The organism is Rhodococcus sp. LB1, from assembly GCF_001583455.1.
Taxonomy (GTDB): Bacteria; Actinomycetota; Actinomycetes; order Mycobacteriales; family Mycobacteriaceae; genus Rhodococcus_F; species Rhodococcus_F opacus.
In genome coordinates, this window is the sequence record NZ_LTCZ01000087.1 from 1 (window position 1) to 46,233 (window position 46,233).

At 68.5% G+C, this 46,233-nt stretch carries 45 protein-coding genes, 1 pseudogene and 1 riboswitch; of the genes and pseudogenes, 21 read left to right on the top strand and 25 right to left on the bottom strand.

Annotated elements, in window-relative coordinates; all coding sequences use genetic code 11:
• The coding region (locus AZG88_RS15170) for a squalene/phytoene synthase family protein (RefSeq protein WP_197487825.1) at nt 1-324 on the top strand (324 nt) is incomplete at its 5' end.
• A 7-nt stretch (nt 325-331) separates the two neighbouring features.
• On the opposite strand, the gene AZG88_RS15175 is transcribed toward AZG88_RS15170, so the two are convergent.
• Entirely contained in the window at nt 332-700 is a 369-nt protein-coding gene (locus AZG88_RS15175) for an Rv2175c family DNA-binding protein (protein ID WP_005247663.1), read from the bottom strand.
• Nucleotides 701-810: 110 nt separating this feature from the next.
• Here AZG88_RS15175 and pknB point away from each other — a divergent pair, with 110 nt between their 5' ends.
• Entirely contained in the window at nt 811-2,829 is a 2,019-nt protein-coding gene (pknB, locus tag AZG88_RS15180) for a Stk1 family PASTA domain-containing Ser/Thr kinase (RefSeq protein WP_231914017.1), read from the top strand.
• 43 nt (nt 2,830-2,872) lie between these two features.
• Here pknB and AZG88_RS15185 read toward each other — a convergent pair whose 3' ends face one another.
• Both AZG88_RS15185 and AZG88_RS15190 read right to left on the bottom strand, forming a co-directional pair.
• Nucleotides 2,873-4,258, bottom strand: coding sequence for a class II 3-deoxy-7-phosphoheptulonate synthase (locus AZG88_RS15185; protein ID WP_005247669.1), 1,386 nt, complete (start codon nt 4,256-4,258; stop codon nt 2,873-2,875).
• Nucleotides 4,259-4,300: 42 nt separating this feature from the next.
• Nucleotides 4,301-4,792, bottom strand: coding sequence for a polyadenylate-specific 3'-exoribonuclease AS (locus AZG88_RS15190; protein WP_005247670.1), 492 nt, complete (start codon nt 4,790-4,792; stop codon nt 4,301-4,303).
• 67 nt (nt 4,793-4,859) lie between these two features.
• Between AZG88_RS15190 and AZG88_RS15195 the strand changes: the two genes are divergently transcribed.
• Nucleotides 4,860-6,182: a glycosyltransferase 87 family protein gene (locus tag AZG88_RS15195; protein ID WP_061698179.1), complete on the top strand. Its 1,323-nt coding sequence runs from the start codon at nt 4,860-4,862 to the stop codon at nt 6,180-6,182.
• Between the two features lie 13 nt (nt 6,183-6,195).
• On the opposite strand, the gene AZG88_RS15200 is transcribed toward AZG88_RS15195, so the two are convergent.
• From AZG88_RS15200 to AZG88_RS15225, 6 genes are all read right to left on the bottom strand, one after another.
• A complete protein-coding gene (locus AZG88_RS15200; RefSeq protein WP_025432883.1) occupies nt 6,196-6,954 on the bottom strand; it encodes a lysophospholipid acyltransferase family protein in 759 nt (252 codons plus the stop codon).
• 130 nt (nt 6,955-7,084) lie between these two features.
• Entirely contained in the window at nt 7,085-8,098 is a 1,014-nt protein-coding gene (locus AZG88_RS15205; protein ID WP_025432884.1) for an ROK family protein, read from the bottom strand.
• A 52-nt stretch (nt 8,099-8,150) separates the two neighbouring features.
• Nucleotides 8,151-8,552, bottom strand: a complete 402-nt coding sequence (locus tag AZG88_RS15210) for a hypothetical protein (RefSeq protein ID WP_005247679.1) — start codon at nt 8,550-8,552, stop codon at nt 8,151-8,153.
• A complete protein-coding gene (locus tag AZG88_RS15215; protein WP_082833323.1) occupies nt 8,549-9,790 on the bottom strand; it encodes an ArsA family ATPase in 1,242 nt (413 codons plus the stop codon). The genes AZG88_RS15210 and AZG88_RS15215 overlap by 4 nt, the downstream gene beginning before the upstream one ends.
• Entirely contained in the window at nt 9,787-10,224 is a 438-nt protein-coding gene (locus AZG88_RS15220) for an SRPBCC family protein (protein WP_005247694.1), read from the bottom strand. The genes AZG88_RS15215 and AZG88_RS15220 overlap by 4 nt, the downstream gene beginning before the upstream one ends.
• A 151-nt stretch (nt 10,225-10,375) precedes the next feature.
• Complete coding sequence (locus tag AZG88_RS15225) at nt 10,376-10,750, bottom strand: hypothetical protein (protein WP_025432886.1); 375 nt, start codon at nt 10,748-10,750, stop codon at nt 10,376-10,378.
• Between the two features lie 168 nt (nt 10,751-10,918).
• Between AZG88_RS15225 and AZG88_RS15230 the strand changes: the two genes are divergently transcribed.
• Nucleotides 10,919-12,730, top strand: coding sequence for an AMP-dependent synthetase/ligase (locus AZG88_RS15230; RefSeq protein WP_061698180.1), 1,812 nt, complete (start codon nt 10,919-10,921; stop codon nt 12,728-12,730).
• Between the two features lie 58 nt (nt 12,731-12,788).
• Here the strand turns inward: AZG88_RS15230 and AZG88_RS15235 are convergent, their stop codons facing one another.
• The 4 genes from AZG88_RS15235 to AZG88_RS15250 all read right to left on the bottom strand — a co-directional run bounded on the left by AZG88_RS15235 (nt 12,789) and on the right by AZG88_RS15250 (nt 17,348).
• The gene (locus AZG88_RS15235; RefSeq protein WP_005247697.1) at nt 12,789-13,916 is read right to left on the bottom strand and encodes a glycosyltransferase family 4 protein; all 1,128 of its coding nucleotides are present in this window, start codon (nt 13,914-13,916) and stop codon (nt 12,789-12,791) included.
• A 43-nt stretch (nt 13,917-13,959) separates the two neighbouring features.
• Nucleotides 13,960-15,321 (bottom strand): peptidase MA family metallohydrolase, encoded by a 1,362-nt coding sequence (locus AZG88_RS15240; protein ID WP_061698171.1) that lies wholly within the window; start codon nt 15,319-15,321, stop codon nt 13,960-13,962.
• A 49-nt stretch (nt 15,322-15,370) separates the two neighbouring features.
• On the bottom strand, nt 15,371-16,423 hold the full coding sequence (locus tag AZG88_RS15245; protein ID WP_005260128.1) for a C40 family peptidase: 1,053 nt from the start codon (nt 16,421-16,423) through the stop codon (nt 15,371-15,373).
• A gap of 379 nt (nt 16,424-16,802) precedes the next feature.
• Nucleotides 16,803-17,348 (bottom strand): NlpC/P60 family protein, encoded by a 546-nt coding sequence (locus tag AZG88_RS15250; RefSeq protein WP_005247706.1) that lies wholly within the window; start codon nt 17,346-17,348, stop codon nt 16,803-16,805.
• A 14-nt stretch (nt 17,349-17,362) separates the two neighbouring features.
• A riboswitch (cyclic di-AMP (ydaO/yuaA leader) is annotated at nt 17,363-17,527 on the bottom strand.
• Between the two features lie 456 nt (nt 17,528-17,983).
• Between AZG88_RS15250 and AZG88_RS15255 the strand changes: the two genes are divergently transcribed.
• The gene (locus tag AZG88_RS15255; RefSeq protein WP_061698172.1) at nt 17,984-19,750 is read left to right on the top strand and encodes a DEDD exonuclease domain-containing protein; all 1,767 of its coding nucleotides are present in this window, start codon (nt 17,984-17,986) and stop codon (nt 19,748-19,750) included.
• Complete coding sequence (locus tag AZG88_RS15260; protein WP_005247708.1) at nt 19,747-20,022, top strand: Lrp/AsnC family transcriptional regulator; 276 nt, start codon at nt 19,747-19,749, stop codon at nt 20,020-20,022. Before AZG88_RS15255 ends, AZG88_RS15260 begins: the two co-directional genes overlap by 4 nt.
• Before the next feature lie 8 nt (nt 20,023-20,030).
• On the opposite strand, the gene trpD is transcribed toward AZG88_RS15260, so the two are convergent.
• Nucleotides 20,031-21,119 carry an anthranilate phosphoribosyltransferase gene (gene trpD / locus AZG88_RS15265; protein ID WP_005247709.1) on the bottom strand — a complete coding sequence of 363 codons (1,089 nt, stop codon included), beginning with the start codon at nt 21,117-21,119 and terminating at the stop codon, nt 20,031-20,033.
• Between the two features lie 43 nt (nt 21,120-21,162).
• Entirely contained in the window at nt 21,163-21,633 is a 471-nt protein-coding gene (locus AZG88_RS15270; RefSeq protein WP_005247710.1) for a ribonuclease E inhibitor RraB, read from the bottom strand.
• A 126-nt stretch (nt 21,634-21,759) separates the two neighbouring features.
• On the opposite strand from AZG88_RS15270, the gene ctaE reads away from it, so the two are divergent.
• The 4 genes from ctaE (at nt 21,760) to qcrB (ending at nt 26,105) form a co-directional block, all read left to right on the top strand.
• The gene (gene ctaE, locus AZG88_RS15275) at nt 21,760-22,371 is read left to right on the top strand and encodes an aa3-type cytochrome oxidase subunit III (protein ID WP_025432889.1); all 612 of its coding nucleotides are present in this window, start codon (nt 21,760-21,762) and stop codon (nt 22,369-22,371) included.
• 64 nt (nt 22,372-22,435) lie between these two features.
• Nucleotides 22,436-23,287, top strand: coding sequence for a cytochrome bc1 complex diheme cytochrome c subunit (gene qcrC / locus AZG88_RS15280; protein ID WP_005247712.1), 852 nt, complete (start codon nt 22,436-22,438; stop codon nt 23,285-23,287).
• Nucleotides 23,284-24,426, top strand: a complete 1,143-nt coding sequence (gene qcrA / locus AZG88_RS15285; protein WP_005247713.1) for a cytochrome bc1 complex Rieske iron-sulfur subunit — start codon at nt 23,284-23,286, stop codon at nt 24,424-24,426. Before qcrC ends, qcrA begins: the two co-directional genes overlap by 4 nt.
• 29 nt (nt 24,427-24,455) lie before the next feature.
• Nucleotides 24,456-26,105 carry a cytochrome bc1 complex cytochrome b subunit gene (qcrB, locus tag AZG88_RS15290; protein WP_043943950.1) on the top strand — a complete coding sequence of 550 codons (1,650 nt, stop codon included), beginning with the start codon at nt 24,456-24,458 and terminating at the stop codon, nt 26,103-26,105.
• A gap of 2 nt (nt 26,106-26,107) precedes the next feature.
• Here the strand turns inward: qcrB and AZG88_RS15295 are convergent, their stop codons facing one another.
• The gene (locus AZG88_RS15295) at nt 26,108-27,058 is read right to left on the bottom strand and encodes a DMT family transporter (protein WP_061698173.1); all 951 of its coding nucleotides are present in this window, start codon (nt 27,056-27,058) and stop codon (nt 26,108-26,110) included.
• A gap of 69 nt (nt 27,059-27,127) precedes the next feature.
• Here AZG88_RS15295 and AZG88_RS15300 point away from each other — a divergent pair, with 69 nt between their 5' ends.
• Complete coding sequence (locus tag AZG88_RS15300) at nt 27,128-27,730, top strand: TetR/AcrR family transcriptional regulator (protein WP_061698174.1); 603 nt, start codon at nt 27,128-27,130, stop codon at nt 27,728-27,730.
• Between the two features lie 71 nt (nt 27,731-27,801).
• Here AZG88_RS15300 and AZG88_RS15305 read toward each other — a convergent pair whose 3' ends face one another.
• Together AZG88_RS15305 and ctaC are read right to left on the bottom strand one after the other, a co-directional pair.
• Nucleotides 27,802-28,218 carry a cytochrome c oxidase subunit 4 gene (locus AZG88_RS15305; RefSeq protein ID WP_005573189.1) on the bottom strand — a complete coding sequence of 139 codons (417 nt, stop codon included), beginning with the start codon at nt 28,216-28,218 and terminating at the stop codon, nt 27,802-27,804.
• 41 nt (nt 28,219-28,259) lie between these two features.
• The gene (ctaC, locus tag AZG88_RS15310; protein ID WP_016880030.1) at nt 28,260-29,327 is read right to left on the bottom strand and encodes an aa3-type cytochrome oxidase subunit II; all 1,068 of its coding nucleotides are present in this window, start codon (nt 29,325-29,327) and stop codon (nt 28,260-28,262) included.
• A 274-nt stretch (nt 29,328-29,601) separates the two neighbouring features.
• On the opposite strand from ctaC, the gene asnB reads away from it, so the two are divergent.
• A complete protein-coding gene (gene asnB / locus AZG88_RS15315; protein WP_061044188.1) occupies nt 29,602-31,527 on the top strand; it encodes an asparagine synthase (glutamine-hydrolyzing) in 1,926 nt (641 codons plus the stop codon).
• 71 nt (nt 31,528-31,598) lie between these two features.
• On the opposite strand, the gene AZG88_RS15320 is transcribed toward asnB, so the two are convergent.
• From AZG88_RS15320 to AZG88_RS15330, 3 genes are all read right to left on the bottom strand, one after another.
• Nucleotides 31,599-32,573 (bottom strand): carbohydrate kinase family protein, encoded by a 975-nt coding sequence (locus tag AZG88_RS15320; protein ID WP_005247724.1) that lies wholly within the window; start codon nt 32,571-32,573, stop codon nt 31,599-31,601.
• 178 nt (nt 32,574-32,751) lie between these two features.
• Complete coding sequence (locus tag AZG88_RS15325; RefSeq protein ID WP_005247725.1) at nt 32,752-33,102, bottom strand: iron-sulfur cluster assembly accessory protein; 351 nt, start codon at nt 33,100-33,102, stop codon at nt 32,752-32,754.
• 138 nt (nt 33,103-33,240) lie between these two features.
• Nucleotides 33,241-34,317, bottom strand: a complete 1,077-nt coding sequence (locus tag AZG88_RS15330) for a glycerate kinase family protein (RefSeq protein WP_061698175.1) — start codon at nt 34,315-34,317, stop codon at nt 33,241-33,243.
• 88 nt (nt 34,318-34,405) lie between these two features.
• Here AZG88_RS15330 and AZG88_RS15335 point away from each other — a divergent pair, with 88 nt between their 5' ends.
• Nucleotides 34,406-35,062 carry a DUF3043 domain-containing protein gene (locus AZG88_RS15335; RefSeq protein WP_025432893.1) on the top strand — a complete coding sequence of 219 codons (657 nt, stop codon included), beginning with the start codon at nt 34,406-34,408 and terminating at the stop codon, nt 35,060-35,062.
• A gap of 3 nt (nt 35,063-35,065) precedes the next feature.
• Here the strand turns inward: AZG88_RS15335 and AZG88_RS15340 are convergent, their stop codons facing one another.
• On the bottom strand, nt 35,066-35,281 hold the full coding sequence (locus AZG88_RS15340; protein ID WP_025432894.1) for a hypothetical protein: 216 nt from the start codon (nt 35,279-35,281) through the stop codon (nt 35,066-35,068).
• Nucleotides 35,282-35,381: 100 nt separating this feature from the next.
• Here AZG88_RS15340 and cobU point away from each other — a divergent pair, with 100 nt between their 5' ends.
• Genes cobU through AZG88_RS15355 form a run of 3 tightly spaced genes read left to right on the top strand, consistent with a single transcriptional unit; the run spans nt 35,382 to nt 37,905 of the window.
• Complete coding sequence (gene cobU / locus AZG88_RS15345) at nt 35,382-36,029, top strand: bifunctional adenosylcobinamide kinase/adenosylcobinamide-phosphate guanylyltransferase (RefSeq protein ID WP_061698176.1); 648 nt, start codon at nt 35,382-35,384, stop codon at nt 36,027-36,029.
• The gene (gene cobT / locus AZG88_RS15350; protein WP_061698177.1) at nt 36,026-37,162 is read left to right on the top strand and encodes a nicotinate-nucleotide--dimethylbenzimidazole phosphoribosyltransferase; all 1,137 of its coding nucleotides are present in this window, start codon (nt 36,026-36,028) and stop codon (nt 37,160-37,162) included. The genes cobU and cobT overlap by 4 nt, the downstream gene beginning before the upstream one ends.
• 2 nt (nt 37,163-37,164) lie before the next feature.
• Nucleotides 37,165-37,905: an adenosylcobinamide-GDP ribazoletransferase gene (locus AZG88_RS15355; protein ID WP_025432897.1), complete on the top strand. Its 741-nt coding sequence runs from the start codon at nt 37,165-37,167 to the stop codon at nt 37,903-37,905.
• Between the two features lie 19 nt (nt 37,906-37,924).
• On the opposite strand, the gene AZG88_RS15360 is transcribed toward AZG88_RS15355, so the two are convergent.
• A complete protein-coding gene (locus AZG88_RS15360; RefSeq protein ID WP_005247732.1) occupies nt 37,925-39,028 on the bottom strand; it encodes a branched-chain amino acid aminotransferase in 1,104 nt (367 codons plus the stop codon).
• A 63-nt stretch (nt 39,029-39,091) separates the two neighbouring features.
• Nucleotides 39,092-40,192, bottom strand: a complete 1,101-nt coding sequence (gene gcvT, locus AZG88_RS15365) for a glycine cleavage system aminomethyltransferase GcvT (RefSeq protein WP_061044183.1) — start codon at nt 40,190-40,192, stop codon at nt 39,092-39,094.
• Between the two features lie 121 nt (nt 40,193-40,313).
• Here gcvT and AZG88_RS15370 point away from each other — a divergent pair, with 121 nt between their 5' ends.
• Entirely contained in the window at nt 40,314-41,831 is a 1,518-nt protein-coding gene (locus AZG88_RS15370) for a leucyl aminopeptidase (RefSeq protein WP_061698178.1), read from the top strand.
• 67 nt (nt 41,832-41,898) lie between these two features.
• Here AZG88_RS15370 and AZG88_RS15375 read toward each other — a convergent pair whose 3' ends face one another.
• Nucleotides 41,899-42,237, bottom strand: a complete 339-nt coding sequence (locus tag AZG88_RS15375) for a hypothetical protein (protein ID WP_005247738.1) — start codon at nt 42,235-42,237, stop codon at nt 41,899-41,901.
• A 329-nt stretch (nt 42,238-42,566) separates the two neighbouring features.
• Here AZG88_RS15375 and sucB point away from each other — a divergent pair, with 329 nt between their 5' ends.
• From sucB to AZG88_RS53635, 4 genes and pseudogenes are all read left to right on the top strand, one after another.
• Nucleotides 42,567-44,306 carry a 2-oxoglutarate dehydrogenase, E2 component, dihydrolipoamide succinyltransferase gene (sucB, locus tag AZG88_RS15380; RefSeq protein ID WP_025432898.1) on the top strand — a complete coding sequence of 580 codons (1,740 nt, stop codon included), beginning with the start codon at nt 42,567-42,569 and terminating at the stop codon, nt 44,304-44,306.
• Between the two features lie 91 nt (nt 44,307-44,397).
• A complete protein-coding gene (locus AZG88_RS15385) occupies nt 44,398-45,288 on the top strand; it encodes a TIGR01777 family oxidoreductase (protein ID WP_025432899.1) in 891 nt (296 codons plus the stop codon).
• A gap of 48 nt (nt 45,289-45,336) precedes the next feature.
• Nucleotides 45,337-46,113: a lipoyl(octanoyl) transferase LipB gene (gene lipB / locus AZG88_RS15390; RefSeq protein WP_005247748.1), complete on the top strand. Its 777-nt coding sequence runs from the start codon at nt 45,337-45,339 to the stop codon at nt 46,111-46,113.
• Nucleotides 46,097-46,233, top strand: a pseudogene (locus AZG88_RS53635) (lipoyl synthase); the annotation flags it as partial. The gene lipB and the pseudogene AZG88_RS53635, both read left to right, overlap by 17 nt.

Below are 46,233 nucleotides of genomic sequence, written 5' to 3' on the forward strand. Positions count from 1 at the left end.
TTCGGTGTCGACACCGAAGTCCTCGCGCACAGTCGTCGCCGCGGCACAACGGACCAGCGGATCGTGCGGGCTCTCGCCCACCTGATCTCGATCACCCGTTCCGTGTACCGGGACGCGGAACCGGGCATCGCGATGCTGGACCGACGGGTGCAACCCGGCATCCGGACCGCGTTCGTGCTGTATTCCCGCATTCTCGACGAGATCGAGCGAGGCGGTTACCGGGTTCTCGACCGGCGCGCCACCGTGTCCCGGAGACACCGGTGGGCGACGGCACTGCCTCAGTTCGCCCGGCTCGCGGTGCCGGCCCGTGGCCGAGCGTGGTGACCGGCGGTCAGAATCCCATCGCCTGAGCGCGGCGGATCACTTCGCGGGCAAGGTCTCCGTGCAGGGCCTGGACGGGTGCGCCGGGGAGGCTGTCGTCCTCACGGAACAGCCACAGCAGGATTTCCTCGTCCTTGAATCCGCCGTCGTGCAGCACGGCGATGAGACCGGGCAGCCATTTGACGGTCTCGCCGGTCTCGTCGAAGAAGAGTTCGGGAACACCGAGGACGCCGTCGCGTCGGACGGCGATCAACTGCTGATCGCGCAGAAGCTGCTGCACACGGGTGACGGCCACACCGAGGTTCTTCGCGACGTCCACCAACTGGAGGAGCGAGACGGAAGGGTCCAGGACATCGTCACAGTAAGGGATGGCACTCACTCCCCTAACGTTATCTGGTCGCTTCCTGCGTGGCGCTACCGGTCGGTGTCGCTGGCTACGATTGAGGGGCGCGTGGCCGGGCTGCGCGCACTGACGGGGGAACGGACACTGTGCACGATGGAGGTCAACGTTTGATCGGCGAGCTGCTCGACCGGCGCTATCGGGTGGATGCCACGATCGCGCGTGGCGGCATGTCCACCGTCTACCGGGGGCTCGACACGCGTCTCGACCGTCCGGTGGCCATCAAGGTGATGGATCCGCAGTTCGCGGCCGACCCGGCGTTCGTCACCCGGTTCGAGTTCGAGGCCCGCTCGGTGGCACGGCTCAAGCACCCGTCGCTGGTCGCGGTCTACGACCAGGGGCACGACCGCGAGCACGCGTTCCTGGTGATGGAACTCGTCGACGGCGGAACGCTCCGCGAGCTGCTCCGGGAACGCGGGCCGATGCCGCCGCACGCGGTGGCCGCGGTCGCGGGCCCGGTTCTCGACGCGCTCGCCGTCGCCCACCGGGCCGGTCTCGTGCACCGCGACGTCAAACCCGAGAACATCCTGATCTCCGACGGCGGTGAGGTGAAGATCGCCGACTTCGGTCTGGTGCGGGCCGCCGCCGCGTCGACCACCACGTCGAACAGTGTGATTCTGGGCACGGCGGCGTACCTGTCGCCGGAGCAGGTGACGTCCGGGATCGCGGATACCCGCAGCGACGTCTACTCCACCGGTGTCCTGCTGTTCGAACTCCTCACCGGACGGACCCCGTTCACCGGGGACACGTCGTTGTCCGTCGCCTATCAGCGGATCAACCAGGACGTTCCCCGGCCGGGTTCGTTCATCGCGGGCGTCCCGCCCGAGTTCGACGAACTCGTCGCGGAGGCCACCCACCGGGAGCCGTCGCACCGCTTCGCCAATGCCGAGCAGATGGGCTCGGCCCTGCGCGGCATCGCGGCGGCGCTCGACCTGCCCGCCTATCGGGTGCCCGCCCCGCGACGCTCGGCGCAGCACCTGAGCGCCGCGGCCGCCGCGAGCGCGCCTCCCCTGGGCGCGCCGCCGGGCCCCGCCGCACCGCCCACCGTGCACCTTCCCCCCGCCGCGCCGCTGTCGCCGCCCAGCCCGCTGCCGGCGCAGCCCGGTGTCCAGCACACGCGGGTCGTCACCACCCAGACTCCGCGCCCGCCGATCGACGAACCGTCGTTCGCGGTGGAGGACGAACCCGACGACGGCTATCACTACCCCGACTTCGCCGCCGAACGGCAACGGTCGCGCCGGACCACGATCGTGTGGCTGCTCGTGATCCTGATGCTCGCCCTGGCGGTGGGTTTCGGTGGCTGGTGGATGGGTTCGGGCCGCTTCACCGCGGTCCCGACCACCGACGGTCTCGATCGCGGTGCTGCGGTGACGGCGATCGAAGCGGCAGGTCTGTCGACGGAGATCCGGGGGCAGTACTCCGACACGGCTGCGCTCGACACGGTGCTGGGTACCGATCCCACGGGCGGCTCGCGGATCTCCCGCGACGGCACGGTCGCTCTCCTCGTGTCCCTGGGGAGGCCGACCGTCCCGCCCCTGCCCGCGGGCGGGGAGCGTGCCGGAATCGAGCAGGAACTGCGGAATCGCACGTTCACACCGGTCGACGGCGGTCAGGCGTTCAGCGCGAAAGTCCCGATCGGCGCAGTGGCCGCGCTCGACCCGGCACCGGGTACCGAGCTCGCGACCGGTTCCACGGTCAAACTGATCGTCAGCAAAGGTGCACCGCCGGTAGACGTTCCCGACGTGAAGGGCATGTCGGAAGCCGAGGCCCGCGCGTCACTCGAGGCGGTGGGCATCGTCGTGCAGGACGTCACCACGGACTTCGACCGCAACGTCGCCGCCGGGGACGCGATCGCGACCAGCCCCAAGGCAGGCACCAGCGTCAATGCCGGTACCAGCGTGACGTTGAGTGTGTCGAATGCGGTGCGGTTGCCGTCCATGCTGGGACGGACCGTCGGGTCCGCACGCGACGAATTGAGCCGCCTCGGACTCGACGTGAAGGTGCGTTCGGTGACCGACACGGACAGGTCTCTCGTCATCAGCCAGAACCCGGGCAGCGGCGATCTGGTGAAGCCCGGGAGCACGGTCACCCTGGTCTCACTGCCCTGACCCCGCAGGTGCAGGGCAGTGAGGGTTCGAATGATGCGGGCGATCAGCCGCGCAGCATCTCCGCGACGAGGAACGCCAGTTCCAGCGACTGCTGGGTGTTCAGGCGGGGGTCGCACGCCGTCTCGTAGCGACCGGACAGGTCGAGGTCCGAGATGTCCTGCGCGCCGCCGAGGCATTCGGTGACGTTCTCACCGGTGAGTTCGACGTGGATGCCGCCCGGGTAGGTGCCGAGACCGTTGTGGACCTCGAAGAATCCCTGGACCTCGTCGACGATGCGGTCGAAGTGGCGGGTCTTGTATCCGGTGGACGCCTCGTGCGTGTTGCCGTGCATCGGGTCGCACTGCCAGATCACCTGGTGACCAGTGGCCTGGACCTTCTCGATGATGGGCGGCAGCAGGTCGCGGACCTTGTTGTTCCCCATGCGCGAGATCAGGGTGAGACGACCCGGCTTGTTGGTGGGGTCGAGGCGCTCGACGTATTCGACCGCCATCTCCGGTGTGGTGCTGGGTCCGATCTTCAGGCCGATCGGGTTCGACACGAGTTCGGCGAAGGCGATGTGCGCCCCGTCGAGCTGACGAGTGCGGTCGCCGATCCACAGGAAGTGAGCCGACAGGTCGTACAGCTTGGCGTGGTCGTCGTCGTTGTCGAGGCGCAGCATCGCGCGTTCGTAGTCGAGGACGAGCGCCTCGTGGCTGGCGAAGATCTGCGCGTGGTGCAGGCTGGGATCGGTGACGCCACAGGCGTTCATGAACTGCAGTCCGCGGTCGATCTCCGCGGCGAGTGCCTCGTACCGGGCCCCGGCCGGCGACGACGCCACGAACTCGCGGTTCCAGTCGTGGACCTTGTGCAGGTCGGCCATGCCCGCGCCGGTGAGCGCGCGGACCAGGTTCATCGCGGCGCTGGCGTTCGCGTACGCCCGCACGAGCCGCGACGGGTCGTGGGCGCGCACGGCCTCGTCCGCGACGAGGGAGTTGATCATGTCGCCGCGGTACGACTGCAGGCCCAGGGCGTCCACGTTCGACGACCGCGGCTTGGCGTACTGGCCGGCGATGCGGGCGACCTTGACGACGGGCAGGCTCGCTCCGTAAGTCAGGACCACGGCCATCTGCAGCAGGGTGCGGATGTTGCCCTTGATGTGCGGCTCGGTGTTGTCGGCGAACGTCTCGGCGCAGTCCCCGCCCTGGAGAAGGAACGCCTCGCCGCGCGCGACCTGGGCCAGCTTCTCCTGCAGGGCCACGACCTCGCTGGCCACCGTGATCGGTGGCACGCTCTCGAGGACGGTCCGCATCGCGGCGGCCTGACCCTCGGGCCATTGCGGCTGCTGTGCAGCGGGCTTGGCCAGCGCTGCATCGAGGCGCTCACGCATCTCGGTGGGCAGCGGCGGGAGTTCGGGCAAGCGGTCGATCGGCACGTCGACAGTCCAGTTCACCCATACAGGATATTCGCTCGACCGGAGCGATGGCGAGTCAGGTCACCGGAGTGAGCGCGCAGCCTGAACTGCCTCGAACTTCGCCAGGTTGTGCCGGGCGTCGGAGAGGGCGTCGTGCGCGTCACCCGGTGCAGGTGGGAGCGCCGGGCTGCCGTGCTCCTCCCAGTACTGGCGGAGTTCCCGGGTGTACCGGGGCAGCGACTGCGGCAGCTCCGTCATGTCTCCCCACAACTGACAGAGAGCGACGTGGTCGTAGGCGGCCACCCACGCCCACAGTTCGGGGACGATGCCGGGCCGCGGAATCAGGAACGCGTAGAGGTCGTCGCGAATGCGGGCGCGGCTCTTCCAGAGGGGCGACGACGGCTGCGGCAGCTTCGGCAGCACGTTCCTGCGCACCCACTTGCCTGCGCGGTCGGGATCGAACTCGGTGGACACCGCGTAGAATTCACGTCCGTCCTCTGCGACCACCCCGATCGACACCAGGTCGATCGTGCGACCATCCTCGATGAACTCGCAGTCGTAGAAGTAACGCACGCCCGCAAACTATGCCTCACCCGTTGGCGTCATCCGGATCCACCCCTACCTCGTGAAGGAGGCCTCGGTGCGCGCAACCTCCGACGGTCGACAGTCCGCCGCCCCTGTCGCGGACCCGATCGACCCCCCGCGGGTGCCTCTGCATCTCCGTGTCGGAGGTCTCGTCGTCCGAGTCCTCGTCCTCGCCGGGCTCGCAATCGGATTCGCCTACAACCTGCTCGGACTGCCCGGCCTGCGGGACTTCGGCAGCTACTACCGGCTGGATCTCGACGTCTACCGCCTGGGCGGTTCGGTGTTCCTGCACGGCCCGACCCTGTACGGGTCGATGCCGGCCACCCAGATGGGGAACTTCCTCCCGTTCACGTACCCGCCGCTCGCCGCCGTCGCCTTCAGTCCGCTGTCGACGGTGTCGCTGGCGACTGCCGGGACCGTCGTGACGGTGTTGTCGCTGATCGCGCTGTTCGGTGTTCTCGTCGTCACGCTCGACTCGCTGGGCATCGCACCCCGCACCACGCTGGTGTGGACTGCCCTCGGTGCGCTCGCGGTGTCGATGGCCCTCGAACCCGTCTCGTCGACGTTGGACTACGGGCAGATCAACATCCTGCTGATGCTGCTGGTCGCCGCGGACTGCCTGCCGAAGAAGACGCCGTGGCCGCGCGGCGTGCTGATCGGCCTCGCGGCTGCGGTGAAGCTGACGCCTGCCGTGTTCATCCTGTACTTCCTGGTGCGCAAGGACTTCCGCTCCGCCGTCGTGACCGGGGTCAGTTTCCTCGCGTTCAGCGCAGTGGGCGCGATCGCGACGTGGAACGACTCCGTCACCTACTGGACGCACACGCTCTTCGATTCCGATCGGATCGGCACCCCGGCGTATCCGGCGAACCAGAGCATCACCGGTGTGCTGGCCCGGCTCGGCCTGAGCGACTCGGTGCGCACCCCGATCTGGCTGCTGCTGAGCGTCGTGGTTCTCGCACTCGTGATTCTCGCGATGGCGCGGGCGCTCCGGTCCGGCGAGACCGCGCTCGCGCTGGGACTCAACGCCGTTCTCGGACTGCTCGTCTCCCCTGTGTCCTGGTCGCACCACTGGGTGTGGTCGGTGCCGGTGATCCTCGTGCTCGGGGTCCTCGCCTACCGTCGCCGGAGTGTCGCCCTGGCGGTCACGGCCGTGGCCGGCGTCGTCGTCGTGAGGCTCGCCGCGCACTGGAAACTCGGGGTGGGCCGCTGGAGCGGAACCCACTGGAATCTGTGGGATCAGTTCCTGGCGTCGTCGTACGTGTGGTGGGGACTCGCCGTGGTGCTGGTCGCGGTCGTCGCGTTCCGCACCCGCCCCTCACAGTCCGACGAGGACGATCGGTCGGAGACCTCCGACGATCTCACCGTCCCCGTCGGCTGAGAGGTCGCGGCGGTCAGCTCGCCCGCGTGTCCGGCAGTCGCGTGACGGTGGTGGCGTCGCTGGCCGGCGCCACATCGGGCACCGAGGCGTCAGCGGCGGGCGCCCTCTTCTTCAGCGTCGCCGCGTAGATGTCGACGTACTCCTGACCCGACAGCTTCATCAGCTTGTACATGACCTCGTCGGTGACGGCCCGCTCCACGAAACGGTTGCCGCCCATGCCCTCGAACCGCGAGAAGTCGATGGGCTCACCGACGCGGATGGTGACCTTCGAAGGACGCCAGACCCGGGAGCCGATCGGGTTGACCTTCTCCGTTCCGATCATGGCGACCGGGATGACCTTCACACCGGATTCGAGCGCCATGCGGGCCAGGCCCGTCTTGCCCTTGTAGAGGCGGCCGTCGGGCGACCGGGTGCCCTCCGGGTAGATGCCGAGCAGCTTGCCCTGCGAGAGGACGCGCAACCCGGCGTTCAGTGCGTCCTGCGCGGCGTCGGCGCCCGTCCGGTCGATCGGCACCTGGCCGACCACCGAGAAGAACCAGCGCTGGAAAGCGCCCTTGAGTCCCGTCCCGGTGAAGTACTCGCTCTTGGCGAGAAAAGTGATCCTCCGCGGCACACGCAACGGCAGGAAGAACGAATCCAGCACGGCCTGATGGTTACTCGCCAAAATGGCCCCACCCTCCGCCGGAATGTTCTCCGTACCCTCCACGGTCGGCCTACCCAGCCCCCAGAGAACCGGCCCCAAAAACACGTACTTGAAGAGCCAGTACCACATGGCGTCCCTCCCGTTCACAACCCAAGCTTCGTTCGGGTCGACTCTACTTCGGGTGGGTGAGGGTCGCTACACACGCCCGGGAGGTCCGCACAGCATCACACTCTGCGGGTTTACAGCAGTAGGCCGGACGTCAACCCACCCGATCGGGCAGGACGGCCCGAGCGAGTTCCGCCGCTCCGATCATGCCCGCCGCCTCCCCCAGCTGGGTCGGCCGGATGCGGGCCAGCGGACGGTGCCCGGCCCCCGTCGTCAGCGACGCGTAATGCTCGCGGGCCTCGTCGATGAACAGCGGTGAGGAACTCGCGACCCCACCGGCGATCACGACGAGATCCGGGTCGTACACGTCCCCGATGAGCGCCAGGCCGACGCCGAGCCAACGGGCGAACTTCCGCATGGTCTCCAGTGCCAGCGGATCGCCGTCCTGTGCCGCGCCCGCGATCCGCCGGCCCGTCAGCGCACCGGGGTCGACCGCCACCTCCCGCGCCAGGACGGTCGATGTCGCCGGATCCGCGGCCAGAAGTTCGATGGCGGTGTCGACGAGGGCCGTCCCGCTGCAGTACCGCTCCCAGCACCCGTGTTTGCCGCACGCGCACGGGCGTCCGTCGGGGACCATCTGGATGTGGCCGAGTTCGGGTGCGACGCCGTGGCTGCCGCGGTACAGCCGGCCGTCCGCGAGGAGCGCCGCGCCGATGCCCGTGCCGATCGCGAGCATCACCACGTTCCGGCCGCCTGCTGCCGCACCGAACCGGTGCTCGGCCCAGGCCGCCGCGTTCACGTCGTGCTCGAGGATCACCGGCAGACCGAGACGCTGCCCGAGGTCCCGGCCGACGGGTGCACCCACCCACGGCAGATGCGGCGCGAACCGCACCGTCGTGCGGTCGGGGGTGATGAACCCGGCGACCGCCAGCCCCACCGCGGCGACGTCGTGCCGCGCGGACAGCTCCCGGACCGCGCGGTCCAGGCCGTTCTCGAGTGCTTTCGCCGACGCCGGGGTCGGCGACTGGAGCGAGTCGAGCACTTCACCGGCCGAGTCGACCACCGACGCACGGATGCTCGTTCCACCCACGTCGATGCCGATGGTCAGCGCCGCGCTGCCGCCACGTTCGCTGCCCGTGCCTGTGCTCATGGAGATGATTGTGCCCATGCCGGATCGCCGACGTGCACGAGTCCGGCGATCCGGCCCGCACGGAGCACGCTCAGTGCTTGATGGTGACCGTGATCGGCTCGAACGCCGAGCCGCCGTCCGGTTCGGGCGTTCCACCGCCGGGGCCGGGTTCCGGAGTGTCGGGGCCGCCGGGGCCCGGGGTGTCGTGAACGGCATGCTCGTCGAGGACCTGCCGCAGCACCGCGATCAGCACGGACGCCTGGCCGGCGAGCAGGGTCACGAGATCGTGCTGCTCACCGCGGATCAGGGCCGCGAGTGCGCACACCGGGCACCACGTGCACCCCGACCACTGCCCGGTTCCGGGCACCGCACCCTCGGCGTCCGCCTGGGCGTGCGGCGCCGCCGCGCGCTGGAGAATCGGCTCGAGACGGTCCAGGGCGGTCTCGGCGAGCGCCCGCAGCTCCGCCACCAGCTGCGCGTGATCGTCGTTCATACCGGCCACACCTGCGGGTCGGGCGTGAAGCGCACGACCAGATCGCTTCCGTCGAGTTCTGCGCCCGCGACGACGCACCGGCGCAGGACCGAGGCGAGGCGGACCCGGCGGCGCACCCCTTCAGCTCCCACGACCAAGTCGTCCTCCACTCGACCCAACGTGAGGGTCGACGGGTTCACGAGCGGAAGATACATCCGCATCGTGTACACAGAATCCACACCGGCCCCCGATTCCAGCCCCACCCGCACTGCAGGCGGGTTCTTCCCCAACACCGCAACCGCGTCCGTGTCGTCGGCATACAACTCCCGGGCGATTCCGCCGAGATCGGCCCACCCTACCGGCTCCGTCACCGACCGGGTCACCGAGAGGATCACCGTAGCGCCCGCGGAGGCGGTCAGCTCGGCGAGCACCCGCTGCTGCAGGGCTCGCCGCCTGATCAACCATGCCACACCGGGATCGTCGTGTCCTGCCGGCGAATCGAAGTGCGGCAGAAGGTTGTTCACGAGGATCGCATCGACGCGCAGGCCGGACAGCGCGGCCACCGCCACGGTGCGCCGGGTCTCCGTCAGCACCACCCGCTCCGGCGTCGTCACCAGTCGCACAGTGGTTTTCGCCCGGTTGGCGAGCATCTCCCGGACCTCGCCGACCGCGGCGACGACCTGTTCGATCAACGTCACCAGCATGACGAGGCGCGGATCGGAACCCAGGAGCGCGACGATGCGGCGGTGCTGCGGCCACACCCGCTCGATGTACTCGAGAGCCATTGCAGGCGCGGCGAGCGTCCGCAGACAGTCCGCGGTGGGCGGGCAGTCGACCACGACGGCGTCGTAGTCGCCCTCGGTGGCGAAGCGGACGATCTCGCGCAGCCCGAGCACGTCCTGCACGCCGGGAAGCCCGGTCAGCTCCTCCGGTTCGAGCGCCGACAACTGGGCACCGTGGTCATGCGATCCGGCGGCCGCGAGAACCGCTGCCAGACTCCGGAATCTGTTCTCGAGCAACGTGAGGGTGTCGAGTTCGAGCACGTCCAGGGTGTCGGTCACGGACACGAGGTCCCGGGCGGCGGCGATCCCGACCACATCGGCGAGGGAGTGCGCCTGGTCGAGGGAGACGAGGAGAGTCCGGTTTCCCGCCTCAGCGGCCGCCTGCGCCGTAGCGGCCGCGAGCGTCGTCTTCCCGACGCCCCCCTTCCCTACGAAGAACTGGACCCGCGCAGGTCCGGCACGACCCTCGCTGCTCAGCCTTCCACCCGCTTCTTGAGTTCCTTGAGCGCGGTGTCGGTGATCGCCTTCTCCGCCTTGCGCTTGAACAGGCCGATCATCGGAATGGTGAGGTCGACGGTGAGCTCGTACGTGACGGTGGTGCCGCCACCCGGCTCGTCCTCCAGAACGTACGAACCGAACTGCGACTTCTGGATCTCACCGGACTCGAGCTCCCAGCTGACCGATTTGCCGTCGGGAGCCCAGTCGTAGCGGAGTACGTACGTGTCCTTGACCATGCCCGCGTCGAGCACGAACCGCACCCGGTCGGCCCGGCCGCCCTGTCCGGGTTCCATGACCTCGACGGACTTCGCTGCGGCCACCCACGCCGGGTACGCGTCGAAGTCGGCGATCACATCCATCACCCGGGCGGGCGGCGCCTCGATACTGATCGACCTCTTGGTCCTCTCGGGCATGGAGTGAACGCTTCCTTTCGCCTGGCCGACCCGCTCGTCGATCGCGGGGCCACGCCGTTACCGGTTTCGTATGTCTGTGTTGTGCCCGACTATCACACACGATCTCGGCGCCCTGACACAATGCCGACCCCGCCGCGCGGCCGGATCTGCCTCAGGACGGCGGTTCTCCCGCAGCGCGACCGGCCTCGAGTTCCTTCTTCACCTCGAAGGACATCACCTTTCCCTCGACGCGCCTGCGACGGTTCAGTGCGGCCACATCGGGGGTGCCCTCGCTGCGGGCCGGTTCGGCGTGGAGGAAGTAGTGGATGATCGCCCCGTCCAGCACCGGCTCGAGCCACACTTCCATCGTTCCGGTGAGGGGTCCGGCCACCGTCCACCGGATGCCCTTCTCGGCCCGGTCCTCGCGGACGGCGAGAGTGAGATCGGGCCACCACCGGCGCCAGCGGGCCGGCGGGGCGATCGCCGCCGCGACCTGCTGTGGTGGGGCCGCGATGAACGTCTGGTCTGCGACCTGAATGCTGCTCACGGCGACTAGCTTCACATACCGCTGCCTGCGGTGGCCGCGGGGTTCCGCAGCACCTCACCGGCAGGGCTCTGACCACGCTTCTTCGGCCTGGCAGCAGACCGGGCGGGGGAAGGTCTAAAGTTGGGACGACAATCCTACTCGTCAGTATCTTCAGTGTCGGAGGTTTTCGTGCCCGAGTTCAGCGCGCCACAGTCGTTCACGATCGCGGAGGACCCGTCCGCGGTCGACTCGGTGTTCGCCCACGCCGCGGCCGACCCGACGCTGGTCGTGTACAAGCGCAAGATCGGCGGACGCTGGACCGACGTCACGGCCGCCGAGTTCGCGGCTCAGGTCACCGCGGTCGCCAAGGGTCTCATCGCCCTCGGCGTCCAGCAGGGCGACCGGGTGGCACTGATGTCGGCCACCCGGTACGAGTGGCCCCTCGTCGACTTCGCGATCTGGGCAGCGGGCGGCGTCACCGTCCCGATCTACGAGACGTCCTCCGCCGAGCAGGTCCGGTGGATCCTCGAGGACTCCGCCGCGATCGATCTCGTCGTCGAGAACGCGACGCACGCGGCCACCGTGAAGGCCGTCGCCGCCGAGGCGACCGCGCTCCGCGGCGTCTACCAGATCGAGGCGTCCGACGGCGGCCGTGGCGTCGTCGAGGAACTGACCGAACTAGGCGCCGACGTGCCCGACTCCGAAGTCCAGGCCCGCGTGGCCGCGCTGAAGTCGAGCGATCCGGCCACCCTCATCTACACCTCCGGCACCACCGGCAGACCCAAGGGCTGCCAGCTCACGCATTCCAACCTCATCGCCGAGTCCAAGGGCATCCTCGATTCCAGCCTCGGCACCCTGCTGAAGACGCCCGGCGTCAGCACCCTCATGTTCCTGCCGATGGCGCACGTCCTGGCGCGCGCCGTCAGCATCGCGTCGTTCGACGCCGGCGCCGCACTCGGACACACCAGCGACATCCCGAACCTCGTCCCCACGTTCGGCGAGTTCCGCCCCGACTTCATCCTGTCCGTGCCGCGCGTGTTCGAGAAGGTGTACAACAGCGCCCGTGCCAAGGCCCACGGCGAAGGCAAGGGCAAGATCTTCGACGCCGCCGCCGAGACGGCCATCGCCTGGAGCGAGGCTCAGGACAAGGGCGGGCCGGGGCTGGTGCTCAAGGCCAAGCACGCGCTGTTCGACAAGCTGGTGTTCTCGAAGCTGCGGGCGGCGCTCGGCGGCAAGTGCCAGCTGGCGATATCGGGCGGCGCCCCGCTCGGCGCCCGCCTCGGCCACTTCTTCCGCGGCATCGGCATCACGATCTACGAGGGCTACGGCCTCACCGAGACGTCCGCGGCGTTCGCGGTCAACACGATCGGCGAGCAGAAGGTCGGCTCGGTCGGCAAGCCGTTGGCAGGCAATTCCGTTCGCATCGCCGACGACGGCGAGATCCTGCTGTCGGGGCCGGTCGTCTTCAGCGGCTACTGGCGCAACGAGAACGCGACCGCCGACGCGATCGAGAACGGCTGGTTCCACACCGGCGACCTCGGATCGGTCGACGCGGACGGGTACATCACCATCACCGGCCGCAAGAAGGAGATCATCGTCACAGCGGGCGGCAAGAACGTCTCCCCCGCCCAGCTCGAGGATCACCTGCGTGCCCACCCGCTGATCAGCCAGGCCATCGTCGTCGGGGACCAGCAGCCGTTCATCGGCGCGCTCATCACCATCGACGCCGACGCGCTGCCCGCGTGGAACGAGCGCAACGGCAAGCCCGCAGGGACGACGGTCGCGGATCTGCTCGCCGACGCCGACCTCACGGCCGAGATCGACGAGGCCGTCGCGGAGGCCAACAAGCTCGTGTCGCACGCGGAGGCCATCAAGAAGTTCCGGGTCCTGCCCGTCGACTTCACGGAGGAGACCGGCGAGCTGACGCCTACGATGAAGCTCAAGCGCAACGTGGTGCACGACAGCTTCGCCGACGACATCGCCGCCATCTACGCCAAGTAATGCCTGCGGCTCGTGAGTACTTATCAACCCCCCGCGGTTAATAAGTACTCACGGGCGGTCACGCAAGCAGTGCCTGGAGCTTGGCAGCGAGCACGTCCCATCGCCACTCCGCCCTGACCCATTCGCGGCCGGCCGCACCCATCGCGGCCGCACGGTCGCGGTCCGACAGGACCGAGATCACCGAACGCGCTACCTCGGACACCGACGTGCCGTCCACGACCATGCCGGTTTCGTTCTGCCGCACCGTTTCCGGGGCGCCACCGGACTGTCCGGCGATGACCGGCACACCGGTGGCGGACGCCTCGAGGAAGACGATGCCGAGGCCCTCGACGTCGAGTCCCGCGCCCCTCGTGCGGCACGGCATCGCGAACACGTCGGCGATCGTGTGGTGCGCTGCCAGCTCCGCGGACGGCACCGTGCCCGTGAACACGACGTGGTCCTCCACCCCGACCGAGCGCGCGAGCGAGCGCAGACGGTCCTCGTAGGGGCCTCCGCCGACGATCACGAGCACGGCGCCGTCGATGTGCTCGCGGATGCCCGGGAGCGCCTTGATGAGGATGTCCTGACCCTTGCGCGGCACGAGACGGGACAGGCACAGGACCGTCGGCCGCTCCCCCAGCCCGTAGCGGGACCGCAGTTCGGCCCGCGCCCCGCTGTCCGGGGTGAACAGGTCGGTGTCGACTCCGGGCGGCAGGTGTTCGAGCGCGGCACTCGCGCCGAATGCGGACGCGAAGCGGCCCCTCGTGTACCGGCTGACATACGTGACGACGTCGGTCCGGTCGCCGATCCGTCCGAGGGCCTGGCGGGCGGCGGGGAGCATCGACCAGCCGACCTCGTGCCCGTGGGTACTCGCGACCACCCGTTCCGCCCCGGCGCGGCGCAGCGTCGAACTCAGCAGCGCGAGCGGGGCGGCTGCGCCGAACCAGACGCCCGTGCAGTCGTGTTCGGCGAGCAGTTTGGCGGCTCGGCGGGCGACGAACGGTGTGGGCACCATCAAGGTGGTGGGGTGCCGGACGACCTGAAACGGTTGCCGCGCATCGAACTTGATGTGCGAGTCGCCGCGCCAGCGCGGGGCGTAGACGACCAGGTCGTCGGCGGGCAGGTGCTTGGCGAAGGTGTGCAGGTACGACTGAATTCCGCCGGGTCGCGGCGGAAAATCGTTCGTCACCAACAGGGTTCGGCGCATGTGCTCACCGTAGGCGGTGGACCGTGCGGCGACCGACGCAGGGTCACCCCAGGTGAGCACCCACCCAGTCGGTCCAGCGGTCACGGAATTGATCGGCGTCGACGCCGAGGACATCGGACAGCCGCCCGTCGACCGTCTCCGGATCGGCGTCTCCCACGGCCAGCGTCCGGTACAGCTCCGTCAGCCTCGATTCGCCGTACTGCTCCGCGACGAAGGCGTTGATCGACCACGCTGTCTCGTAGGCGACCGAACCGCGTTCGCCGTACCCGGAGAAGTCGGTGTCCTCGGGGAACTCGGTCGGCGGACCCTCGGCACCCACCTGCGCGGTCAGTGCCGGCGCGATCTGCCGTTCGGCCTCGCCGGTCCCCCGGTAGGCCGCGTACTCCGCGTAGCCCTCCAGCACCCACATCGGTGAGCGGTCCACCGTCTCGGCGCGCGCCGCCACGTGGATCAGCTCGTGCCGCAGGATCGCCCGCCGGGTGACCTCGGTCAGCCGGTCCGCCGACGCGGGGCTGAACACGATCCGCTGTCCGCTGACCGTGGCGGCGTCGGGGTCGACGGCGTCCGAGATGGCGACGGCGGCGATGTCGCGTCCGTCGTGATTCGGGCCGACGAGCGCCGTGAACTCGTCCTGCGATCCGGCGACCCACACGAGCGCGCGGCCTGCCCAGTTCGAACCCCACAGCTGGGTGGCGTTGACGACGGCGGCGGGGAGTTCGTCCGCCAGCCGGTCGACCATGGTGGCGTTCTCGGGATGTCCGAGCACCACCGACGTCCGCCCGTCACCGGTGTCGACGCGGCGCGACACGACGGGTCCGAAATCCCACGGTCCGCGCCAGGTCCGCCGCTCGCCGTCCACGGTGGCGCTGTCGCTGACGAGTGCCCAGCGGTCGCCGCGCCGGGCGACGACGAGAGCCACCGCTTTGCGGGTGGGACTCTCGTCCGCGATCGCGTAGCGGAGCTGCACGGCGGGGGCCCACACCTCGTCGGCCCCGATCGCGTCGACGAGACTCGACGGCACGGCCGTCTCGCCGCCCTCGGCGATCTCGTAGCCCCAGTCCGAGAACTCCACCCCGGCAACGTTGCCCGCCCGCCGCGTCTCGGCGGCCAGGAATCCCGGTGCCGCCGTCCGATCCATCAGACCGGACAACCGGGCCGCGTCGTTCGTCCGCACGGCCGACGCCCAGGTGTCGAGGAGCGTCTGGACGGCTGCCGCACGCGCCTCGGCATCGGCCTGCACGGTGCCGACGGCTCCGTCGGCGGCCCGCTCGGTCCGGGAGAACCCGGTCAGTGCGAGTACGACGACGACGGCGAGGACGAGTCCGGCCAGTGCGGCCAGCTCCCACGGGCGCGCCTGACGGCGCGAGGTCGGATCCGTTGCGGGAGACGGGTCTGAAGCGGGCACGCCGGTGAGTGTATGAGCACGCCCGGACGCCGCTGTCGGATGGTCGCCGTCAGTAGCGGCGCGCCCCGTAGAAGGGGAACTTCGCCATCGACTCGATCTTCACCGGAACGCCGAACGTCGAGGCGTGGAGAATGTTGCCGTTTCCGGCATACAGGCCGACGTGGGACGCGTCGTTGTAGAAGAGGACGACGTCGCCGGGCTGCAGGGCGTCGCGGGACACCGGGGTGCCGCCGCTGGCCTGCGCCTGACTGGACCTCGGCAGCGTCTTGCCGATCTGCTTGTACGCCCACACGACGAGTCCCGAGCAGTCGAATTCGTCCGGACCGGTGGCGCCCCACACGTAGGGGTCGCCGATGCGGGTCATGCCTGCCTGCAGCGCGCTCGTGCCCGAGCCGGGGGTGAGGTGCGCGAGGATCGTGTTCGGATCGAAGCCGGGCGGGAAGGGCGTCCCCGCCAGCTGGTCTCGTTCGGCGCCGGTGAGATCTCCGAATGCCTTGATCACGTCGGCGATCTGCGCCTGCAGGTCGCTCTGTTTGCGTTGCAGGTCGTCGCTCACCGCTTTGGCCTGCTCGGTCGCGGACCGCGCGGCATCGGCGGACTTCTTCGACGCCTCGGCCGCCTCGGTGGCTTCCGACGTGGCCGACTGGAATTGCGCGACCTGATTGCGGGTGTCGTTGGAGATGGCGTCCAGAGCGGACATCTGGTCCAGGAGTTGCTGCGGCGAATCGCTCACCATCACGGCGAAGAGACGATTGGTCCGTGCGCCCTGGTAGTTGGCGGTGGCGAGCTTGTTCACCACGGGCTGGAAGACGGCGACGCGCGCGTTGGCGGCGTCGAGCACACCCTGGTCGGCCGCGAGCTTGGCGTCGGCGTCGCGTTGCGCCGACTGTTTGGCCTCGAGATCGATCTGCGCGTTGTGGAGTGCTTCCGACGTCTGCTCGGACTGCCGGGACAGGTCACCGAGTTTCGTCAGCGCTTCGGTCGGGTTGGTGGTGACCGGGTCTGCACCCGCCTGGATCGCGGGCAGCGACACGAGCGCCACCGACAGCACGCCGGCTGTCAGCACGCTGCCCAGGGAGCGCTTCATCTTGTGTGAGGCCACGGAAATGCAGTTCTCCGATCGTCGATCTCCACCAGCCGGGTCGGTTGTCCGGTGCGCGGCTCAGGGATTTCCGCGGCCGAGGCGACCGTGGAGTGCCGAAGAGGTGGTGACCCGCGTTGCCGCCCGGTTGGCGCGACAAGACTTCGCAAGGTCTCGGATAGGTTACGGAATGGCATACGTTTGTGTCCACCCATGTCACGAACGGGTGGCGGGGACCACCCGACGAGCGGACGACTCGCTGTCTGCCTGGGGCGCAACGACATCGAGGGTGGGTTCGAATCGTGATTCGAACCCACCCTCGGTGGTCGTACGAGATCCTACGAAGCTACCCCGTGCATCCCCGCCCTCGACTCGGTGGATGCCTCGCCTCGTGCGTGGATCAGTAGCGGCGTGCGCCGTCGAAAGGCATGGACGCGATGGGCGCCAACTTGACGGGCTGGCCCTCGGTGGAGGCGTGGATCACGTTGCCGTTGCCGGCGTAGATGCCCGAGTGCGATCCGCCGTAGAAGGAGACCACGTCGCCGGGGCGGAGATCGGACTGCGACACGGGAGAGCCTGCCGCCGCCTGCGCGTAGCTGGTGCGCGGCAGGTTCAGTCCGGCCTGCTTGAACGCCCACTGCACCAGGCCGGAGCAGTCGAACGAGTTGGGGCCGGCGGCGCCGTAGACGTACGGCGAGCCGAGCTTGGTCTGAGCGGCCTGAACGGCCTTGTCACCTGCGGTGCTGGCCGGCGCCGGGGGCGCGGGCAGGTTCGGGACACCGGGGATCTGCGGGATGACGACACCCGGGATCTCGAAGGTTCCGACTCCGGGGATGGTGACGGGGTCTGCGGCCGCGGGGGCCGCGGTAGCGGTGAGCGCTCCGACTGCGAGCGCGCCGGCGACGACTGCCCGTCGCACATTCCGCTTGGAAACTTGTGACGCCACGAAAGGGGTACTCCGTTTCTTCCATTCATCCGCCGACCGAGTTAGCTGACGGGTTCGGGCTGGGAAGATCAGCCCTACCCACCGGTGCGTGAGGACGTCCCGGCGGGATTCACCCCAGTAGAAACTTGGGTTCCCGGTACGACCGCTCTCGCGAGTGGCCGATTAGGCGGTGACTAGCGATGCTGCCCCGGTGTTGGGGCTGCGAGACTCCGCTAGGTCTCAGGAAGGTTACGAAATGGAATACCCCGATGTCGACCGGAACACGCGGAAAGTGTCCGTTTGGGCCGATTCCGGCTTTGCGGGCGCGCGATACCTACATTCGGTAACGACTGGATAACAGGCGGTTTGTTTCCGATCTCTGTTCGACAGCGGGAGTGGGCATTTCGAGGAGCCTCGCGACTCCCCGATTTCTCCCCACGCCGTGTTCCTCCTGTTCAACGGGGTGCCGCGGACCGAACCCGCGGAACACGCCGGACCCGCCGCAACCGACCGCCACCCCGCGCGAATCCCTCGTTCGCGGACCCGCGGCCGCCCCTCGCACCGCCCGCGACCGCCGCCCGAGACGGGCAGTGTGATCCTCGTCTCTCCGGGCACTCCGGGCGGTTCTGTCGGTGCCCGTCCATACGCTCTGAGCCGTGAGTGCCCCCGGTGTACCCGAACAGCTGAGATTCGACGAGCTCGACACCCCACTGCGGGACACCACGTTCGTGGTGGTCGATCTCGAGACCACCGGCGCACGGCCGGGCGAGGACGCCATCACCGAGATCGGCGCCGTGAAGATCCGCGGCGGCGAGGTGATCGCCGAAATGGCCACTCTCGTCGACCCGGGACGGTCCATCCCGCCGCACATCGTGGAGATCACCGGCATCACCACCGCCATGGTGATCGACGCCCCGCGGATCGAGCGAGTGCTGCCGGCGTTCCTGGAGTTCGCACGCGGGGCCGTGCTCGTCGCCCACAACGCCCCGTTCGACACGGGCTTCCTCAAGGCCGCGGCGTCCGCCACCGACACCCCCTGGCCCAAGTTCACCGTGCTCTGCACCGTCAAACTGGCCCGGCGCGTCCTCAGCCGCGACGAAGCGCCGTCCGTCAAGCTGTCGTCGCTGGCCCGGCTGTTCGACGTCGGGACCACTCCGACCCACCGGGCGCTCGACGACGCCCGCGCCACCGTCGACGTCCTGCACGCCCTCATCGCGAGGGTCGGCAATCAGGGAGTGCACAGTCTCACCGAACTCGTCGACTACCTGCCCGACGTCTCCTCACACCAGCGGGCGAAACGCTCACTCGCCGGCCATCTCCCCCACGCCCCCGGCGTCTACCTGTTCCGCGGACCGTCCGACGAGGTCCTCTACGTCGGCACGGCGACCGATCTGCGCCGGCGGGTGCGCAACTACTTCACCGGCTCCGAGACGCGCGGCCGGATGAAGGAGATGGTGGCCCTGACCACCCGGATCGACCATGTCGAGTGCGCGCATGCGCTCGAGGCCGGTGTGCGCGAGCTCCGGCTGCTCGCCGCGCATACGCCGCCGTACAACCGGAGGTCCAAGTACCCGAAACGCGGCTGGTGGATCACGCTCACCGCGGAGGCCTTCCCCCGGCTGTCGGTGGCGCGTACCCCGACCGCCGACTCGCTCGGTCCGTTCCGGTCCCGCTCGACCGCCGTCGACGTCGCCGACGTCCTCGCCGAGTACTGCATTCTCCGCACCTGCACGAGCCGCATCCCGAAGGGAAGGGAGCACGGTCCGCAGTGCCCGCCCCGCGAGCTCGGACGCTGCCCGGCGTCCGTCCACGACCGCGTCACGGAGGACGCCTACCGTCCCGGGCCGGAACTCTTCCGGCAGTTCCTGCGCGGCCTGGACGACTCCCCGCTGCACCGCATGCGCGCACGGGTGGAGGAGCTGGCCGCCGGCGAGTTGTTCGAGAACGCCGCACGCCTGCGTGATCGCACCGCGGAGGTCGTCCTCGCGTTGCGCAGAATGCAGCGCCTGGCCGCCCTCACCGCCCTCGATCAGCTCGTGGCCGCTCGCCCGGCCGTCACCGGCGGCTGGGAGTTCGCGGTGATCCGTTCCGGGCGACTCGCGTCCGCGGGCTGCGCCCGGCGCGGAATCCATCCGATGCCGGTGGTCGATGCGCTCGTCCTCACCGCCGAAACCGTCGTTCCCGACGCAACTCCGCTTCGCGGCGCGTCCCCCGAGGAGGCCGGACTGCTGGCGCGCTGGCTCGACCAGGAGGACACCCGCATCGTCAGCGCCTCCGCGGGCTGGTGCGAGCCCGCGCGGGGCGCCGGATCCTGGTCCGAGTGGTGCGCACTCGCCCGAGCGGGGAGCGCGTCGACACGGGAAGCCGAGAACCGACCACCCGCGCCGAGTTCCGCCGACCACCGCTTAGGCTGGCGATCATGATCAACGCCATCGTCCTGATCCACGCCGAAGCCCACCGCATCCCGGAGACCGCTCAGGCGGTCGCCGACATCGAGGGCGTCGACAAGGTCTATTCCTGCGCAGGCGACGTCGACCTGATCGCGATCGTGCGGGTCCGGGACCACGCGAAGATCGCGGAGGTCGTCACCGAGGGAATCAACAAGGTGGACGGCGTCTCCCGGACGGCGACGCACATCGCGTTCCAGTCCTACTCCAGCGCCGACGTCGAAGCGGGTTTCTCGATCGGCGAATAGTTCCCCGGCTATTTGCTGGTGGCCAGTCCCGACGTCAGTTCGGCCCACCGCGCGAGCAGCGTCGCGGCTGCTCCACTGTCGATCGACTGTGCCGCCGTCGAGAGTCCGTCCGACAACGCGTCTTCGAGCGTGCGGCCGCCGAGTCCCCGGTACGCCGCGATCGCCGCAGCGGCGTTGAGGAGCACCGCGTCGCGGACGGGTCCGGTCTCACCGGCGAGGAGTCGCCGGGCCACCGCCGCGTTCACCTCGGCATCGCCGCCGCGCAGTTCGTCGAGCGACACCCGCGCGATCCCGATGTCCCGGGGGTCGAGCTGACGGGTGGTCACCGCCCCGTCCGCCACGATGTGCACGGTCGACGTGGTCGACGTCGTCAACTCGTCCAGTCCGTCGTCACCCCGCACCACGAGCGCCGAGTTGCCGCGCTGCGCGAGCACACCGGCCACCACCGAGATCAGGCCCGGGAACGCACAGCCGATGAGGCCGGCCCGCGGACGCGCCGGATTGGTGAGCGGTCCGAGCACGTTGAAGACGGTCGGGATGCCGATTTCCTTGCGCGGCGCGCCCGCGAACCGCAGGGCGGGATGGAACACCGGCGCGAAGCAGAAACCGATGCCGACCTCCCGGACGCAGAGCGCCACCTCGTCGGGACCGAGATTGATCTTCACCCCGAGTGCCTCGAGAACGTCCGCCCCACCGCTCTTGGAGGACGCCGCCCGGTTTCCGTGCTTGACGACGCGAATGCCGGACGCTGCGACAACGAGTGACGCCATCGTGGAGATGTTCACGGTGTTGGATCGGTCACCACCGGTTCCGACGATGTCGACGACGTCGTCGTCGACGGGGACCTTGCGCGCGTGCCCGAGCATCGAGTCCGCCAGCCCGCGTAACTCCTCCGGTGTCTCGCCCTTCATCTTCAGGGCGACACCGAACGCCGCGATCTGCGCGGACGTGGCGTTGTCGGACATGATCTCGTCCATCGCCCATTTCGCCTCGTCCACCGAGAGGTCACGTCCGTCGGTGAGCGTGCCGAGGACCGACGGCCACGTGCGTGCCGGCCGCACACCGTCGTTCGTCCCCTGAGCAGTCGGGCTCTGCATCGTCGTGTCCCCTTGCACTAGTGGCGGATCCGGTCCTGGCAGCCTAGTCACCGGGCGAATCGGACTCGCGCGCCGGTTGCGTCGCGTCCCAGCCGTCGACCGAGCCACCGAGCCGCTGCGCCAGCCCGGCCATTCTCGACCGTTCCTGAGAACAGTGCAGCGCGTCGAGGATCTGGACCCGCTGCAGCACGAGTCCGACCGTCGCACCGTCCTCGCCGGCGGATGCCTGCCCGTCCGGATCCTGCGGTCGGTAGCCGTCCTGGGCGGCGATCGACACGGCGTCGGCCACCGACGACGCGGGCAGCCGCAGATGGTGCCGCAGCACCGCTTCCGCGTCGGCGTCCCACCGCGGATCCTCGGCGGCGGCGCGGTCGAGCGCGGTCGAGCACGCCTCCACGTCGTCGAAGCTCGAGGCGACGACCACGAGGTCGTGCCGATCCTGATCGAGAGGGGCCGGTTGCCGACTGCCGAACAGCCTCCGCAGCCACCCCGTACTGTTGTCACGAGAGCGCATGGCTCCACCCTTTCACGGTCCGCCACCAGGCTGTCAGCAGGGAGAATCGGACAAGCGGGGCGCATCGACGCGCCGAGGGTGGACCCGGGTAGTCGTCTCTTACGACGAAGCGTCATACTTCTGTCTGTGACGAGCGCAGTAGGGACTTCAGGATCAGCAATCACCCAACGCGTGCACTCGCTGAACCGACCAAACATGGTCAGCGTTGGCACCATCGTGTGGTTGTCAAGTGAGCTCATGTTCTTCGCAGGGCTCTTCGCCATGTATTTCGTGGCGCGAGCGCAGGCGAATGGGAACTGGCCGCCGGAGCCGACCGAGCTGAATCTGTTCCTCGCCGTACCGGTGACGCTGGTGCTGATCGCCTCGTCGTTCACCTGCCAGATGGGTGTGTTCGCGGCCGAGCGCGGCGACGTCTTCGGCCTCCGCCGGTGGTACCTCCTGACCCTGGCGATGGGCACGTTCTTCGTCCTCGGACAGGGATACGAGTACATCCACCTCGTCGAGGAAGGCACCTCGATCTCCAGCAGCGTGTACGGCTCGGTGTTCTACATGACCACCGGCTTCCACGGCATGCACGTGATCGGCGGCCTCATCGCGTTCGTCTTCCTGATCGCCCGCACCAAGGTCAGCAAGTTCACGCCCGCCCAGGCCACCGCCGCCATCGTCGTCTCGTACTACTGGCACTTCGTCGACATCGTGTGGATCGGTCTGTTCGCCACGATCTATTTCATCCGTTGATCAGCTGAACGCCCCAGGCAGCCCCCTGACGTCCAGTCCGTCCCGACATACCAAAGGGATACAGATGAGTTCATCCCCCCCTCCCGCATCCGATACCACAGCGTCCGCCGCGAAGGCACGCCGCCAGCGGAAGCTCCGCAGGCGCGTCACGGGCGCCCTGGTCCTGATGATGGGACTGGTCAGCGCCGGTTTCCTCGCGTCCGCGTTGACGCCGACCCCGCAGGTGGCCACGGCCACCGACGATCAGGCAGCACTGATCCGCGAGGGCAAGCAGTTGTACGACACCTCGTGCATCACGTGCCACGGCGCGAACCTGCAGGGTGTGCAGGACCGCGGCCCGAGCCTGATCGGTGTCGGCGAGGCCGCCGTCTACTTCCAGGTGTCGTCGGGACGCATGCCGGCCTCGCGTAACGAGGCCCAGGTCGAGCGCAAGCCCGTCAAGTTCGACGCCGAGCAGACTGACGCCATCGGCGCGTACGTCCAGGCCAACGGCGGCGGCCCCACGGTCATTCGTGACGAGAACGGCGAGGTCGCCCAGTCTTCGCTGCGCGGCGGCGACATCGGACGCGGCAGCGAACTGTTCCGCCTCAACTGCGCGTCCTGCCACAACTTCACGGGGCGCGGCGGTGCGCTCTCGTCCGGTAAGTACGCGCCGGTCCTCGACCCGGCCAGCGAGCAGCAGATCTACACCGCGATGGTCACCGGCCCGCAGAACATGCCCAAGTTCTCGGACCGTCAGCTGACCCTCGAGGAGAAGAAGGACATCATCGCCTACATCAAGTCGTCAGGCGAGACGAAGCAGCCCGGCGGCTACGGACTCGGCGGCATCGGTCCCGCCTCCGAGGGCTTGGCCATGTGGGTCATCGGAATCATCGCTGTCGTCGGTGCAGCACTGTGGATCGGAGCAAGGTCATGAGCGACGCTGGCCAGCCGGGCGGCGCCACGCCAAAGAAGTACACGGATGCAGAACTCGAGAACCTGAGCCGCGACGAACTGGTCGAGCTCGGAACCAACCTCGACCACGTCGACGTCGCGTTCCGCCGCAACCGCTGGGCGGTTCCGGGGACCAAAGCCGAGAAGCGCGCCGAGCGGTCGGTCGCCTTCTGGTTCGCCCTCTCCGGCATCTCCGCGATCGCGTTCATCGCGATCTACCTCTTCTGGCCCTGGGAGTACGCAGGCGCCGGCGAGGAGCACTACTCGGCCTACAGCCTGTACACGCCGCTGATCGGCCTCACCATGGGTCTGGCCATCCTCGGCCTCGGTGTCGGTGCGGTGCAGTTCACCAAGAAGTTCATCCCCGAAGAGGTGTCCATCCAGGACCGCCACGACGGTGGATCGTCCGAGGTCGATCGCAAGACGATCGTCGCGGAACTCGGCGACTCGTTCGACACGTCGACGCTGGGACGCCGCAAGCTCCTCAAGCGCACCCTCATCTTCGGCGGCGGTGCCCTCGGCATCATGTCCGTCATGCCCCTCGGTGGTCTGATCAAGAACCCGTGGGCCAAGCGCGACGACTCCCCGCTGTGGGTTTCGGGATGGACCCCCCGCTACGAGGGCGAAACCATCTACCTGCGCCGCGACACCGGTCGCCCCGAGGACGTCGTCCTCGTTCGCCCGGAAGACCTGGACGCCGGCGCCATGGAAACGGTGTTCCCGTTCCGTGAGTCCGACCGCGGCGATCACGACGCGCTGCTCGAGGCGCTGCGCGGCATCCGCAACGCGACCATGCTCATCCGCCTCCGCACGGAGGACGCGGCACGGGTCACCAAGCGCAAGGGCCAGGAGAGCTTCAACTACGGCGACTACTTCGCCTTCTCGAAGATCTGCACCCACCTCGGCTGCCCCACCTCCCTGTACGAACAGCAGACCAACCGAATCCTCTGCCCGTGCCACCAGTCGCAGTTCGATGCGCTGACCTACGGAAAGCCGATTTTCGGTCCGGCCGCTCGTGCACTTCCGCAGTTGCCTATTACAGTGAACGAAGAGGGTTTCCTAGTCACAACGGGTGACTACATCGAAGCTCTCGGCCCGGCATTTTGGGAGCGTCGACCGTGACCGACAACAAACCGTCCAAACTGAGCGCGATGGCCACCGGCCAGGCCGAAGCGATGGACTCGCGCTACCACCTCGCAGCGGGGATGCGGCGGCAGATCAACAAGGTCTTCCCCACCCACTGGTCGTTCCTGCTCGGCGAGATCGCGCTGTACAGCTTCGTCATCCTGCTGATCTCCGGTGTCTACCTGACCCTGTTCTTCGATCCGTCGATGGCGCACGTCGTGTACAACGGTGCGTACGAGCCCCTGCGCGGCGTCACGATGTCCCGCGCGTACGAGACCACGCTGAACATTTCGTTCGAGGTCCGTGGCGGCCTGTTCGTCCGTCAGATCCACCACTGGGCCGCGCTGATGTTCGCGGCGTCGATCGTCGTGCACCTGATGCGCATCTTCTTCACCGGCGCCTTCCGGCGTCCGCGTGAGGCCAACTGGGTCATCGGCTGCCTGCTGCTGATCCTGGCGATGTTCGAGGGATTCTTCGGCTACACGATCCCCGACGACCTGCTGTCCGGCACGGGCCTGCGCGCCGCGTTCTCCGGCATCACGCTGAGCATCCCGATCGCAGGCACCTGGATGCACTGGCTGATCTTCGGCGGCGACTTCCCCGGCGACCTGATCATCCCCCGCCTGTACGTCGCGCACGTCCTGCTTTTCCCGGGCATCATCCTCGCCCTGATCGCCGGTCACCTCGCGCTCGTCTGGTACCAGAAGCACACGCAGTTCCCCGGCCCCGGCCGCACGGAGAACAACGTCGTGGGCGTGCGCATCCTCCCGGTGTTCGCCGTCAAGTCGGGTGCATTCTTCGCGATCACGTTCGGCGTTCTGGCCGTGATGGGTGGCGTGCTGCAGATCAACCCGGTCTGGACCATCGGCCCCTACAACCCGTCGCAGGTGTCGGCCGGTTCGCAGCCCGACATCTACATGATGTGGACGGACGGCCTGGCCCGTCTGTGGCCGGCATGGGACATCTACCTGTTCGACCGCTACACCATTCCGTCGGTGTTCGCTGTCGCGTTGATCATGGGTCTGGTGTTCACGGTGCTGATCGCCTACCCGTGGATCGAGAAGCGCCTGACCAAGGACGACGCTCACCACAACCTGCTGCAGCGTCCGCGTGACGTTCCGGTGCGTACCGCGATCGGTGCGATGGCGATTACGTTCTACGCCGTCCTGACGATCTCCTGCATCAACGACATCATCGCGTACCACCTGAGCATCTCGCTGAACGCGATGACGTGGATCGGCCGCATCGGCATGGTGTTGCTGCCTCCGATCGCCTTCTTCGTGGCCTACCGGTTCTGCCTGGGTCTCCAGCGCAGCGACCGTGAGGTCCTCGAGCACGGCATCGAGACCGGCATCATCAAGCGGATGCCGAACGGTCAGTACATCGAGATCCACCAGCCGCTCGGCCCGGTCGACGACCACGGTCACCCGATCCCGCTCGAGTACCAGGGTGCGACCGTCCCGAAGAAGATGAACAAGCTCGGTTCCGCCGGCAAGCCCGGTTCCGGCAGCCTTGTCACGGCCGACCCGGTCGAGGAGAGCCTGGCTCTCGAGCACGCCCTGCACCACGGCGAGCACGAGCAGCTCACGATGCTGCGGGAGTACCAGGACCGCGCCCACGGCAACGGTTCGTCGGCTTCCGGCAACGGATCGTCCGGCAATGGCGAGGCCCACTAGCCTCACCTCCGCAACCGAGCAGAGCCCCGAACCACTTCCGGTTCGGGGCTCTGCTCGTCGGTGGGCACCGTGCCCGCTCCCCTCCCCCGCGGTTGCGCGCGGAACACGAGCACGACCGCCCCGAGTCCCAGGAGAAGACCGAGCGCGGTGAGGATTCCGAACGGCTCGCCGAACATCACGGCCCCCCAGATCGCCGTCACCGGTGCCATCAGGAACATCAGGGCATTGACCCGGGTGACCCCGCTCCGACGCAGCACGAGCCAGTACAGGCCGTAGCCGCCGAACGTGGACAGGGCGATCAGCCAGGCCACCGACCACCAGAACGACGCCGTCGGCGGCGGCGACACCTGTCCGGCGCACGCGGCGAGGGCGGTGAAGAGCACGGCGCTGGTCGCGCAGTGCACGGTCATGGACACGACGGGGTCGGTGTCGGTCGGTGAGCGACTCTCCAGGAAGGTCGCGGCCACCAGCGACAGCATCCCGGCGAACGGCACGAGGTACGCCCACCACGACACGCCGGACGCAGAGGTGGCGTCGCCTGCGGTGACGATCATGACCCCCGCCACTCCCAGCAGCACCCCCCACCACTGCCGGGGCGCGACGTACTGACCCAGCAGAGGGCCGGCCAGTACGGCGACGACCAGGGGCTGGGTGCCGTCGATCAGCGCGGTGGTACCGGTCGAGACGCCGAGGCCGATCGCCTGGTAGACGGTCAGCAGATATCCCGTCTGCGACAGCGCACCGATCGTCACCTGACGACCGAACGCACGGGACCCGAGCCCTCGCCACCGTGCGCGTCCGAACAGCGCGGCGGCCAGCGCAAGTGCGACGGCGAGTGGCAGGAACCGCCAGGTCAGTACCGTCAGCGGGGCCGCGTCCCCGGCGCCGAGTTTGGCCCCGATGAAGCCGGAGCTCCAGCACAGGACGAACAGCACGGCGAGAAGCGCATTCACAACTGACCACCACCCAAGTAGACAGATCGGTATACCTCTTCAACTTATACCGATCTGTATACTTTTGTCATGGATTCTGTGCCGTCACCGCGACGCGTCGCACTGACCCCGGGAGCGAGACGAGCGCTGGACGCGGCCGGCCGCCTCTTCTACGAGCGGGGAATTCACGCGGTCGGCGTGGATCTCATCGCCGCCGAGGCCGGTGTCACGAAGAAGACGCTCTACGACCGTTTCGGATCGAAGGAACAGATCGTGGTCGAGTACCTCGCCGACCGGGACGAGCGGTGGCGGGCATTCCTCGCAGCCCACCTCGACACCGTCGCAGACTCCCCCGAGCGGCGACTGGCGGCGATCTTCGACGCGTCCAGGGAGTGGACCGCGGAGAACAGCGCGAAAGGGTGCAGCATGGTCAACGCGCACGCGGAAATCAGCGACCCGTCACATCCGGCGTACGCGGTCATCATCGGCCAGAAGCGCTGGATGCTCGACCTGTTCAGCGGCGTGTGCCGGGACGCGGAGGTGCACGATCCGGAGACACTCGCGCGCACCATCATGCTGCTCCACGAAGGCGCCCTGGTCTCGCACGGATTGCACGTGTTTCCCGAGGCCGTGCGACTCGCGTCCGATCAGGCGGCGGCACTCCTCGCCGCCGCGGCAGACCCGGCCGGCTAGGGCCGACGACACAGCGGAGGCGCCGAACCCCAGGGGGATTCGGCGCCTCCGCCGTCTGATCGTGGGTGGAACTAGTGCTTCTCGGGCCCGACGTAGTACTCGAAGACGAGGCCGGCAGCGGCCGCGAGCACGGCAATCACGGCGACCACGATCATCCACGGCTGGAAGAACGCCATCGCGACTGCGACGAACGCAGCAGAAGCGGCGAGCAGGATCGGCCAGTAGCTACCGGGGCTGAAGAAGCCCAGGTCGCCTGCGCCGTCGGCGATCTCCGCGTCCTCATAGTCCTCGGGACGGGTGTCGAGGCGACGTGCGACGAACCGGAAGTACGTTCCGATGATCAGCGTCAGTCCCGCCGACAGGCAGATGCCCGTCAGACCCGCCCACTCGATACCGGTTCGTGAAACGGCGGTGAAGACGCCGTAGACGATCGCGACGAGAATGAAGAATACCGTCAGGATCTCGAAGAGCTTGGCTTCGATCTTCATATCAGCACTTGTCCTTGGTCAGTGAGGTATCAGCAGCAGGTTCAGTTACCTTCGACACCGCTCGCCTGCTTGTAGCCGCGATCGGTGGTGAAGGGAGACGTCGACGTCGCAACCGGGGACTCGCCGATGGCCTGCAGAGCCTCCGCCGTGGTCAGATCCCGGCCGCCCTCGCTCGCCGGCTTGCGCAGCTCGATGTACTGCGCGAACTTGTCGGGGCTCACGGCGCGAACCTCGAAGTTCATCATCGCGTGGAACGTGCCGCACATCTCGGCGCAGCGCCCGACGAAGGCACCTTCCTTCTCGATCTCACTGATCTGGAAGACGTTGTCGGAGTGGTTCTCCTTCGGGTTCGGGTTCACGTCGCGCTTGAACAGGAACTCCGGCACCCAGAAGGCGTGGATAACATCGGCGGAGGCCAGTTCGAACTGGATCCGCTTGCCGGTCGGCAGGACGAGGATCGGGATCTCGTTGCTCGAGCCGATCGTCTCGATCTTGTCGTAGTGCAGGTAGGACAGGTCCTGGGGGGTCTTGCCGTGGATCGGTCCGGGCTGGGCGTGCTCACCCTCGGCCTCCGCCTCGGATGCCGGTGCGGACTCGACCGCAGCCTGCGCTTCCTGATCGACGCCGTCGTACTTGCCGCCACCCTCACCGAGGTCGATGGATCGGTAGCCGAACTTCCAGTTCCACTGGTATGCAGTGACATCCACCACTACGTTGGGGTTGTCCTCCTTCTCGAGGACATGGTTCTGCACGATCACCGTGAAGTAGAACAGCACGGCGATGATGACGAACGGAACCGCGGTGTACGCCAGCTCGAGCGGCACGTTGTATGCCGTCTGCCGCGGGAACTCGGGTGAGTCCTTCTTCTTACGGTGGAAGATCACCGCCCAGAAGGTGAGTCCCCACACCAGCACACCCATGACGAGGGCGGCGATGACCGACCAGGTCCACAGTTCACGCATGCGGTGCGCCTGCGGGGTTACGCCCGAAGGCCACCCGAAACGAAGCACCTCGTTGTCGATTGAACAACCCGACAGCAGCAAGGCAGCAATGCCCAAAGATACTGCCAACCCTGCCCGCCGAAGGATCCGACCTTGCGCCACGTTCACGCCTTCCTGATCGCCGCAAATTCCACTAGGGCACACCCGATGGGAAGGCCCAATTACTACGCAGCGTAGACCAAAGGTGGCGGCTCTCCATCCTCGGGTCGGGCGACGACGTGTCGCTGCCGACGCCGCGGCGGTGCCGCTGTTCGAGCCGGGCACCGTCACCGGCGGCCCGAACCGGACGCTCCGGCAATCTGCGGCATACTTTCCGGCAGAGATCCCTGACCACTCCACCTCGTGGAGCCTTCCAAGATTCTGAATTGAGGTACCGGACGCTGTGTGCGGACTGCTCGGGCTACTGACCTCTGGAGAAACCAGCGACAACGCCGTCTCACAGGTCGACCAGGCGATGCACTGCCTGCGGCACCGTGGGCCGGACGAGCACGGGACCTGGCACGACGACCACCTGGTCTTCGGGTTCAATCGCCTGTCGATCATCGACATCGAACACTCCCACCAGCCCCTGCGGTGGGGTCCGGCGGAGAATCCGGAACGCTACGCGCTGACGTTCAACGGCGAGATCTACAACTACCTCGAGGTTCGGGCCGAACTCGCCGAGCAGTTCGGTGCGCAGTTCGTCACAGAGGGCGACAGCGAGGCCATCGTCGCCGCGTTCCACTACTGGGGCGAGGACGCCGTCCGCCGCCTGCGCGGCATGTTCGCGTTCGCGATCTGGGACACGGAGACGCGGGAACTGTTCATCGCGCGCGATCCGTTCGGCATCAAACCGCTCTTCCTGGCGACGGGCGTCGGCGGCACCGCGTTCGGTAGCGAGAAGAAGAGCCTGCTGGAGCTGGCGAGCCTGATCGGCATCGGCACCGAACTCGATCCGCGGGCCGTCGAGCACTACACCGTCCTTCAGTACGTGCCGGAGCCGGAAACCCTCCACAAGCAGATCCGCCGGCTCGAGTCCGGCTGCTTCGCGCGTGTGCGACCGGGCGAAGAACCCGTGATCACCCGCTATTTCGCGCCCACGTTCCCGGTGCGCCCGTTCGCCGCGGGCACCGAGCAGGCCCGGTACCGCGAGATCGCGGAGGCGCTCGAGGATTCGGTCGCCAAGCACATGCGCGCCGACGTCACGGTCGGTTCCTTCCTGTCCGGTGGCATCGACTCGACGGCCATCGCGGCGCTCGCGATGCGCCACAACCCGAACCTGATCACGTTCACCACCGGTTTCGAGCGCGAGGGCTATTCCGAGGTCGACGTCGCAGCCGAGTCCGCCGAAGCGATCGGCGCACGTCACGTGGTCAAGGTGGTGAGCCCGTCCGAGTTCGCCGCCGCCATCCCCGAGATCGTGTGGTACCTCGACGACCCGGTCGCCGATCCCGCGCTGGTTCCGCTGTGGTTCGTGGCCAAGGAGGCGCGCAAGCACGTCAAGGTCGTGCTGTCCGGTGAGGGCGCCGACGAACTGTTCGGCGGCTACACCATCTACCGCGAGCCGATTTCGCTGAAGCCGTTCGAGTACCTGCCCAAGGGACTGCGGCGGGCCGCCGGGAAGCTGTCCGAGCGCATCCCCGAGGGCACCCGCGGAAAGAGCCTGCTCAACCGCGGTTCACTGACCCTGGAGGAGCGGTACTACGGCAACGCGCGCAGCTTCAACGACGCACAGTTGCGCGCCGTCCTGCGCGACTTCCGGCCGGAGTGGACGCACCGCGACGTCACCGACCCGATCTACGCGCAGTCGCAGGGGTGGGATCCGGTGGCCCGGATGCAGCATCTGGACCTGTTCACATGGTTGCGCGGCGACATCCTCGTCAAGGCCGACAAGATGACGATGGCCAACTCGCTCGAACTTCGAGTGCCGTTCCTCGACCCCGAGGTCTTCAAGGTCGCGTCGCAGGTGCCGCTGGATCAGAAGATCACCAAGAGCACCACCAAGTACGCGCTGCGTCAGGCACTGGAAGGCATCGTGCCCGGGCACGTGCTCCATCGGGCGAAGCTGGGCTTCCCGGTGCCGCTGCGGCACTGGCTGCGCGGCACCGAACTGTTCGACTGGGCACACGAGCAGATCGCGGCGTCGGGCACCGATCACCTGCTCGACAAGGCCGCGATCGCGAAGATGCTGAACGACCACCGGGACGGCGTGTCCGACCACAGCCGTCGCCTCTGGACCGTGCTGATCTTCATGGTCTGGCACGGCATCTTCGTGGAGAACCGCATCGTTCCGGAGATCGCCGAGCCGGCGTACCCGGTCTCGCTGTAGGCGCTTCGCGCCCGTGAGTGGTTGACGAGTCCAGGGACTCGTCAACCACTCACGGGCGGCGGAGCCGCCTCCTACGGAAGAACGGCAGCGATCTCGTCGGCGGCGGTGGAGCCGTAGGCGTCCGCGAGGCGCTTGACAGCCTCATCGCGGTCGAATGTCCATTCCTGGGTTCCGACGGTCTCCAGCACGAGCACCGCCACCAGCGACCCCAGCTGCGCGGAGCGCTCGAAACTCAGGCCCGCGCTGTGCGCGAGGAGGAATCCGGCCCGGAATCCGTCACCGACACCGGTCGGGTCGACCTTCGCCTTCTCGGGAACGACGGCGACACGGGTCCAGTTGCCCTCGGAGTCGACGATCTCGACGCCCTTGGAACCGAGCGTCGTGACACGGACGCCGACCTGAGCGCGGATCTCCTCTTCCGACAGTCCGGTCTTCTGCTGCAGCAGTCCCCACTCGTACTCGTTCGTGAACAGGTACTTTGCGCCGCGGATCAGCGCCGACGCCTCGTCGCCGTTCAGTCGGGCGAGCTGCTGCGACGGGTCGGCGGCGAACGGGATTCCCTGCCGGCGGCATTCCTCGGTGTGGCGGATCATCGCCTCGGGGTCGTTGGCGCCGATCAGGACCAGTTCGAGCGCTTCGGCGTCCTGCGCGATACCGGACAGCTGGATTTCGCGGGCCTCACTCATCGCACCGGGGTAGAACGACGCGATCTGCGCCATGTCCTCGTCGGTGGTGCACACGAAACGCGCGGTGTGCGCGGTGGTCGAGATCCGGACGGCGGTGCAGTCGACACCGTTGCTCTCGAGCCACTGGCGGTAGTCCGCGAAGTCGGCCCCGACGGCCCCGACCAGCAGTGGAGATCCACCGAGGACGCCCATGGCGTAGGCGATGTTGCCGCCCACTCCCCCGCGCCGGACTACGAGGTCGTCGACCAGGAAGCTCAACGAGATGTGACTGAGCTGATCGGCGAGCAGTTGCTCGGCGAACCGGCCCGGAAACCGCATCAGGTGGTCGGTGGCGATGGAACCGGTAACCGCAATTGTCACGGGCGGATGCCTTTCGATGAGTTCGGTCGGGATTTCTCACCGTACCCCGGAGTACCACCGTGATCGGTCGGCAGCACGGGACCCGGGTACGTGGAGATCGGGCACGAAAAAAGTCTGACGCGGCAGCCGGTCGGCGCCGCGTCAGACTTGTCGATTCAGTTGTACTTCGGCCTGGGACTCAGTTGAAGGAGTCGCCGCAGGCGCACGAACCGGTCGCGTTGGGGTTGTCGATGGTGAAACCCTGCTTCTCGATGGTGTCGACGAAGTCGATCGAGGCACCCTCGACGTACGGCGCGCTCATCCGGTCCACCGCGAGGGCGACGCCACCGAAGTCCACGATCAGGTCGCCGTCCAGGTTCCGGTCGTCGAAGAACAGCTGGTAACGCAGTCCTGCGCAGCCGCCGGGTTGCACGGCGATACGCAGTGCGAGGTCGTCACGACCTTCCTGATCGAGCAGCGCCTTCGCCTTGGCGGACGCGGCTTCGGTCATCTTGACGCCGTGGACGGCGGTCTCGTTCTGCACAGTCATGGGCTCTCCCTGTAGTTCGTAACAAACCCGTGAACGCTTCAACGGTACTCCGCGCCCGACTTATTCCCGGGTTCCATTCCCTGCGGCAGCGTCCGCAGATCGATCCACGTCCATGGTATCCGACGTCGCGGATTCGGGTTACTGCCCTGCGGCCGCACCGTCCCAACTGCGGGCTGCGGCCGCGGCAAGGTCTCTCAGCTGCGCGTATGCGTCCGACATCGCGAGTTCGACCGATCCCGCGTGGTCCACCAGCGACAGTGCGTCGTCGATGCCCGCGCTGTCGAGGTCCGCGGTGTCGAGGAGGACCTGCCCGGCCAGGACGAGTGTCGCGATCGAGCGCCGGCGGGCGGCAGCGGCGAGCGCGATCACGAGTTTCCCGCGCAGCGACTGCTGGTCGAGGCGGCCTTCCCCGGTGATCACGAGCTGGGCGGAGGCGAGTTGCCGGTCCTGCCGGGTGCGTTGCGCGACCACGTGAGCACCGGATTCGCGGCTCGCGCCGAGGGCGAGCAGGGCGGCCCCGATGCCACCGGCGGCGCCGGCTCCGGCCTCGGCGGCGACCTCCCGGGCCGTCACCCGCTGCAGTTGCCCCGCCCATGCGGCGTTCCGGTCCTCGAGGAATGCGACGGTGTCGGGGTCGGCACCCTTCTGCGGTCCGAACACGCGGGCGGCGCCGTGCTCGCCGAGCAACGGATGCTCGACGTCGGACGCGGCCACCAGTTCCACCGACCGCAGGCGGGCGACGGCGGCGTCCGCGCTCCCGAAACCCTGCGCGAGGGCTTCGACGAGACCGCGGCCGCCGTCGGTGCAGCTGCTGCCGCCGAGACCGACGACGATTCTCCTCGCTCCGGCGTCGAGGGCCGCCACCACGAGTTGGCCGACGCCCCTGCTGTGCGCGTCGCGGGCGGTGCGGGGCGTCGGCGGTCCGCCCAGCAGTCCGAGTCCGCAGGCCTGGGCGGATTCGAGGTACGCGTCGGTGCCGTCGAGGAGCCAGCGGGCCGTGACGTCGGCGCCGAGGGGCCCTTCCACGACCGCGGTCCGGACGGTGCCGCCCGCAGCCGCGACCACGTCGACGAATCCGGGGCCGCCGTCGGACTGCGGCGCCTCGATCAGCTGGTCGTCCGGGCGCACGGCCGACCATCCCGCCGCGATCGCGGCGGTTGCCTCGACGGCGGTCAGCGTTTCACCGAAGGAGTCCGGTGCGATCATCACTCGCATCGGCGAAGTGTATGGCGACGGGCGCGACCCGGCATTTCGATGTGAGGGCGGTTTCCCCCCCGGCGCCGTCTTCCCATACTCTGGAAGGGTGAAATTGCTACGCCGCGGTGATTCGGACAATTCAGACAAGCGGGACGTCGAGGTCGCCGAGTCGTCCACGGCCTCGGAGGCGGAGTCCGCCGAACAGGCGGGCAAGGGCCGCCCGACCCCCAAGCGACGCGACGCCGAGGCGAAGCGACGCGGTCCGGTCGCGCCCGCACCCCTGACGGCGAAAGAGGCACGCGCCCGTAAGAAGGCCACCCGCGGTAGCAAGGAAGAGCGCAAGGTCGCCGCGGCGGAGCGGCGCGCCACCGCCGCCGAGCGACGCGCCCGCATGCTCGCCGGCGAGGACAAATACCTCCTCCCCCGCGACAAGGGGCCGGTCCGCGCGTACGTCCGCGACATCGTGGACGCCCGGCGCAACCTGGTCGGCCTGTTCATGCCGCTGGCCCTGGTTCTCATCATGGCGATGTTCGTCAGCCCGGCACTGCAGGCGATCGTGACGCTAGCCATGCTCATCATGATGATGTTCATGGCCATCGAGGGCGTCTGGCTCGGCCGCAAGATCAACAATCAGGTGCGGGAGCGCTTCCCGGACACCCCCGACGGCGGTTTCAAGCTCGGGTGGTACGCGTTCGTGCGTGCGTCGCAGATCCGCAAGCTGCGCGCCCCCAAGCCGCGGGTGCGCCCCGGCGACGCCATCTGACGGTCAGTTGTGGGGCGCGCGGTGCGTCTCGGCGAGCAGCCGCCCCAGTTCGGCGTCGCGGTCGTACGACAGGTCGGTCATGGGATCAGCCGGTCGGAAGAAGTTGTCGCGGTAGCTTTTCCGCAGTCGCGGATGGAGTGGACCCAGGTGCCGACCGGCGTACATCACGGCCGTATGCAGCACGAGGAGAAGTGCAACGAGGACGAGGAATTCGGTCATGGCTGAAATTTTCCGCCCATTCACTTCCCGCCAACAGTGGCGGAATTGACGTTCTTCGTCAAAATACTGCCACTCCGGTGGGTTGGTAGCGTTTCCCTCCGTGCCCACCGCCGATTCCCCGGACCGCCCGCGCCGTCCGAACCAGACGTCGCGAACATTGGTGCTCGGCGGTGCACGCTCCGGAAAATCCGCTCACGCCGAGGAACTGACCCAGGCCCTGGCCGGGGCGGGCCGGGTGCGCTACGTCGCCACCAGTCACCGCGACCCCGACGACCACGACTGGGAACACCGCATCGCTCAGCACCGCGATCGGCGTCCCGGCAGCTGGCTCACCGTGGAAACCGCGCACCGGCGCGACCTCGTCGACCAATTGCGTTCCCCCACCGAAGCCGCGGCCACCCTCGTCGACGATCTCGGCACCTGGCTCACCGTCGAACTCGACGGCGCCGCAGCCTGGGAATCGCCGCGGGGCAGCATCACCCCACGCACGGACGAACTCGTCGCGAGCGTCCGCGACTATCGCGGCGCACTCGTGCTGGTGACTCCCGAAGTAGGTCTCGGCGTCATCCCCGAGACCCGGTCCGGTCGCCTGTTCCGCGACGAGATCGGCGCCCTCAACGCGCGGCTCGCCCAGGTCTGCGATCGCGTGGTCCTGGTCGTCGCCGGACTGACCATGACCTTGAAAGATGATCCCGCACACGAGTCGTGCGGGGCAGAAGTGTCCACTCGAGCGAGAGGCCAAGCGTGACCAGCGAGTCCGTGAGCACCGACCCTGGTCGGTTCGAACCCGTCACCCCACCCGACGAAGGGGTGCGCGCCCAGGCCGAGGCCCGTCAGTTGCAGCTCACCAAACCGGCGGGCTCGCTCGGACGTCTCGAGACGCTCGCGTGCTGGGCCGCGGCCTGCCAGGGCGTCTGCCCGCCCGTCCCCTTCGCGCGGGCGCGGGTGGTGGTGTTCGCCGGCGACCACGGAGTGGCACGGACCGGCGTCTCGGCGTATCCGCCCGAGGTGACGGCCCAGATGGTCGCCAACTTCGTCGGCGGCGGGGCAGCCGTCAATGCTCTCGCGAACCGGGCCGGCGCAAGCGTGCGCGTCGTCGACCTGTCCGTCGACGGCGACACGGATCCGTCGGTGTCCACGTTCAAGATTCGCCGCTCGTCGGGGGCGATCGACCGCGAGGACGCGCTCACACACGAGGAGACACTGAAGGCCATCGAGGCCGGACGGTCCATCGCCGACTCCGAGATCGATTCCGGCGCAGACCTGTTGATCGCCGGCGACATGGGAATCGGCAACACCACGCCGGCCACCGTTCTCATCGCCGCGCTGACGGACACCGAACCGGTGGCTGCGGTCGGCCGGGGCACCGGTGTCGACGACGCCGGCTGGATCCGGAAGACGGCGGCGATCCGCGACGCGATGCGCCGGGCCCGGCCGGTGGTCCGGGACACGGTGGCGCTCCTGCGTACGGTGTCGGGCGCCGACCTCGCCGCGATGGCCGGCTTCCTCGCCCAGGCCTCCGCTCGCAAGACCCCGGTGATTCTCGACGGCGTCGTCGTGACCGCGGCCGCGATGGTCGCGGAGGAACTCGCGCACGGCGCCCGCGCATGGTGGCTGGCCGGCCACCGTTCGACGGAACCGGCTCACACGATCGCACTGAAGCACCTGCAACTCGACCCCCTCCTCGAACTCGACATGCGGCTCGGCGAGGGGTCCGGCGCCGTCACCGCACTGCCGATCCTGCAGGGCGCCGTCGCCACGCTCGCGGAGATGGCGACGTTCGCGGAGGCCGGAGTCAGCACCCGCGACGCCGAGGACAGCGAGGGCACCGAGGACGGCGAGGGCACCGAGACCGGCTCCGCCGCCGATACCGCGGGCTGACCGTGTCGGGCGTGCTGCTCGCGTTCTCCTGGCTGACAGTTCTTCCCCTGCACGGACCGGATTCCGTGGACCGCGTGTCAGGTCGCCGCGCTATCCGGGCGGCGCCGGTGACCGGGATCGCGCTGGGAGTCCTGGCCGCGGGGGTGCTGTGGGCGCTCGTGTCCGCCGGTCTCGACCCCGCCCTCGCCGGCCTGATGACGGTGGGTGCTCATGCTCTCGCCACCCGGGGCATGCACATCGACGGCCTGTCCGACACGGTCGACGGGCTCGGCTGTTACGGGCCGCCGGAGCGGGCGCGGGCCGTGATGCACAGCGGCGGTGCGGGCCCGTTCGGGGTGTGCGCCCTGGTGATCTGCCTGGGCGCGCAGGGACTGGCGTTCGGATCTCTGGCCGCCGCAGGACAATTCGCGTGCGTGGCCGTCGCCGTGGCGGCCGGGCGGGTGGCGGTCGTGTTCGCCTGCCGGCGCGGAATTCCCGCGTCGTCGACGGAAGGATTCGGCGCACTGGTCGCCGAAACCCAGTCACCGTGGACCGGCATCGCCTGGACCGTTCCGCTCCTCGCGGCGGCCGCGTGGTGCACCTCGCCGTGGTGGCAGGGGCCGATCGTCGCGGCGGTCGCGCTGACGCTCACCGCGTTGCTGGTGGCCCACTGCGTCCGGCGATTCGCCGGCCTGAACGGCGACGTGCTCGGCGCCGCGCTCGAGATCACCGTCACCGTCTCGGCGATCGGTCTCACTTTCTGATCGACCGCCGGAACCGAGATCAGCGCAGTTTGGTCATCCACCCGTGGGTGTCGGCGAACGTTCCCCGCTGAATGCCGGTCAGCGTGTCGCGCAGGGCCATGGTGACCTCGCCGGGTTCGCCGTCGGCGATCGTGAATTCACCCTCGGCCGACTTGACCCGGCCGACGGGTGTGATGACCGCCGCGGTACCGCACGCGAACACCTCGGTGATCTCACCCGACTTGGTCTTGGTGCGCCATTCGTCGGTGCTGATCCGACGCTCCTCCACCGCGAAACCTGCGTCGGTCGCGAGGGTCAGCAGCGAGTTGCGGGTGATACCCGGCAGCAGCGAACCGGACAGGGACGGCGTCACGAGGCGGGCGTCGGGGCCGGAGCCGAACACGAAGAAGAGGTTCATGCCGCCCATCTCCTCCACGTACGACCGCTCGATCGCGTCGAGCCACACCACCTGGTCGCAACCCTCGTCGGCGGCCTGCGCCTGCGCGAGAAGCGAAGCCGCATAGTTGCCCGCGAACTTGGCGGCGCCGGTGCCACCGGGTGCGGCGCGCACGTATTCCGTCGACAGCCACACGCTGACCGGCTTCACTCCACGCGGGAAGTAGGCGCCTGCGGGCGAGGCGATCAGCAGGTAGCGGTACTCGTCGGCCGGACGCACACCGAGACCGGCCTCGGTGGAGAACATGAACGGGCGGAGGTACAGCGCGTCCTCACCGCCGGCGGCGGGCACCCATTCGTGATCCAGCTCGAGCAGTTCGGTGATCGACTTGACGAACAACTCCTCCGGCAGCTCCGGCATCGCGAGACGACGAGCCGACGTCGCAAGTCGTTCGGCGTTCGCCTCGAGGCGGAACGTCGAGATGCCACCGTCGGGCTGCCGGTACGCCTTCAGCCCCTCGAAGATGGCCTGTCCGTAATGCAGCACCATCGCGGCGGGGTCGAGCTGGAGCGGCCCGTACGGTTCGACCTTGGCGTCGTGCCAGCCGAGCTCCGTGGAGTAGGTGATCGACACCATGTGGTCCGTGAAGTACCGACCGAATCCGGGCGCCGCCAGTATCTCTCGCCGTACCTCGTCGGAGGTGAGGGCGGGATGCGGGACGCGAACGAACTCGGTGACACCTGTCATGCCCGTGATCTTATCGAACGCCTTCCGCCGCCCCACGGCCGACAGGTCGTCCGCGACAGGCGCTTACTTGGTGTTGATCTCCACGAACGGCGGAGACACCACCTCGGCGCGCAGGGAGCGTCCCCGGACGTCCACGGCGATCTCGTCTCCCGCCGACACGCCGGCTCCGGAGTCGAGCAGCGCCAATGCGATCCCGACCTTGAGCGTGGGCGAGAACGTGCCCGACGTGGTCTCGCCGATCGACTCGCCGTCGCGCAGCACGGTCTGACCGGCGCGGAGAACCCCGCGGTCCAGCGCCTTGATGCCCCACAGCTTGCGCGCCGGGCCGGACTCCTTCTCGTCGGTGAGCGTCTCCTTGCCCCAGAACTTCGGCTTCTTCCACCCGATCGCCCAGCCGCATCGCGCCTCGAGCGGGGAGATCTCCAGCGACAGTTCGTGCCCGTGCAGCGGGTATCCCATCTCGGTGCGCAGCGTGTCCCGGGCACCGAGACCGGCGACCTGGCCGCCGTGCGCGCGGACCTGCTCGACCGCGGCCCGGAACACCTTCTCGCTGTCCTCCCAGCGCGGCAGCAGTTCGAACCCGACCTCGCCGGTGTACCCGCTGCGGCACACGCGGACGGGAACCCCGTCCCAGGTGGCGTCCGCGAAGGCCATGTACTCGATGTCGGTGGGCAGGCCGAGTGCGGTGAGCACGTCCGCCGACTTCGGGCCCTGGACGGCGATCACACCGAAATCCCGGTGCTGGTTCTCCACGGTGACGCCCTCTGGGGCCGTGGCGGCCAGTGCCGCGACCACGTCCGCGGTGTTGGCCGCGTTGGGGACGAGGAACACCTCGTCGGGGCTCACGTAGTAGGCGATCAGATCGTCGATCACTCCGCCCGACGGCGTGCAGCACAGCGTGTATTGCGCCTTGCCGGGACCGATCTTGTCGAGATCGTTGGTCAGGGCCGAGTTCACGAAGGCTGCGGCGCCACTGCCCCGCACGAGGGCCTTGCCGAGGTGGCTGACGTCGAACACCCCCACCGACTCGCGCACCGCGGTGTGTTCGGCGACGACCCCGGCGTACGAGACGGGCATCTCCCAGCCCCCGAAGGGAGCGAACGTGGCCCCGAGTTCGACGTGAACGGCGTGGACGGGGCCTTGGGACAACTGCTCCTCGGTCATGGGCCTCAACTTATCCGACCCCCGGGCGCACCGGGTAGGCGACGGCGGACGAGCACTACCATCGGGACGGACGTCGACCATCCGACACCACCCGATCCCGAACCGCTGCAGGAGAGACACCGTGAGCACTCACACAGCCCGACCCCTCGGACCACAACTCGCCCTGGCCGGCACCGTCGGCAAGCGGGTGGACGTGCTGGTGATCGGGCTGACGTCGAGCTCGGACGGACCCGAAATCGCCCTCGGCGACGGCATCGTCGACGAATCGGTGCTGACCGATCTGCTCGACACGCTCGTCTCGGTCGGCGCCTCCGGCAAGGCGGAGGAGACGACCCGCATCCCGGCACCCGACACGCTTCCGGTCGACAGTGTGCTCGCCGTCGGACTCGGTTCGGCCGAGAAGCTCGACGCCGAGCAGATCCGCAAGTCCGCGGGCGCCGCGGCGCGTTCGCTCAGTGGCGTCGGCACCGTCGCGACCACCCTGTCCGTACTCGATCTCGGTGCGGCAGCCGAAGGTTTCGCCCTCGGCGCGTACCGGTTCACCGAGTTCAAGTCCGCGAAATCCGCTCCCGGCCCGGACGCACAGCCCGTCTCGCGGGTGGAGCTGCTGGTGTCGTCCCCGCGCGCCAAGGAGTCGAGGGAGACCCTCGCGCGCTCCGCGGCGATCGCCGACGCCGTCGCCACCGCGCGCGAATTCGTCAACACTCCCCCGAGCCACCTCTTCCCCGCCGAATTCGCCGACCGCGCAAAGGCTCTCGGCACCGACGCCGGACTGAAGGTCGAGGTCCTCGACGAGAAGGCACTCGAAAAGAACGGATACGGCGGCATCCTCGGGGTGGGCAAGGGCTCGTCCCGGCTGCCGCGGCTGGTCCGGCTGAGCTACTCCGCCAAAAAGCGGAACGCCCCCAAGGTCGCGCTCGTCGGCAAGGGCATCACGTTCGACACCGGCGGCATCTCCATCAAGCCCGCCGCAGGCATGGAGAACATGACGTCCGACATGGGCGGCGCCGCAGCCGTCGTCGCCACCGTTGTCCTCGCCGCCAAGCTCGGACTGCCGGTCGACGTCACCGCCACCGTCCCGATGGCCGAGAACATGCCGTCGTCCACCGCGCAGCGTCCCGGCGACGTCCTCACCCAGTACGGCGGAACCACGGTGGAGGTCATCAACACCGACGCGGAGGGACGTCTCGTCCTCGCCGACGCCATCGTCCGCGCGTGCGAGGACGACCCCGACTACCTCATCGACACGGCGACTCTCACCGGCGCGCAGATGGTGGCACTGGGCAACCGGACGCCCGGTGTGATGGGCACCGACGAGTTCCGCGACCGCGTCGCCGCCATTTCCCAGGAAATCGGTGAGAACGCGTGGGCCATGCCGATGCCCGCCGAACTGCGCTCGGACCTCGATTCGAAGGTCGCCGACCTCGCCAACGTCACCAACCACCGCTGGGGCGGCATGCTCGCGGCGGCCCTGTACCTGAAGGAGTTCGTCGCCGACGGCGTCCAGTGGGCGCACATCGACGTCGCCGGACCGGCGTACAACTCGTCGGGACCGTGGGGATACACCGGCCGCGGCGGCACCGGCGTGCCCGTGCGCACCATGATCGCGGTGATCGAGGACATCGCCGCCAACGGGTAGGCGCTCCGCGCCCGTGCGCCTTTCTGGTAGCTGGAACAACCAGCAAGGCGCACGGCGGCGAAGCCGCCTAGAGGTCGCGCTCGCGCTCCCGCTTCCGCTCGATGCGGCGCCGCGCGTCGTGGTCGCGCATCCGCTGCGGGTAGCCGGTCTTGCGGACGTCGTACACGGGGATGCGGAGGTCCTCGCCGAGTTTGCGGGCGCCGCGTTCACCGCCCACCCGGCGCCGGGTCCACTCGCCGTCCGCCGCAACGAGCACGACAGTGACTTCCGTCACTGTCGTCTGAGGTTCCACGTAGGCCTCCACACCGAGGTGCGTGCGAGTCCAGTTCGCGAGATACGCGGCGTCCTCCGGGGACGCCTGAGATCGGCCGGACCGAGGCCGCGAGAATCGGTCGAACAACCCCACGTCGAGCCTCCTCGAGTGCGTGCGCCCGACGATGCCGGCGACTGTCCTCCAAGTTTGCCAGCGCACGCCCGGTTTCCGCCGCACACGAAAACTACTGGCCGGTAGCGATTACGTCGCGACACACCGGAGTCCCCGACGGGTGCCCCTCGGCGGACACGCCCGCCGGATCAATGGAAAGATGTGGAGCGCCGACACAGCGAGTGGGTGACGACGAATCGGAATTACCTGCAAGTAGACGCAAGACACGTGCATCTCGAAGCACAATGGTTCACGACCACAAGTCGACAAAATTCAACAACCCGAACACAACTGTCGAGGAGTCAAAAGACATGGCCTTCTCCGTCCAGATGCCAGCGCTTGGTGAGAGTGTCACCGAGGGAACTGTCACGCGGTGGCTCAAGCAGGAAGGAGACACGGTCGAAGTTGACGAACCCTTGCTCGAAGTCTCCACGGACAAGGTGGACACGGAAATCCCGTCTCCCGTGGCCGGCGTTCTCAGCAAGATCGTTGCTCAGGAAGACGACACCGTGGAAATCGGTGGCGAGCTTGCCGTGATCGGCGACGCCGGTGAGGCTCCTGCCTCCGACTCCGCTCCCGCACCCGCCGCCGAAGAGCCCGCCGCGGAGCCGGCTCCCGCCGCGGAGGCGCCGGCCGCCGAGCCCGCGCCCGCAGCATCCGGCAACGGTTCCGCCGAGGGCACCGCCGTGAAGATGCCCGAACTGGGCGAGTCCGTCACCGAGGGCACCGTCACCCGCTGGCTCAAGGCCGTCGGCGACGAGGTCGCCGTGGACGAGCCGCTCGTCGAGGTGTCCACCGACAAGGTCGACACGGAGATCCCGTCCCCCGTCGCCGGTACTCTCCTCGAGATCAGCGCCGAGGAAGACGACACCGTTTCCGTCGGCGGTCAGCTCGCCGTCATCGGTTCGGGCGCGCCCGCCGCCAAGCCGGCCGCGGAACCGAAGCCCGAGCCGACACCCGAGCCCGCGAAGCCCGCTCCGGCCCCGGAGCCCGCGAAGCCCGAGCCCGCCAAGAGTGCACCGGCCCCGGCCGCCGCACCGGCAGCATCGGCGCCGGCTCCCGCAGCCGCCGCACCCGCTCCCGCGGCCACGTCCGGAGACAGCACCCCGTACGTCACCCCGCTGGTGCGCAAGCTCGCTACGGACAACAACGTCGACCTGTCCTCGGTGACGGGCACCGGAGTCGGTGGCCGCATCCGTAAGCAGGACGTCCTCGCTGCCGCCGAGGCCAAGAAGGCACCGGCCGCCGCTGCCGCGCCTGCTGCCGCACCGGCCGCCGCCGCTGCTCCCGCAGCCGCCTCCGCCGGGGTCCGCCCCGAACTGGCCCACCTGCGCGGAACCACGCAGAAGGCCAACCGGATTCGTCAGATCACCGCCACGAAGACACGGGAGTCGCTGCAGACCACGGCGCAGCTCACCCAGACCTTCGAGATCGACGTCACCAAGATCGCGGCCCTGCGCGCGCAGGCCAAGAACACCTTCCTCGAGCGCGAGGGCGTCAAGCTCACGTTCCTCCCGTTCTTCGCGAAGGCCGTCGTCGAGGCGCTGAAGTCGCACCCGAACATCAACGCCAGCTACGACGAGGCGAACAAGCAGATCACCTACTACGACGCCGAGCACCTGGGCATCGCGGTCGACACCGACCAGGGCCTGCTGTCCCCTGTGATCCACAACGCCGGCGACCTGTCGCTGGCCGGCCTGGCCCGCGCGATCGCGGACATCGCCAAGCGCGCCCGCTCCGGTGGGCTCAAGCCGGACGAGCTGTCCGGTGGCACGTTCACGATCACGAACATCGGCAGCCAGGGCGCCCTGTTCGACACCCCGATCCTCGTGCCCCCGCAGGCCGCGATGCTCGGAACCGGCGCGATCGTCAAGCGTCCCGTGGTCGTGACCGACGAGTCCGGCAGTGAGAGCATCGGCGTCCGCTCGATGTGCTACCTGCCGCTCACCTACGATCACCGCCTCGTCGACGGTGCCGACGCCGGCCGCTTCTTGACCACGATCAAGCAGCGTCTGGAGCAGGGAGCGTTCGAGGCCGACCTCGGCCTCTGATCGTCACCGGACTTCGAGCCGAACGTAGTTTCGCAGGGGCACCATTTCCATCAGGGATGGTGCCCCTGCGCTGTGAAGGAGGCTGTTGCACATGCGAGTGGTCATCGCCGGTTCCTCCGGGCTGATTGGCACCGCTCTCGTCTCGTCTCTCCGCGGCGACGGTCACGACGTCGTCCGCCTCGTCCGCCGGTCGTCCGCGGGTCCCGACGAGTCACGCTGGGATCCGCAGAAGGACCGGATCGACACGGGGATCCTCGCGGACGCCGATGCGGTCGTGAATCTGTGCGGCGTCGGGGTCGGCGACAAACGCTGGACCGGGGCGTACAAGCAACTGATCCGGGACAGTCGCATCGCCGCCACCGACGTCCTGGCCGAGGGCGTCGCCGAGGCCGCGGTGCCCGTGTTCGTGAATGCGAGCGCAGTCGGCTACTACGGCGACACCGGCGATCGGGTCGTCGACGAGACCTCGCCCTCCGGGACGGGTTTCCTCGCGGACACCTGCCGCGACTGGGAGGCCGCGACAGCCCCCGCCCACACCTCGAAGATCCGGACGGTTCTGCTGCGGAGCGGCATCGTCCTCTCGCCCCACGGCGGCCTGCTCGGCAGGCTGAAGACGCTGTACTCGTTCGGGCTCGGCGGCCGGCTCGGCAACGGCCGCCAGTACCTGTCGTGGATCTCGTTGGAGGACGAGGTCGATGCGATCAAGTTCGTCCTCGCCCGCGACGACGTCGCCGGCCCCGTGAACGTCACCGGCCCGGCGCCCGTCACCAACGCCCAGTTCAACGGCGCGGTCGCGCGGACGCTGCACCGTCCCGCACCGTGGATCGTTCCCGGGTTCGCGCTCAGCGCACTGGTCGGCGAGTTTGCGCAGGAAGGCATCCTGGCCGGGCAGCGCGCGATACCCACGGTGCTCGAGAACACGGGATTCCGGTTCCGGCACAACACCATCGGGGAAGCGCTCGACGCCGCGCTCGTGCGGTGAACCCACGTCGTCGCGGTGCGGCCGCAGCCCCGGCGTAACCTCTAGCGCATGAGCAGCGCGACACAATCCGCCCGTTTCAGCCCCTCCCCGATTTCCGTCGAACATCTCGGCACGATCGGGTATGTCGACGCCTGGGATCGACAGCGCGAGCTGGCGGCCGAACGCGCCGAGAACGTGGGTACCGACACGCTCCTCCTGCTCGAACACCCGGCCGTCTATACCGCGGGGCGCCGGACCGAACCCGAGGACCGTCCGACCGACGGCACTCCCGTCATCGACGTCGACCGTGGCGGGAAGATCACCTGGCACGGTCCGGGTCAGCTGGTGGGCTACCCGATCGTCAAACTGGCCGAACCGGTCGACGTCGTGCGGTACGTGCGCCGGCTCGAGCAGGCACTGATCACCGTGTGCACCGACCTCGGCATCGACTGCGGCCGGGTCGACGGTCGCTCCGGTGTGTGGCTGCCGGCGTCCCTCGACAACGGGCAGTGGCTGCCCGAGCGCAAGGTGGCGGCCATCGGCGTGCGGGTACAGCGTGGTGTCGCACTCCACGGCTTCTCGCTCAACTGCAATTCCGTTCTCACGGGGTTCGACGCGATCATCCCGTGCGGTATCCGCGACGCCGGGGTCACGTCGCTGTCGCGGGAATTGGGCCGCGACGTCACTGTCGAGGAGGTCACGCCCGTCGTCACGGCGGCCGTCGTCGCCGCGCTCGACGGCGAACTTCCGGTGACCGAACACGACATCGAGCGGGTCACGTTCGACTCCGCCGCCGCCGAGACGACGTCGTCCGCGCCCACCTTCACTACTGTTCAGTACGGTTGACCTCCGCTCCCCGGCCCGCCGGGCGCGACGGGCCGGGCGTACGATCGTCTCCGTGACTGTGGCCCCAGAAGGACGCAAATTGCTCCGCCTCGAGATCCGAAATGCGGAGACTCCGATCGA

Bases quoted from the DNA above. Each gene is read 5' to 3' on its own strand.
- AZG88_RS15200 (WP_025432883.1), bottom strand. From the start codon at position 6,954: ATGTGGTACTGGCTCTTCAAGTACGTGTTTTTGGGGCCGGTTCTCTGG.
- AZG88_RS15205 (WP_025432884.1), bottom strand. From the start codon at position 8,098: ATGGGCACAATCATCTCCATGAGCACAGGCACGGGCAGCGAACGTGGC.
- AZG88_RS15210 (WP_005247679.1), bottom strand. From the start codon at position 8,552: ATGAACGACGATCACGCGCAGCTGGTGGCGGAGCTGCGGGCGCTCGCC.
- AZG88_RS15220 (WP_005247694.1), bottom strand. From the start codon at position 10,224: ATGCCCGAGAGGACCAAGAGGTCGATCAGTATCGAGGCGCCGCCCGCC.
- AZG88_RS15235 (WP_005247697.1), bottom strand. From the start codon at position 13,916: ATGCGCCGAACCCTGTTGGTGACGAACGATTTTCCGCCGCGACCCGGC.
- AZG88_RS15260 (WP_005247708.1), top strand. From the start codon at position 19,747: ATGATCAACGCCATCGTCCTGATCCACGCCGAAGCCCACCGCATCCCG.
- trpD (WP_005247709.1), bottom strand. From the start codon at position 21,119: ATGCAGAGCCCGACTGCTCAGGGGACGAACGACGGTGTGCGGCCGGCA.
- AZG88_RS15270 (WP_005247710.1), bottom strand. From the start codon at position 21,633: ATGCGCTCTCGTGACAACAGTACGGGGTGGCTGCGGAGGCTGTTCGGC.
- qcrC (WP_005247712.1), top strand. From the start codon at position 22,436: ATGAGTTCATCCCCCCCTCCCGCATCCGATACCACAGCGTCCGCCGCG.
- qcrA (WP_005247713.1), top strand. From the start codon at position 23,284: ATGAGCGACGCTGGCCAGCCGGGCGGCGCCACGCCAAAGAAGTACACG.
- qcrB (WP_043943950.1), top strand. From the start codon at position 24,456: ATGGCCACCGGCCAGGCCGAAGCGATGGACTCGCGCTACCACCTCGCA.
- AZG88_RS15300 (WP_061698174.1), top strand. From the start codon at position 27,128: ATGGATTCTGTGCCGTCACCGCGACGCGTCGCACTGACCCCGGGAGCG.
- AZG88_RS15305 (WP_005573189.1), bottom strand. From the start codon at position 28,218: ATGAAGATCGAAGCCAAGCTCTTCGAGATCCTGACGGTATTCTTCATT.
- AZG88_RS15325 (WP_005247725.1), bottom strand. From the start codon at position 33,102: ATGACTGTGCAGAACGAGACCGCCGTCCACGGCGTCAAGATGACCGAA.
- AZG88_RS15330 (WP_061698175.1), bottom strand. From the start codon at position 34,317: ATGCGAGTGATGATCGCACCGGACTCCTTCGGTGAAACGCTGACCGCC.
- AZG88_RS15340 (WP_025432894.1), bottom strand. From the start codon at position 35,281: ATGACCGAATTCCTCGTCCTCGTTGCACTTCTCCTCGTGCTGCATACG.
- AZG88_RS15360 (WP_005247732.1), bottom strand. From the start codon at position 39,028: ATGACAGGTGTCACCGAGTTCGTTCGCGTCCCGCATCCCGCCCTCACC.
- gcvT (WP_061044183.1), bottom strand. From the start codon at position 40,192: ATGACCGAGGAGCAGTTGTCCCAAGGCCCCGTCCACGCCGTTCACGTC.
- sucB (WP_025432898.1), top strand. From the start codon at position 42,567: ATGGCCTTCTCCGTCCAGATGCCAGCGCTTGGTGAGAGTGTCACCGAG.
- AZG88_RS15385 (WP_025432899.1), top strand. From the start codon at position 44,398: ATGCGAGTGGTCATCGCCGGTTCCTCCGGGCTGATTGGCACCGCTCTC.
- lipB (WP_005247748.1), top strand. From the start codon at position 45,337: ATGAGCAGCGCGACACAATCCGCCCGTTTCAGCCCCTCCCCGATTTCC.